49 protein-coding genes and 1 pseudogene (2 of these 50 cut by a window edge) are annotated in these 57,671 nt (G+C 41.1%); 27 read left to right on the forward strand and 23 right to left on the reverse strand.

The genetic code is table 11. From position 1 onward, the window contains the following. A protein-coding gene (locus H6H03_RS18530; protein ID WP_190956568.1) for a chloride channel protein crosses the window boundary here: on the forward strand, positions 1 to 1,716 show its 3' portion. Its footprint begins 189 nt before the window's first position; the window shows 1,716 of its 1,905 coding nt (coding positions 190-1,905); its start codon lies off the left edge, out of view; the stop codon is at positions 1,714 to 1,716. Positions 1,717 to 1,945: 229 nt separating this feature from the next. Here the strand turns inward: H6H03_RS18530 and H6H03_RS18535 are convergent, their stop codons facing one another. Continuing rightward, a complete protein-coding gene (locus H6H03_RS18535) occupies positions 1,946 to 2,359 on the reverse strand; it encodes an AbrB family transcriptional regulator (RefSeq protein ID WP_096539146.1) in 414 nt (137 codons plus the stop codon). A 493-nt stretch (positions 2,360 to 2,852) separates the two neighbouring features. Here H6H03_RS18535 and H6H03_RS18540 point away from each other — a divergent pair, with 493 nt between their 5' ends. The 4 genes from H6H03_RS18540 to H6H03_RS18555 all read left to right on the forward strand — a co-directional run bounded on the left by H6H03_RS18540 (position 2,853) and on the right by H6H03_RS18555 (position 5,797). Further along, complete coding sequence (locus tag H6H03_RS18540) at positions 2,853 to 3,296, forward strand: Rrf2 family transcriptional regulator (protein ID WP_190956569.1); 444 nt, start codon at positions 2,853 to 2,855, stop codon at positions 3,294 to 3,296. Between the two features lie 71 nt (positions 3,297 to 3,367). Then, positions 3,368 to 4,351 (forward strand): adenosylcobinamide-phosphate synthase CbiB, encoded by a 984-nt coding sequence (gene cbiB, locus H6H03_RS18545; protein ID WP_190956570.1) that lies wholly within the window; start codon positions 3,368 to 3,370, stop codon positions 4,349 to 4,351. A gap of 125 nt (positions 4,352 to 4,476) precedes the next feature. Beyond that, positions 4,477 to 5,013 carry a bifunctional pyr operon transcriptional regulator/uracil phosphoribosyltransferase PyrR gene (gene pyrR / locus H6H03_RS18550; protein WP_190956571.1) on the forward strand — a complete coding sequence of 179 codons (537 nt, stop codon included), beginning with the start codon at positions 4,477 to 4,479 and terminating at the stop codon, positions 5,011 to 5,013. Positions 5,014 to 5,077: 64 nt separating this feature from the next. Further along, a complete protein-coding gene (locus H6H03_RS18555) occupies positions 5,078 to 5,797 on the forward strand; it encodes a tetratricopeptide repeat protein (protein ID WP_190956572.1) in 720 nt (239 codons plus the stop codon). 94 nt (positions 5,798 to 5,891) lie between these two features. Here the strand turns inward: H6H03_RS18555 and H6H03_RS18560 are convergent, their stop codons facing one another. The 4 genes from H6H03_RS18560 to H6H03_RS18575 all read right to left on the reverse strand — a co-directional run bounded on the left by H6H03_RS18560 (position 5,892) and on the right by H6H03_RS18575 (position 12,400). After that, positions 5,892 to 6,275, reverse strand: coding sequence for a nuclear transport factor 2 family protein (locus H6H03_RS18560; RefSeq protein WP_190956573.1), 384 nt, complete (start codon positions 6,273 to 6,275; stop codon positions 5,892 to 5,894). Between the two features lie 115 nt (positions 6,276 to 6,390). Then, positions 6,391 to 8,280, reverse strand: a complete 1,890-nt coding sequence (locus tag H6H03_RS18565; RefSeq protein ID WP_190956574.1) for a hybrid sensor histidine kinase/response regulator — start codon at positions 8,278 to 8,280, stop codon at positions 6,391 to 6,393. Then, positions 8,246 to 8,743 (reverse strand): response regulator, encoded by a 498-nt coding sequence (locus H6H03_RS18570; protein ID WP_190956575.1) that lies wholly within the window; start codon positions 8,741 to 8,743, stop codon positions 8,246 to 8,248. Before H6H03_RS18570 ends, H6H03_RS18565 begins: the two co-directional genes overlap by 35 nt. A 306-nt stretch (positions 8,744 to 9,049) precedes the next feature. Continuing rightward, on the reverse strand, positions 9,050 to 12,400 hold the full coding sequence (locus tag H6H03_RS18575) for a PAS domain-containing protein (RefSeq protein ID WP_190956576.1): 3,351 nt from the start codon (positions 12,398 to 12,400) through the stop codon (positions 9,050 to 9,052). A gap of 975 nt (positions 12,401 to 13,375) precedes the next feature. Between H6H03_RS18575 and H6H03_RS18580 the strand changes: the two genes are divergently transcribed. The 6 genes and pseudogenes from H6H03_RS18580 (at position 13,376) to H6H03_RS18605 (ending at position 18,279) form a co-directional block, all read left to right on the forward strand. Then, positions 13,376 to 14,620 (forward strand): DUF4912 domain-containing protein, encoded by a 1,245-nt coding sequence (locus H6H03_RS18580; RefSeq protein WP_190956577.1) that lies wholly within the window; start codon positions 13,376 to 13,378, stop codon positions 14,618 to 14,620. 83 nt (positions 14,621 to 14,703) lie between these two features. Further along, complete coding sequence (locus H6H03_RS18585) at positions 14,704 to 15,630, forward strand: phosphodiester glycosidase family protein (RefSeq protein WP_190956646.1); 927 nt, start codon at positions 14,704 to 14,706, stop codon at positions 15,628 to 15,630. 120 nt (positions 15,631 to 15,750) lie between these two features. Next, a pseudogene (locus H6H03_RS18590) lies at positions 15,751 to 16,539 on the forward strand (Rpn family recombination-promoting nuclease/putative transposase). A 48-nt stretch (positions 16,540 to 16,587) separates the two neighbouring features. After that, positions 16,588 to 17,148, forward strand: a complete 561-nt coding sequence (locus H6H03_RS18595) for a hypothetical protein (RefSeq protein WP_190956578.1) — start codon at positions 16,588 to 16,590, stop codon at positions 17,146 to 17,148. A gap of 219 nt (positions 17,149 to 17,367) precedes the next feature. Next, entirely contained in the window at positions 17,368 to 17,754 is a 387-nt protein-coding gene (locus H6H03_RS18600) for a DUF2358 domain-containing protein (RefSeq protein ID WP_190956579.1), read from the forward strand. A gap of 243 nt (positions 17,755 to 17,997) precedes the next feature. Continuing rightward, a complete protein-coding gene (locus H6H03_RS18605; protein WP_190956580.1) occupies positions 17,998 to 18,279 on the forward strand; it encodes a hypothetical protein in 282 nt (93 codons plus the stop codon). A 116-nt stretch (positions 18,280 to 18,395) separates the two neighbouring features. Here the strand turns inward: H6H03_RS18605 and H6H03_RS18610 are convergent, their stop codons facing one another. Next, positions 18,396 to 19,004: a hypothetical protein gene (locus tag H6H03_RS18610; RefSeq protein ID WP_190956581.1), complete on the reverse strand. Its 609-nt coding sequence runs from the start codon at positions 19,002 to 19,004 to the stop codon at positions 18,396 to 18,398. A 193-nt stretch (positions 19,005 to 19,197) separates the two neighbouring features. Here H6H03_RS18610 and H6H03_RS18615 point away from each other — a divergent pair, with 193 nt between their 5' ends. The 3 genes from H6H03_RS18615 to H6H03_RS18625 all read left to right on the forward strand — a co-directional run bounded on the left by H6H03_RS18615 (position 19,198) and on the right by H6H03_RS18625 (position 24,508). After that, positions 19,198 to 20,376 carry a TRC40/GET3/ArsA family transport-energizing ATPase gene (locus H6H03_RS18615; protein ID WP_190956582.1) on the forward strand — a complete coding sequence of 393 codons (1,179 nt, stop codon included), beginning with the start codon at positions 19,198 to 19,200 and terminating at the stop codon, positions 20,374 to 20,376. 341 nt (positions 20,377 to 20,717) lie between these two features. Continuing rightward, the gene (locus H6H03_RS18620) at positions 20,718 to 24,044 is read left to right on the forward strand and encodes a GAF domain-containing protein (protein ID WP_190956583.1); all 3,327 of its coding nucleotides are present in this window, start codon (positions 20,718 to 20,720) and stop codon (positions 24,042 to 24,044) included. 311 nt (positions 24,045 to 24,355) lie between these two features. Then, the gene (locus H6H03_RS18625) at positions 24,356 to 24,508 is read left to right on the forward strand and encodes a lmo0937 family membrane protein (protein ID WP_190956584.1); all 153 of its coding nucleotides are present in this window, start codon (positions 24,356 to 24,358) and stop codon (positions 24,506 to 24,508) included. Between the two features lie 130 nt (positions 24,509 to 24,638). Here the strand turns inward: H6H03_RS18625 and dnaN are convergent, their stop codons facing one another. After that, positions 24,639 to 25,802 (reverse strand): DNA polymerase III subunit beta, encoded by a 1,164-nt coding sequence (dnaN, locus tag H6H03_RS18630; protein WP_190956585.1) that lies wholly within the window; start codon positions 25,800 to 25,802, stop codon positions 24,639 to 24,641. A gap of 172 nt (positions 25,803 to 25,974) precedes the next feature. Between dnaN and H6H03_RS18635 the strand changes: the two genes are divergently transcribed. Both H6H03_RS18635 and H6H03_RS18640 read left to right on the forward strand, forming a co-directional pair. Further along, on the forward strand, positions 25,975 to 27,210 hold the full coding sequence (locus H6H03_RS18635) for an LL-diaminopimelate aminotransferase (RefSeq protein WP_190956586.1): 1,236 nt from the start codon (positions 25,975 to 25,977) through the stop codon (positions 27,208 to 27,210). 123 nt (positions 27,211 to 27,333) lie between these two features. After that, positions 27,334 to 27,972 (forward strand): Uma2 family endonuclease, encoded by a 639-nt coding sequence (locus H6H03_RS18640; RefSeq protein ID WP_190956587.1) that lies wholly within the window; start codon positions 27,334 to 27,336, stop codon positions 27,970 to 27,972. 135 nt (positions 27,973 to 28,107) lie between these two features. On the opposite strand, the gene vapC is transcribed toward H6H03_RS18640, so the two are convergent. The 3 genes from vapC to H6H03_RS18655 form a co-directional block, all read right to left on the reverse strand. Next, positions 28,108 to 28,515, reverse strand: coding sequence for a type II toxin-antitoxin system tRNA(fMet)-specific endonuclease VapC (gene vapC, locus H6H03_RS18645; RefSeq protein WP_190956588.1), 408 nt, complete (start codon positions 28,513 to 28,515; stop codon positions 28,108 to 28,110). Further along, the gene (locus H6H03_RS18650) at positions 28,512 to 28,772 is read right to left on the reverse strand and encodes a hypothetical protein (RefSeq protein WP_190956589.1); all 261 of its coding nucleotides are present in this window, start codon (positions 28,770 to 28,772) and stop codon (positions 28,512 to 28,514) included. Before H6H03_RS18650 ends, vapC begins: the two co-directional genes overlap by 4 nt. Before the next feature lie 111 nt (positions 28,773 to 28,883). After that, on the reverse strand, positions 28,884 to 30,071 hold the full coding sequence (locus tag H6H03_RS18655) for an MFS transporter (RefSeq protein WP_190956590.1): 1,188 nt from the start codon (positions 30,069 to 30,071) through the stop codon (positions 28,884 to 28,886). Positions 30,072 to 30,510: 439 nt separating this feature from the next. Here H6H03_RS18655 and H6H03_RS18660 point away from each other — a divergent pair, with 439 nt between their 5' ends. From H6H03_RS18660 to H6H03_RS18670, 3 genes are all read left to right on the forward strand, one after another. Then, on the forward strand, positions 30,511 to 32,589 hold the full coding sequence (locus H6H03_RS18660) for a potassium channel family protein (RefSeq protein ID WP_190956591.1): 2,079 nt from the start codon (positions 30,511 to 30,513) through the stop codon (positions 32,587 to 32,589). A gap of 475 nt (positions 32,590 to 33,064) precedes the next feature. Further along, positions 33,065 to 33,931: a zinc metalloprotease HtpX gene (locus tag H6H03_RS18665; RefSeq protein ID WP_190956592.1), complete on the forward strand. Its 867-nt coding sequence runs from the start codon at positions 33,065 to 33,067 to the stop codon at positions 33,929 to 33,931. 82 nt (positions 33,932 to 34,013) lie between these two features. Next, positions 34,014 to 34,451: a hypothetical protein gene (locus H6H03_RS18670; protein ID WP_190956593.1), complete on the forward strand. Its 438-nt coding sequence runs from the start codon at positions 34,014 to 34,016 to the stop codon at positions 34,449 to 34,451. Positions 34,452 to 34,652: 201 nt separating this feature from the next. Here H6H03_RS18670 and psbH read toward each other — a convergent pair whose 3' ends face one another. Beyond that, a complete protein-coding gene (gene psbH, locus H6H03_RS18675; RefSeq protein WP_096540747.1) occupies positions 34,653 to 34,856 on the reverse strand; it encodes a photosystem II reaction center phosphoprotein PsbH in 204 nt (67 codons plus the stop codon). An 85-nt stretch (positions 34,857 to 34,941) separates the two neighbouring features. Here psbH and psbN point away from each other — a divergent pair, with 85 nt between their 5' ends. Continuing rightward, positions 34,942 to 35,073: a photosystem II reaction center protein PsbN gene (gene psbN, locus H6H03_RS18680; protein ID WP_096540744.1), complete on the forward strand. Its 132-nt coding sequence runs from the start codon at positions 34,942 to 34,944 to the stop codon at positions 35,071 to 35,073. Between the two features lie 99 nt (positions 35,074 to 35,172). On the opposite strand, the gene H6H03_RS18685 is transcribed toward psbN, so the two are convergent. After that, positions 35,173 to 38,457 carry an alpha-mannosidase gene (locus H6H03_RS18685; protein WP_190956594.1) on the reverse strand — a complete coding sequence of 1,095 codons (3,285 nt, stop codon included), beginning with the start codon at positions 38,455 to 38,457 and terminating at the stop codon, positions 35,173 to 35,175. 103 nt (positions 38,458 to 38,560) lie between these two features. Here H6H03_RS18685 and H6H03_RS18690 point away from each other — a divergent pair, with 103 nt between their 5' ends. Both H6H03_RS18690 and H6H03_RS18695 read left to right on the forward strand, forming a co-directional pair. After that, positions 38,561 to 40,171 (forward strand): hypothetical protein, encoded by a 1,611-nt coding sequence (locus H6H03_RS18690; RefSeq protein WP_190956595.1) that lies wholly within the window; start codon positions 38,561 to 38,563, stop codon positions 40,169 to 40,171. A 304-nt stretch (positions 40,172 to 40,475) separates the two neighbouring features. Further along, a complete protein-coding gene (locus tag H6H03_RS18695) occupies positions 40,476 to 40,772 on the forward strand; it encodes a hypothetical protein (RefSeq protein ID WP_190956596.1) in 297 nt (98 codons plus the stop codon). Positions 40,773 to 40,776: 4 nt separating this feature from the next. Here the strand turns inward: H6H03_RS18695 and H6H03_RS18700 are convergent, their stop codons facing one another. After that, positions 40,777 to 41,721: a lysophospholipid acyltransferase family protein gene (locus H6H03_RS18700; protein WP_242057952.1), complete on the reverse strand. Its 945-nt coding sequence runs from the start codon at positions 41,719 to 41,721 to the stop codon at positions 40,777 to 40,779. A 229-nt stretch (positions 41,722 to 41,950) separates the two neighbouring features. Between H6H03_RS18700 and H6H03_RS18705 the strand changes: the two genes are divergently transcribed. Then, positions 41,951 to 42,859 carry an alpha/beta hydrolase gene (locus H6H03_RS18705; protein ID WP_190956597.1) on the forward strand — a complete coding sequence of 303 codons (909 nt, stop codon included), beginning with the start codon at positions 41,951 to 41,953 and terminating at the stop codon, positions 42,857 to 42,859. Positions 42,860 to 43,103: 244 nt separating this feature from the next. Here H6H03_RS18705 and H6H03_RS18710 read toward each other — a convergent pair whose 3' ends face one another. Beyond that, the gene (locus H6H03_RS18710) at positions 43,104 to 43,436 is read right to left on the reverse strand and encodes a hypothetical protein (protein ID WP_190956598.1); all 333 of its coding nucleotides are present in this window, start codon (positions 43,434 to 43,436) and stop codon (positions 43,104 to 43,106) included. A gap of 204 nt (positions 43,437 to 43,640) precedes the next feature. Then, positions 43,641 to 45,035 (reverse strand): tRNA uridine-5-carboxymethylaminomethyl(34) synthesis GTPase MnmE, encoded by a 1,395-nt coding sequence (mnmE, locus tag H6H03_RS18715; protein ID WP_190956599.1) that lies wholly within the window; start codon positions 45,033 to 45,035, stop codon positions 43,641 to 43,643. A 200-nt stretch (positions 45,036 to 45,235) separates the two neighbouring features. Here mnmE and H6H03_RS18720 point away from each other — a divergent pair, with 200 nt between their 5' ends. Together H6H03_RS18720 and H6H03_RS18725 are read left to right on the forward strand one after the other, a co-directional pair. After that, positions 45,236 to 45,436, forward strand: a complete 201-nt coding sequence (locus tag H6H03_RS18720; protein WP_190956600.1) for a hypothetical protein — start codon at positions 45,236 to 45,238, stop codon at positions 45,434 to 45,436. A gap of 356 nt (positions 45,437 to 45,792) precedes the next feature. Further along, a complete protein-coding gene (locus tag H6H03_RS18725) occupies positions 45,793 to 46,782 on the forward strand; it encodes an endonuclease/exonuclease/phosphatase family protein (protein ID WP_190956601.1) in 990 nt (329 codons plus the stop codon). 17 nt (positions 46,783 to 46,799) lie between these two features. Here the strand turns inward: H6H03_RS18725 and H6H03_RS18730 are convergent, their stop codons facing one another. The 8 genes from H6H03_RS18730 to H6H03_RS18765 form a co-directional block, all read right to left on the reverse strand. Next, positions 46,800 to 48,425, reverse strand: coding sequence for a mucoidy inhibitor MuiA family protein (locus H6H03_RS18730; protein ID WP_190956602.1), 1,626 nt, complete (start codon positions 48,423 to 48,425; stop codon positions 46,800 to 46,802). Positions 48,426 to 48,713: 288 nt separating this feature from the next. Continuing rightward, on the reverse strand, positions 48,714 to 49,655 hold the full coding sequence (locus H6H03_RS18735; RefSeq protein WP_190956603.1) for a LysR family transcriptional regulator: 942 nt from the start codon (positions 49,653 to 49,655) through the stop codon (positions 48,714 to 48,716). Positions 49,656 to 49,912: 257 nt separating this feature from the next. Next, a complete protein-coding gene (locus H6H03_RS18740; protein WP_190956604.1) occupies positions 49,913 to 50,707 on the reverse strand; it encodes a BMC domain-containing protein in 795 nt (264 codons plus the stop codon). A gap of 56 nt (positions 50,708 to 50,763) precedes the next feature. Continuing rightward, entirely contained in the window at positions 50,764 to 51,504 is a 741-nt protein-coding gene (locus tag H6H03_RS18745) for a transferase (protein WP_190956605.1), read from the reverse strand. A 195-nt stretch (positions 51,505 to 51,699) separates the two neighbouring features. After that, on the reverse strand, positions 51,700 to 53,373 hold the full coding sequence (locus H6H03_RS18750) for a ribulose bisphosphate carboxylase small subunit (protein ID WP_190956606.1): 1,674 nt from the start codon (positions 53,371 to 53,373) through the stop codon (positions 51,700 to 51,702). Between the two features lie 206 nt (positions 53,374 to 53,579). Continuing rightward, the gene (locus H6H03_RS18755; RefSeq protein WP_190956607.1) at positions 53,580 to 53,882 is read right to left on the reverse strand and encodes a EutN/CcmL family microcompartment protein; all 303 of its coding nucleotides are present in this window, start codon (positions 53,880 to 53,882) and stop codon (positions 53,580 to 53,582) included. A gap of 6 nt (positions 53,883 to 53,888) precedes the next feature. Then, on the reverse strand, positions 53,889 to 54,233 hold the full coding sequence (locus H6H03_RS18760) for a carbon dioxide-concentrating mechanism protein CcmK (RefSeq protein ID WP_010995041.1): 345 nt from the start codon (positions 54,231 to 54,233) through the stop codon (positions 53,889 to 53,891). Between the two features lie 98 nt (positions 54,234 to 54,331). Continuing rightward, positions 54,332 to 54,640 carry a carbon dioxide-concentrating mechanism protein CcmK gene (locus H6H03_RS18765; RefSeq protein WP_015209255.1) on the reverse strand — a complete coding sequence of 103 codons (309 nt, stop codon included), beginning with the start codon at positions 54,638 to 54,640 and terminating at the stop codon, positions 54,332 to 54,334. Positions 54,641 to 55,298: 658 nt separating this feature from the next. On the opposite strand from H6H03_RS18765, the gene H6H03_RS18770 reads away from it, so the two are divergent. Together H6H03_RS18770 and H6H03_RS18775 are read left to right on the forward strand one after the other, a co-directional pair. Then, positions 55,299 to 57,155: an NAD(P)H-quinone oxidoreductase subunit F gene (locus H6H03_RS18770; protein WP_190956608.1), complete on the forward strand. Its 1,857-nt coding sequence runs from the start codon at positions 55,299 to 55,301 to the stop codon at positions 57,153 to 57,155. Between the two features lie 88 nt (positions 57,156 to 57,243). Beyond that, positions 57,244 to 57,671: the beginning of an NADH-quinone oxidoreductase subunit M gene (locus tag H6H03_RS18775; RefSeq protein WP_190956609.1), read on the forward strand. Its footprint extends 1,075 nt past the window's final position; only the first 428 of its 1,503 coding nucleotides appear in the window; its start codon is at positions 57,244 to 57,246; its stop codon lies beyond the right edge, outside the window.

A 57,671-nucleotide genomic window follows, 5' to 3' on the forward strand; every position in this document is an offset into this window, starting at 1 on the left:
CTGATCCACCATTTAATGCTAGAAAATTTCATGGGTCAGATCGGTGTCTGGGGTGCTTGGACTCTAGCTTGCGTTCCCACTCTTGGCGGATTAATCGTTGGTTTGATGCGCTGGCGTACTCAAGATTTCGGCCCTGGACTTTCATCTCTCATCGCCGCTTCTCAAGGAACAGAGATCAGGCGACCGCTAAGACCAGTTACCAAAATGTTAGCCGCATCTGTTTCTTTGGGAAGCGGTGCTTCTTTAGGGCCAGAAGGGCCCAGTGTAGAAATTGGTGCAAATTTTGGTATGTTGTTGTCTGTGATCCTCAACGTATCTCAAGAACGACGACGTTTACTGTTGGGTGCTGGCGCTGCTGCTGGATTAGCCGCTGGGTTTAATGCTCCCATCGCTGGGGTATTTTTTGCCTTAGAGGTGGTGATGGGAGCTACATCCTTTGCTACTTCTGCTGTGAGTGTGGTGCTGCTGGCGGCGGTGGTAGCAGCTTTAATTGCTCAAATTGGTTTGGGGGCACAACCCGCTTTTGATTTACCTGCCTACCAAGTCCGCAGTCCCTTAGAATTACCCCTTTATCTTGGCTTGGGTTTAGGGGCTAGCTTAATTTCCCTTACTTATACTGAATCAATTCGTTTGGCTAAAGCTTGCTTTGCTGGCAAAGTACCGGGCTTTCAATTTCTAGGACGAATTCCTCAGCCAATTCATCCAATTATTGGCGGTGTTATTGTTGGCGCAGTGGCTTTGCACTTCCCGCAAATTTTGGGGGTTGGTTATGAAACTGTGGAAGCAATGCTTCAGGATGTCAAATTTTCACTGCACCTATTAGTTGTGCTGTTGGTGGTGAAATTAGTGATGACTGCAATTAGCGCTGGTAGCGGTTTTATCGGCGGCTTGTTTGCACCAGCGATGTTTTTAGGTGCTTCTTTTGGTTCGGCTTACGCCAAAATTTTAGCTGTGGTGTTCCCGACAATTTGTGACCAAATGGCAGCTCCTCCAGCTTATGCAATGGTAGGAATGGCGGCAATGTTGGCTGGGAGTGTCAGGGCACCATTAACGGCTATTTTAATGCTGTTTGAATTAACGCGGGACTACCGCATTGTTTTACCGTTGATGGCTGCTGTTGGTTTGAGTGTTTGGTTAGTAGAAAGGATTAAACCAACTTTTAACTCTAATTCCAATCTACAACAAATTGGTCTTTCGGAATTGAAAGATGAAAGAGCAGAAATTGTGCAGAAAATTTTGGTAGAAGATGCTATGCATCCCTATCCAAAAAAATTACCTGCAACTTTGAGTGTATTAGAAGCAGCTGTGGAAATGCTCCGCGATCGCACACGAAGTGCTTTAGTAGTCGATCAAGCAGACCAATTAATTGGTATCCTCTCTCTAGAAGACATTAACCGTGCCCTTGCTCTTTGGCAAACTTACCCAAATTCCTCAACTGAAATTTCAGATAATTTATCCAGTCAAACTCTCAAGGACATCTGTACTACTGAAATTATTTACGCATGGCAGGATGAACTATTATCTGAAGCTTTAGACCGCATGAGTTTGCGAGGTCTGCATCAACTACCAGTGATAGCACGAGACAAACCCGATCGCATTTTAGGTCTACTAGAAAAAGAGCAAATTGCATTAACGTGCAATTTAGCAGTTACTCGCAAAGCACTGCGACACTATTTACCAGTCTTACCAACAACAGATATAGTTATTAGTCATTAGTAGAGACGCGATTAATCGCGTCTGTACAATAGATTAGAGACGCGATTTGTCGCGTCTGTATAATAATTAGAGACGCGATTAGTCGTGTCTGTACAATAGTCATTGGTCATTGGTTTTCACAAATGACTAATGACAAAAGACAAAGTGCAAAGTCTGATGGTAAAAAACCTACCCTCAGAACTTTGTAACAGAGACAAATGACTATTGACAATTGACTAATGACTATTTATTAAGCCGTGGCTTCTAGAGCTTCATCCTCTTCCCGATCTTCTGGATCTACTTGTCTCAAACGAATGTGCTTCTTACCTAAAGTAATGAGAAACTCATCTCCTGGTTTGAGATTCATCTGTTTTGTATAAGCCGAACCTATAAGCAAGTTACCATTGGATTGCACGCTAATCCTATAGCTAGCACTACGTCCACCGCGACCATTAGCACTGGGTGTACTGTCTAACTGAATGCCTTCGGCATCGATTAGGGCATTTAAGAACTTCATCATATTGACGCGCTCTATACCATTTTTGGTAACGGTATAGTAGCCGCACTTTTTGGCTTTGTCTTCCTTGCTCTCGTTCTCTAGCTCTTTGACTTTTCTGAGCAGTTCTTCGCCGACTAGGGGTTCAATTTTTTTCTGTTTAGGCATCAACTTAGGTCGAAAACGAATGTTTGAAGTGTTTGAATCGATTTTATTTTAGCTGAGGTTGAGCTAATAGGAAGATAATCCTTTAGTTTTTATCTCAACATAGCCAAGTATATTACACTAAAAGCCAGAATTGTTATGCGATTACCAAATATTTTCCCAACAATTTATTTTATAGAATGCTGGCAATGCTGATAACTATATATATGTAGTTTGTGAATTACTGCTAAACTATATTTGTTTAAGTTTTCTAAACTAACCATCAAAAGGTTGACTAGTTGCTGAAAATCATAACTGAGTCAGACAATGATAAGCAAAACTGATCCTTAGTCATTAGTCATTGGCCTAAATAAATGACAAATGACTAATGACAAAGGGCAAATTCACTAGCAGGGATTTCCGGCACTCAGAACTTTGTAACAGAGGATAAAGCGTAAAATCTGAGGGTAGGTTTACGACCATCAGAACTTTGTAACAGAGCACAAAGCTTACCACAATGAAACTAACTACCAGAGGACATTACAGTGTGAAGGCGTTGCTAGATTTGAGTTTACAGCCAAAATATGGCCCTGTATCTGTAAAAGCGATCGCCAAACGTCAAGATATCCCAGCTCCTTACCTCGAAAAACTACTAATAGAAATGCGTCGCGCTGGGTTAGTGAATTCAATTCGTGGTAGCATCGGCGGATACCAATTGGCAAAAGAACCTATACAAATATCTATAGGACAAATTTTAGAAGCAGTGGGCGAGAGCATTACTCATTTACCCTATGGCACTCCAGTACCTACACAAGCTGAAGATTGGGTAACATTTACCCTTTGGCAAAGACTTAATCAAAAGCTCAAAGAAGCTTTGTACAGTATTACTCTGGCAGACCTTTATTACGATGCTCGTAGTTGGCAAGCTTCCCTTGGAGAAGAAGCTAGTTTTGTGGTTTAGTCATTGAGAGATGGGGAGACGCGGGGACACGGGGACGCACACAAAAACAAATGACTAACGACTAACGACTAATGACATCCGCTGTTGTTTTAATCATTGCGGCATTTTTAGATTACTTAATTGGCGATCCTTGGGGTTGGCCTCATCCCGTGCAATTTATGGGGTGGGTAATTTCTCGATTAACCAAATTATTTCTGCAACTATGTCAAAATTCTCTAACACAACGTCTAGCTGGAATTTTACTAGGCATTATCGTCATAATTGGTAGCGGTGTTGTTGGTTTTTTCCTGATTGAAAGTGTCAAATGGGTGCATCCGTTGTTGGGAATTGCTTTAGAAAGTATTCTTTTGGCTAGTTGTTTTGCTGGGAGGAGTTTGCGAACAGCAGCAGTAGCTGTTTTACAACCTTTAACGGCAGGAGATTTAGAACAAGCGCGTAAGATTTTAAGTAATTATGTTGGTCGAGATACACAAAATCTTTCAGAAGCAGAAATTTTGCGAGCTATTTTAGAAACAGTCACCGAAAATGCTACTGATGGGGTAATGGCTCCACTTTTTTATGGAATTATTGGTGGCTTTATGCCATTTGTGGGGCCAATTCCGTTAGCTTTAGCATATAAAGCCAGCAGTACTCTTGATTCAATGGTAGGTTATCGGGAAGCACCTTATACTTATTTGGGATGGTTTAGTGCCAAGTTGGAAGATTGTTTAACTTGGTTACCTTGTCGGTTAACAGTTATTACCCTTGCGGTGTTATCGGGGAGGGCGATGCATGTTTGGCGAATTTGTAGCCGGGATGCAATTAACGATCCTAGTCCCAATTCTGGTTGGAGTGAGTGCGCCTACGCTGCGATTTTAGGTGTACAAATGGGTGGTAAAAATTGGTATCGTGGGGTAGCTAAACACAAACCATTGCTAGGAGATGCTATTTATCCCATCACCCCGAATTCTATTTATAATGCTTTGCAACTGACTCGATATTGTTTTTTACTATGGTTAGGGATAGCGATCGCTATCATCTTAATTAGGGCATGGGGCATGGGGCATAGGGCATAGGGTATGGGGAAGAGTGGGAGGGTTGGGAAGCTTTTTCATAATCTCCCAACACTCCCCCATCTCCTCATCTCTTCATCCTCATGCCCAATGCCCAATGCCCAATGCCCTATTCCCCAAAGATAACTATGTCTGCAAAAGTAGTTGAGATCCTTTCATCAGAAGAAATTCGCCGTACTTTGACTCGCCTTGCGTCTCAAATTGTGGAAAGGTCGCGTGATTTATCCCAATTGGTGCTTCTGGGTATATATACTAGGGGTGCGTTATTAGCCCAATTGTTGGCACGTCAGATTGAGACACTTGAAGGTGTAGCGGTTTCCGTTGGCGCTTTGGATATTACATTTTATCGAGATGACCTTGACAAAATTGGTTTGCGAACTCCTGCCAAGACTGATATTCCTTTTGACTTGACGGGGAAAACTGTTGTACTCGTGGATGATGTGATTTTCAAAGGACGGACAATTCGCGCTGCTTTGAATGCTGTAAATGAATACGGAAGGCCAGAGGTAATTCGTTTGGCTGTGTTGGTGGACAGGGGTCATCGTGAGTTACCAATTCACCCAGATTTTATTGGTAAGCAGTTACCTACCGCTAAAGAAGAAATTGTCAAAGTTTACTTACAAGATTGTGATGGAAGAGATGCAGTAGAGTTGATGGGAGATTAGGTATTGGGCATGGGGCATGGGGCATGGGGCATGGAACTACAGTAGTCAACTTAAGCCCAGGTGAATGGAATTCGCGGCTACACAAACAAAGCCCACAATTGAAGCTAAGCCAAAGCAGGTAGAAGTAGGGGAATACACATTGCCTTTCACCCGTTTAATTTTGCAGCTAGCGGAGAAACACCAAGAAATTCAATCTTCCCTGTTGAGTTTTAGCTGGAATTTAATCAACTTAAAACGCTATCAAGATGCGCTACGTTGCTTAAACAAAGCTCTTACTTTCACACCTGATTCCTCTGATATTTGTTTTGCCAAAGGCTATGCGCTAGTTGATTTGGGAAGATTAGAAGAAGCGATCGCTTCTTTTGACCAAGCCCTGAATCTCAAACCGGACGACCACCAAGCTTGGAACAACAGGGGCAATGCGCTATTTAATTTGGGAAGATTAGAAGATGCGATCGCCTCTTATGACCAAGCTACCAAAATCAAACCCGACGACCACGAAGCTTGGTACAACCGGGGCAATGCGCTAGATGATTTGGGAAGATTAGAAGAAGCGATCGCCTCTTATGACCAAGCTACCAAAATCAAACCCGACAAAGACAATGCTTGGTACAACAAAGCTTGCTGTTATAGTTTGCTGGGGAATATCGATTTAGCAATAGAGAATTTGCAACAAGCTATCAACCTAAATCCTGAATGGCGAGAGATAGCAAAAACTGACGCTGATTTTGACAATATTCGAGAAGATCCGCAGTTTCAAGATTTGATTAGTCACTTGTACTGAGCGGAGTCGTTGGCGCAGCCTCTCGTAGAGAAGTATTAGTCATTGGGTATGGGGCATTGGTTATTTCTCCCCCTGCCTCCCCATCTTCCCACACTCACCGCAAAATCGGACTCCCGTGATGATGAATTAAATACCACTTTCCACCGAGAAACTGAAATACATTTGTCGCGGTTGATTGTGCTTCCAGTCTTCTCGAACCTACGACTTGAAACACATTTTCTATCAGCACAACATAAGCGATATTATCAGTTACTTCTGTAGCAATTACTTCTGTGCTGATTTCAATATAAGCAGTGTTTTTAAATATCTGCTCCCAAGAGGTGCGAATCTCTTTCCAACCCCGCAATACTCTACTTCCCGGATGAATACAAAAACTACCAGTTCCCTGTGAACAGATTGCACTCATCGCCTCAATATCTTTTCTTTCAAAAGCGCGATAAAAAGCTGTATTAGCGGCTAAAACTTCATCTTTGGTCATGGAGAATGGGGAGTGGGGAATCACTAAATTATATAGGACTACGATTTAATTTTTGAAAAAACTCAGTACAATTTGAAAGGACTGATTCCCTATTGCCTATTCCCTACTCCCATTCCTAACTCTTTTTAACTGTACTAATAGTTTGTAATAATTGATTAGCTGTATAAGGTTTAGACAAAAAGGCTTTGATTCCTATGTCATAAGCGGCATCAACTTTATCTGTTGAACTCAGTCCACTGACAGCGATAATTTTAACATCTGGGTTAATTTTTCGCAGGGTGCGGATGGTAGTTAGTCCATCCATAGATGGCATAAGCATATCAGTTAATACAAGAGATATTTTATCTCGGTGTTCTGCATATAAGGCTATAGCTTCAATGCCATCGCTGGCTGTAATTGCTTTATAATTATGGCTTTCTAGAGATGTTTTTGTCACATCTCGAATAGCTGCTTCATCATCTACAACTAAAATTAATTCTCCTTGACCTGGAGGTAATTCTTGGTGTTGTTCTTCTATAGTCTCCATTGCATCTTGGGCTGGCAAATATACCTGAAATTGGCTGCCTTTTCTGTCTTCACTGTATACGTTGATAAAACCGCCGTGGCTTTTAATAATACCCAGTACTGTAGACAAACCAAGACCAGTGCCTTTGCCAACTTCTTTAGTAGTAAAAAATGGCTCAAATATCCGATCTAATATTTCTGGTTTAATCCCAATTCCCCCATCAGCAACAGTAATCACAACGTGATGACCAACTTTAGCATCAATATGCATTTTGGTAAAATTTTCATCAATGAAAAGGTTTTCGGCAGAGATTTTTAAAGCTCCACCATTTGGCATCGCGTCACGAGCATTGACACACAAATTCATCAGTACTTGATGCAGCTGGGTAGCATCGCCAGATACAGTCCACAGATTTGGAGAAATTTGGGTAAAAACTTCTATGGATTTGGGAAAAGTTTCTTTAATAATTTGCTGAATTTCTATTATTAAATGCTTTAATTGTAAAACTGTGCGATCGCCTTCCAACCCACGAGTAAAAGATAATACTTGCTTTACCAGGTTTGCCCCCCGTTTAGCGTTAGTAATTAATATTGGCAGCAGTCGCCGAGAACGCTCATCATTTAGTTGTGCCTCTAATAGCTGCGCTGTCATCAAAATCGGCGCTAGAACGTTATTCAAATCGTGGGCAATACCACTGGCTAAGGTGCCAATACTTTCTAATCGCTGGGCGCGGAGAAATTGGGCTTCTAGTTGTTTTTTCTGTGTAATATCAGTATTTACAACGAGGATAGTTTCTGTTTTTTTACTGAATTCTCGCACCAATGTCCAACGGCTTTCAACAATAATTTCTTTACCTGATTTTGTTATTTGATGTAATTCTCCTTCCCAAGAACCATTTTTCATTAAAATACTGAGTGCTTCTTGAACTTGAGGTAGCTGTTTTTCCTGCCAGAGAATTCGTGTCTTTTTATTGATGGCTTCTTCTTTTTTCCAACCGTACAGTTGCTGGGCAGCATTGTTCCAAAATAAAATTTTATCGTCTAAATCGCGGACAAAAATTGCATCGGTAGCAACATCTAGTAAAGCAGCTTGTTCGCGAATTTTCTGTTCTGTTTGTTTGCGTTCAATGGCGTAGCGGATGGAACGCTCTAACAAAGGTGCTGTTAATTGGCTTTTTTCCAAATAATCTGCGGCTCCGGCTTTCATGGCTTCTAGGTCAATTTCCCAATCGCCCTGACCGGTGAGTAAAATTATTGGAGAACAACAGCCGTTGGTAATGGCTTCGCGCAATAGTTCTAGTCCATTGTGCGGCCCTAAACGGTAGTCTACAAGATAAATATCATGTTGGTGTAGAGCGATCGCACTCCTGGCTGCTTCATAATTATCCACCCATTGCAGTTCGCACTTTGCCGCCTGGAATTCACTGAACCAATAACGAGTCAAAATATAATCATCTTCATCATCATCAACGAACAGAACTTTGATGGGGCTGGTGTCCATTTTTGTCTCCCATTGCTTCTGTTGGCAATTTCACAATTTCAAACCAGTATTTTCCTAGAGTTTTCATTACCTCTACTAAAGAAGCAAAAGTCACTGGCTTAATGATGAACGAGTTTGCACCCAAATTGTAGGTATTAAATATATCTTCTTGAGCGCTTGAAGTTGACAGTATAACAACAGGAATTTGCCGCAGTTGTGGGTCAGTTTTTATTTCTTTGAGTGCCTCAAAACCGTCTTTTTTCGGCATATTCAAATCTAATAAAATCAACCCTGGATGCGGTTTCCCGCTGTTGCTAGCATATAGACCACGGTGGTATAAATAATCCATCAGGTCTTCACCATTGGTAACGATGTACAGTTCAATTGGCAATTGACTTTCTGCCAATGCCTCGCGAACTAACATTCTGTCGTCTTCGTCATCATCAGCCATTAAAATTGTGACGTTTGTTTCTCGACCGTTCACTATGCATCGTCTCCTTTGCATTGGTTTATTAGTATGAATCAAGTTGTTAACTTGGCACAGATGGCAACTCGCACATTGACAAAAATAAACAAATATGCAATCTATATATTGATATATGAAAGCTTCATTTTTTGACAACAAATCATATATTGCAGTGTTAGTCTAAAACCGGAAACAACAGAATCTTATTAATAGTTAACATAGTACTTAATCTATACAATCAATAAGTCCGAAAAATTAGAGGTCACAATTGTACAATTAAGCTAATTTTTGGGTCTGGTCTTAATCCCTCTCCGGGAATAAAAATTAAGGGACGCAATCAACTGATAATGTGACAAAAAACTTCGATCCTTTACCTGGTATGCTTTGAGCTGCGATCGCTCCATGATGACGCTCAGTAATTTTCCGACAGATAGCTAAACCGATACCAGTGCCTTCGTATTCAGTATTAGTGTGTAAACGTTGAAAAACGTTGAAAATGCGATCGAGATACTTTTCTTCAAAACCAATACCATTATCTTCTATAACTATTTCGCAAACGTCAGAACTGTTACACAGTTTATTTGTTTGATTGTTTAAAATGCTGCCATAAATTTTAATTACAGGCGGTACTTCTGGGCGGTGGAATTTTAGGGCATTACCGATGAGATTTTGCAGCAATTGGCGCATTTGTACGGGATCGGCTTTAATCGTGGGTAACTCTCCAATTTCCACAGTTGCCCCAGTTTGCTGGACATAGATTTCTAAATCAGACAATACTTCTTGGGCGATCTTTGCTAGATTTACCGATACAAAAGGCTGGGCCCTGGTAGTAACCCGTGAAAGTGTCAGCAAGTCTTCAATTAATGTCTGCATTCTGTTAGCAGCATTTTGCATCCGTTCTAAGTAATCGCGTCCCTGTTCGGTCAAGATGTCGCCGTAGGTAACTTTGAGGCGATCGCCAAAGGTTTTAATCTTACGCAGTGGTTCTTGCAAATCGTGGGAGGCGACAAATGCAAATTGCTGCAATTCTTGATTGGAACGGGCGAGTTCTTGCCGTTGGCGAATTTCTTGTTCTAAAATTTGGCTCTGAGCTAAGGCAATACCGATTTGATCTGCTAGTTGTTGTAAAAATTCAATTTCCCAGCTAGTCCACTGACGGGGATGGGCGCACTGATGGGCAATCAACAGCCCCCAGAGTTCATTTTTCAGTAAAATCGGGACTACAAGATTGGCTTTGATGGCGAATCGTTGCAGCAATTCCATGTAGCAAGGTTGAATATCAGCTTCCTTGATGTCCCTAATGGAACTAATTCCCCCTTGGCGGTAATGCTCAACGTAATTGTCACGAAAGCAAGAGTCAGTAATTTCCTGCCCCATAACAATAGGCAAACCGGGAACTACTGATTCTTGAACTGCCACAAAAGAACCATTTGGCTGTAGGCGCAAGATTAATACCCGATCGGCAAGCAGTAGCTTTTGCACCTCTATGACGCTGGTTTGAAGAATTTCATCGATTTGTAAGGATTGACGAATTTTGAGGGTGATATTAGCAAACAGTTGCGATCGCATATTTTGGCGTTGTAATTCTGCTTGCACACGGTTGCGTTCGTGCAGGGCGGCTTGGCGTTCGGTAATATCCATCATTGCCCCCATAATTCGCACTGGCTTACCTGTCCGATCGTGGATAACGTAACCGCGATCGAACACGTAGGCATAGGAACCGTTACTGCGGCGAAAGCGGTATTCATTTGACCAGAATTTTTCACCGCTATCGATTAGAGCACGCACTTGCTTAGCGATTCTCTGCCTATCGTATGGATGGATGTGTTCGCTCCACCAATCAGCGGTAAAACTTATGTTCTCTAGGGAGTAACCAAACAGTGTTTGTAAAGCTTGATTCCACCACACCTTATTAGTCAGCAAATCCCAGTCCCATAACAGATCGTTGGTAGCACGAGCGACTATTTGGAAACGTTCTTCGCTTTTATGCAATTGTTCTTCTGCTAATTTACGTTCGGTGATATCCGTATGACAACTAGTCATCCGCACTACATTTCCATCTTCGTCCCAGACTGCCTGACCGCGATTCAAAAACCATTTGTAAGTGCCATCTTTACACTGAATTCGATGCTCGCTAATGAAAAACGGAGTAATCTGGGCAAAATGATCGGCGATCGCTTGTCTGACTAATGCCCTATCATCTGGATGCACTCGTGTTGCCCACTCATCTAAATCATCAGAAATTTCGTCTTCTTCATAACCAAGCATTTCCTTCCAACGAGTTGAAAAAAATACTTGATTATTTTGAACGTTCCAGTCCCAAATACCATCATTAGTACCCCGCACCACTAACTGACAGCGTTCTTGGCTTGCTTTGAGGGCGTTTTCCACCCGTTGACACTCAATGGCAGCCGCGAGAACATTAGCAACAGATTGGAGAACATAAACTTCATCTTTGGTAAAAGTCTGGTGTCTGGTTGTGTGTGCCCCTAAGACACCGAAAGGACGCTCTCTGCCATGAATCACCACGCTAATTCCGCTCACTACTTGATGGTCGAATAGCAGTTGTGGCCCATTAAATCGCGTTTCGGTTCGCAGATCGTTGACAATTACCGGGCCGCTAGAAAGCAGTGTATAGCCAGCTTGGGAATTCATCAAAGCGCTGACGGTGGCCTTCCCCACCAAACCAGGCTGCCAACCTACTCCAGCCCTCAGCAGTAATGCATTACCATTTGGCAGTAGTTCTAAAACTTTACAATACTCAACTTTTAAGCATTGGGCGACAATACTCACACATAAGTTCATCAGTGTAGTTAAGTCTGTACCAGCTAGGGCTATTTGACTGAGTTCTGCCACCATTGCTTGCTGGTTAGCATGAACTTCCAGCGCTTCCTCTGCTTGCTTGCGCTTGGTGATATCTACTTCTATTGCAGACATTCCCACAGCCACACCTAAGGCATCCCGGCAGACAACTCCTTTGCTTGCTAAATAGCGAATGCTACCATCGAGCAAAATGACTCGAAATTCGATGTCATATTCTATCCCATTTTTAATAGCTTGCTGGTGCGATCGCCTGACAATATCGCGGTCTTGGGGATGAATGCGGTTAACAAAAGCATCATAGGTGTTGTTAAAACTGCCTTTTTCCCAACCAAAAGCTGTTTCTAGGTTACCTGAATAACTAATTTCGTTAGTTAGAAGATCCCAGTTCCAAATGCTCATACCAGCAGACTCTAATGCTAATCTCAGCTGTGCTTCCCGCACTTGTGCTTGGGCAGTTTGCTGTTGAAATTGCTGTTTAGTACGATGAGCTTCTAGAAGACGGCGCAATCTTTGACGTAATATCGGCCATTGAATTGGCTTAGTAATAAAATCAGTTGCACCCACAGCAAAAGCTTTTTCCACCGATGCCGGATCGTCAAATGCCGTAACTATTAACATCGGTGTCTCTTTGCCATCGGAGAGTGCTTGCAGTTGAGCGCAGCAGCTAAAACCATCCATTTCTGGCATCATGGCATCCAACAGGACTATATCTGGGTCTAGGCGAGTATAGGTAGCGATCGCCTCTAAACCGTTACTCGCTTCTACCACCTGATACCCTGCTTCTTTCAATAGCTCACACAGATACCTTCGCATTAAATGGTCGTCGTCTACAACCAGAATCAGGTTAGTCATTTGTCTTTGTTATTTGTCAAACAATTTTCAGAGATGCTTTTGGCGAATTAGAGTTCACATTCTAGGATTTTTTAACATATGTTGAGACGTTGCAATTGCAACGTCTCAACGAACCATTTTGTGGATAAACAGGGGTGTTACCGCCCATTCGCCAGCCGCATCCTCCGGGAAGTTCGAGAGATGTAATACCATTTCACAAAAATCTTGATACATATACATTTTCTGTGTAGCCCACAGCTTTGCTACCCTACCAAGGTATTTGTATCAACCTGAAAGTGAAACAGTATAAGAGTGTAAAAAAGAACAGGAAACTATAACTAAGTAATACGCATATTGCAGTGTAACACCTTACTAAAGCGCACGAGTAATCGGACAAGTCTATTCCAATTAGTAGAGGACTCACACCCCTTGATTTTGTTAGAAGAAAACAGGTTGTTTCTCCCTGTTTTCCATTGCCTTCTTGTTGAAAACACGGCCTAGACCTTATTGTACTGAGTATAATTATTAATTTTTGTATCTGCTACTCTTCCAATCCCCCCTCCCCACTCAAAAGCCCTTAGTGTATTGGGTTTTGAGCTAACTGGAACCTCATGTCATGAAATTATGACTTTTTGACCGAGAAATCCAATGGGTTTCACAAATATGTCATAGAACCATAACATTACGATCCCACAAGGGCTGATAAATTCGTGGAATAGGCAAAAAATCTATTCAAACCCCTTGATCCCTAGATATGCTTAGTGGTTAATATTGACTTAACAAATACAGCTCCTGCGATCCCAAAGAAATGCTAATTTCGGCATAGCTAAAGGAATTGATAGGAAACGACTTCAATTTAAAAAAGACTAAAAATTTAAAAACTGGGCAAAACCAGGAGTCAGGAATAAGAAATTCATCTGGAGTGGATGACATTTTATATCGCATTCTTTAACCAGGGGAAATCATTTACCGCATAAACTACTGGAGGCCAAATTAATGGCAAAAGAACGCCCGCCACTAGAGGAGATGACCTTACGGCAACTACGTAAAGTTGCCAGCGAATATAGCATCTCTCGCTATAGCCGAATGCGTAAATCCCAACTGCTGGCATCAATTCAAGAAGTCCAGCGCAGCAAAATTTCGCTCAGTCCATCTCGTTCATTGGAGGCACAAGAAACCGTGGAAGCAGCTAAGTTTGAATTAGGTCAGGAAGATCGAACCGGTGGATCTCTTGCTGATGTTGATGAAGGACTCCCAGATCTGCCCTCTGGTTATGGTGAAAGCCGGATTGTACTCTTACCCCGCGATCCTCAATGGGCTTACACCTACTGGGATGTTCCCAATGAACATAAAGAAGAACTGCGCCGCCAAGGTGGACAACAGCTGGCACTGCGGATTTATGACGTTACCGACATCAATATCGATTTTCAAAGTCCCCACAGCATCCAAGAATATCCTGCTGACGAACTAGCAAGAGAATGGTATTTACCAATTCCAGTCAGCGATCGCGATTATGTCATTGATATCGGCTATCGTGCTGCTGATGGTCGTTGGTTGGTACTCGCTCGTTCTGCGAGAGTACATATTCCTCCCGTATATCCTTCTGACTGGATTGAAGATGTCTTCATCACCGTCAGCTTTGAAGAAGATTTACGCGGCAAAACTCAGTACGAACTCGTTCCACCCGCCAAGAAAGTGGCAACAGCTGGTGCAAATGGCGGTGGCAACCCCATTTACGACCAAATCTTTGGCATGGCGGAATCTGCCGAAGCACAACGCGTTGCTGGTTCTCTGTTTGGCTCTATGCAACAAGCTGGTTCAGTACGCCCCGAACAAGCCATCAGTTCCTACATTTTCCCCTCTGGTGTAGGTATGTGGGCAGTTCCCACCACTTCCGGTTTAACCATGTCCGGTGTGGGAATGTCGGGTGTTGGCTTCTCAGCTTCCGCCGTACCAGTGCGTCCGCGCAAGTTCTGGCTAATAGCCGATGCTGAATTGATTGTTTACGGTGCAACTGAACCCGATGCTACCGTAACCATTGGCGGCCGTCCAATTAAACTCAATCCAGATGGTACATTCCGCTTCCAGATGTCCTTCCAAGACGGTTTAATTGACTATCCAATTTTGGCTGTGGCTGCTGATGGCGAGCAAACTCGCTCAATTCACATGAATTTCAATCGTGAAACACCATCCCGGAACACTAACACCAAAGAAGAAGCCGTTTTAGAGTGGCTCCCTTAAGCTTTAGTTTTCTGATTAACTCCAGACTGAAATTTTAAATTATCCCCGCTATAGTAATTCTGTAGCGGGTTTTTTGTATGATTATGTCTAAAAAAAATTTACTTTTGTTATTTATGGCGATCGCTGCTTTAACCTTATTACCAGGTTGTCAAAAAATTGCAGCTAATTCAGTTCCAAAAGCCTCTAAAATTTGTCCTGGCAAAAATCCCAAATTCAGTATTGATTTTTTCAAAACTAATAATCAAGGACAAAAAAATTCCAAAGGTATTAACCACGTAATTATTTTTAATCCTAAATCACCAGAATTAGATTTTAAAGTTAATCTTGGTTTATCTCATAAACTCTACGCTAAAGATACCCAAGGAAAATTACGAAAAGAATATGTACCAAAACAATTTCGCGAACTCATAGTTGGTGATAACGCTAAATTAAATGGACAGCTACCCATTGCTGCAATTAACGCCGACTATATAGATACCGCCGATAAACCACAAGGTTTAAATATTTCTCGTGGCGTAGAATATTCCGGAGAATTTAAAAATAAACGTTCTTCCTTTGGGATATCAGGAGGTTCGCCCACACAACGGCAAGCCACTATCCAAGCTGGTAGAAGAAATAGCAATGTTCTCAATTACAATTTAGTCGGAGGTAATGGCAGATTTTATCGCCAGGGTAAATTTAAAGATATTTGTCAAGATTTGGGAGAATTTGCTTGTAAAAGTGCAACAAATCGGTCTATGGCAGCTATTACTAATCAAGGATATGTAATATTATTGGTGAATGATGCGAAAGCTAATTCCGATATTGAACTATCTCAAAATAATCAAGAGTTACTACCAGATACCTTTGATAATGTTTTGCAAGGCATTGCTAAGAATAACTGTTTAGGAAAAATTCAAGAAGGAATTTTATTTGATGGAGGTATGTCTCCAGGGTTGTATTACAACCAAAAAATCTATGTAGAAAATTATGGGCCGATTGGTTCAGTTTTTTTGATTTATAAAAAATAAATTATTCAATTTTGTAGGGTGGGCATCTTGCCCGCCCGCGATCCCAGGCGGGCAAGATGCCCACCCCACAAGAAATAGTTGGATATTTTTCGATTTTGAAGTCGCTAACTAATAATAACAGTGAAAACTGACACTATCTTTTATAGCCTATTTCAGGCATTTCCTAGCATCTTTTTTGAACTGATTAACCAGTCGCCAGCAGAAGCAATTGCCTATAAATTTACTTCCTGCGAAGTTAAACAACTTGCCTTTCGCTTAGATGGTTTGTTTTTACCAATTACCAATGATGGAGAAAAACCTCTTTATATAGTCGAAGTTCAGTTTCAGCCCGATGATGATTTATATTACCGTTTGTTTGCTGAACTATTCCTCTACTTGCGGCAATAAAAACCCCTTCATCCTTGGCAAGTTGTAATTATCTATCCAACTCGCAGTATCGAAAGAGAACAGACGTTGCAGTTTAGTGAAATGCTAGCTCTCAATAGAGTTAGACGCATTTATTTAGATGAGTTAAGCCAAACAGCAGAAGCCTCAGTTGGGGTTGGTGTTGTTAAGCTTGTTATTGAGGCTGAGGAAACAGCACCAGAGGTAGCAAAACGCTTAATTGAGCAAGCTAAGCAACAGATAACTGATGAAGTTACCCAGCGCGACCTCATCAATTTAATTGAGACAATTATTGTCTACAAACTACCACAAAAGAGCCGCGAGGAGATTGAAGCAATGTTAGGTTTAAGTGAGTTAAAGCAGACTAAAGTTTATCAAGAAGCTTTAGAAGAAGGTAAACAGCAAGGTAAGTTAGAAGCAATACCACGGATGATAAAATTTGGGTTGAGCTTAGAAGCGATAGCTCAATTATTAAATTTACCCTTGGAAGTAGTACAGCAAGCAGCAGAGAGTGTTAACGAATAAGCTGATGCCTAGATTTGCTAATTTATAGCCTAGCTTTAAAAAACACATATGACACCTGAAGAAATTACGGCTACCCTAACAGAATTATTTGGCACAAATGTTAATGCAACTTCTCCTGGTTCTTGGGAAGTAAACACTTATAGTTTTCAACTCTTAGTACTACTGTCTAAAGATAATACTTGGCTGCGAGTTTTGCTACCAATATTACCATTACAAGAAGCCCAACCTTTTTTAGCAGAGTTTTTGTCAGCTAACTTTGATGAAACCCAGGAAGTGCGGTATGCTTTGCATGATGGGCAAATTTGGGCAGTGTTTCACCATAACATTACCACTTTGGTAAAAGTGGATTTTGAAAGAGCGATCGCTCGACTAGTTTCTCTACATGAGATAGGTATAGATAATGCCTTCAATAGATTAGTTGAAAGCCGCATCCGCCAAGTTATCAAAGCAGCAAAACTACAAGGACAATCTTTGCAAGCTACCATCCAAAACTTAGAACGCTTTTATGCAGAAGGAATTATGGGTGAAATCGACCAAACCGCCCAAGCGCAAGAACAAACCCTAGCTGCTTGGCGGCGTCAGTTAGAACGCTTATGGGATGAGGTCTAAATTTGAAGAAGAATTCAGAATTCAGAATTCAGAATTGATGAAAATTCTACTCATAAAGCGATAGAGTTTTAATAAGAAAGGATATTTAATACTAGTTTCGCCCATCAAGAGCATTAGCATAGCAGTACAAGTCCGGTTTTAAAGCAATATTCGCCAAAGAGTCGCACAAAATTCATTCTGAATTCTGACTCCTGAGTTCTGAGTTATTATTAAGAAATTATGGATATCATTGAAATCCTCAAAGAAGACTATCAAAGATTCCCAGCCAATCAAACTTATAGCATTTATGCTCCAGATGTTTATTTTCAAGACCCATTGAATAAATTTCGGGGAGTTAAACGCTACAAAGGAATGATTAATTTTATTCAAACTTGGTTTTTAAATCCCAAAATGGATTTACATAATATCCAATGTTTAGGAAACACAATTAAAACAGAGTGGACACTGAGTTGGAATACCCCTATCCCTTGGAAGCCACGTATTTCTATCCCTGGTTGGAGTGAATTAACTCTCAATTCTGATGGTTTAATTATCTCTCATATCGATTATTGGAACTGTTCGCGCCTAGACGTAGTGAAACAGCATTTTTTATCTTCAAAAAATTAGACATCTGGCGAAAATGAATGTAGAGACGTAGCAGTGCTATGTCTCTACAAGGGTTCTGGATAACGTATATTTAATTTCAGTACACCATCTAGGTCTGGTAACTAGACCCAAGAGCCTATTCTAGTTGGTGAATTCTGACTTGGAGAATCCACCAATTCTGCTGTAAATATTGAGTTTAGCGATCGCTCTATTCAACCTACAAATTATGATGAATAATAAATTGATCTTCAAAGTGCGATCGCAATGACTGATAAAGAACTCAAACATCTAATTGAGAGTAATGCTAAAACAGTCCAAGCTATGTTGGATGAAATCAGTGAAGCCCGACGGGAACGCCAAGAACTCCGAGAAGGAATGATCCAACTTCAGAATGCAGTGGCACAATTAACCAACATACAAGATAAGATAGCTAATTTACTAATTGCTGTCGATGGCGATCGCCCCACAATTCTCAAAAAACTTTCAGCAATTGAAACAAAGCTCGATCTGCTATTACAGCAAAACTCAACAGATGAGTTAGGTTAAATGCAGCAGATATTAGGTTAGTAAACTACACAACCTCAGTTTCACAACCAAGCATAAAGCTTATTTTTCTTCTGGCTTGTGAATTCTCCTTGAGTGCATCTACTTAGTAAGAAAGCTTACTCCAAAATTCCCACCAAAATCTTGACTATCTCTGCCAAATCATCAGGCAAAGTATAAGATGTTATATCCCGTGTAATGGTACGTAAATTCTGCTCCAAAGTTCCAAACACCCAAACATCTCCCATTGTTACAGCACCATACACTATATTTGGAGCATCTTCCAGCATGGATAATGCAATCATTTCTACTGCTAACTGCGTAAATCCTCGTGTCAGGTCATCGCGTTTTGCTTCAACCACAACTAAGTTGTGTTCCGATTGAATGAAATAATCTAGATTCCCTTGGAGTAAATTATTTACCTTTAAGGGATACTCAATTCGCAACAGTCGCTTACAAGTAACCGCTACTCGACTTAACACGGGCGCAACCAAAATTTCCCTTTTGGCAGTTTCGCTGCTCAGAGTAACGTAAGGAATAGTATCTTCAAGTTGTTGTCGAAGTTCATCGAGTCCCTCTAGTTGATTACTCGTGCTAGGAAGTTGTAAACGCTTACGGACAAAAGCATAGTCAAACTCTGCTAAAACTTCATCTGTATCACTGGAAAACTCAAAATATGAACGAAATGAATAATTCCCATCCGGTTGGAGAATTTTTGCTTTTGACATTACCGCCTCCTACCGTATTTCTCTAATCCACTACTATATAAATAGCAGTCAATATCGCAATATAGCTGGATTATTCCCCGTATTTATTATTGAACTGTTTGCACTTAAACGTGCTAAAGCAGCATTTATTTTCTTTAAACAGTCGATAATTGTAAATAAATGTAAAAAATCCTCAGGCAGGAAAGAAGCATCCATGCGTGTAATTTTAATGACTGGTAAAGGCGGCGTGGGTAAAACCTCCGTTGCTGCTGCAACTGGACTCCGTTGTGCAGAATTAGGCTATCAGACCTTGGTTTTAAGTACAGATCCCGCTCACTCCCTAGCAGACAGCTTTGACATGGAAATGGGACATGTACCCCGAAAAATTCGCCCAAATTTGTGGGGTGCAGAATTAGATGCACTGCAAGAATTAGAGGGAAACTGGGGTGCTGTGAAACGTTACATTACCCAAGTTTTACAAGCCAGGGGTTTAGAAGGGGTACAAGCGGAAGAATTGGCAATTTTACCAGGTATGGATGAGATTTTTGGCTTGGTAAGGATGAAACGCCACTACGATGAAGGCGAGTTTGATGTCTTAATTATTGACTCAGCCCCCACTGGCACAGCACTGCGCTTGCTGAGTTTACCAGAAGTCGGCGGTTGGTATATGCGCCGTTTTTACAAACCCTTTCAAAATATCTCGGTAGCACTTAGACCTTTGGTCGAGCCTTTTTTTAAACCAATTGCTGGTTTTTCGCTACCAGATAAAGAGGTAATGGATGCGCCTTATGAGTTTTACGAACAAATTGAAGCTCTGGAAAAAGTATTAACAGATAATACTCAAACCTCAGTGCGCCTTGTGACTAATCCCGAAAAGATGGTGATTAAAGAATCTCTCCGCGCCCATGCTTATTTGAGTTTATATAATGTTGCCACGGATTTAGTTGTGGCAAATCGCATCATTCCAAGTGAAGTAAAAGACCCATTCTTTCAACGTTGGAAAGAAAATCAGGAGCAGTATCGCCAGGAAATTCATGATAATTTCCATCCTTTACCAGTAAAAGAAGTTCCACTTTTTTCTGAGGAAATGTGCGGATTGGCGGCATTAGAACGTTTGAAGGAAACGCTTTATAAAGATGAAGATCCAACTCAAGTTTATTACAAAGAAACGACTATTCGAGTCGTACAAGAGCAAAATCAATACAGTTTAGAACTTTACTTACCTGGCATTCCTAAAAACCAGGTTCAACTGAGTAAAACTGGGGACGAATTGAATATTACTATTGGGAATCATCGGCGTAACTTAGTTTTGCCGCAAGCCTTAGCAGCACTACAACCAGCAGGAGCAAAGATGGAAAATGATTATCTAAAAATTAGCTTTGCACCAATGTAAGATTTTAATTTTGTTGAGACGTAAACGTTCAACAAAAACTTTCAACTAAAAAGCAAACATCTTTTCTAATATCGTAAACAGACGCAATTTTACTTGCGTCTTTTTTTAATTTTTTATGAATTTAGTTAGTGATTTGCCGTAGTTTTACTGAAGACAAATTGATGAAATTAATTCAAAAATATCATTAGATTTAAGAATAAAGAATTCAGAAGCCCTGTTAGTGGCTGGTGAATCAATAAAGGAGTTTAAGTGTCCCACTGATTACATGCTGAATTCTGAATTCTGACTTCTGTTTTAATCATGATGTATTTCCAAATTATTAATTGAAGATATTATCAGCAATGACCTCGAACTCTGAGCAAGATTGGCGGGAAACTCGCCATGAAGAAACTTTACTCCACCGGATTACAAACCGTATCCGGCGAAGTTTAGAATTAGAAGATATTATCACAGTCACAACAGCAGAGGTGCGATCGCTACTGCAAACTGACAGAGTGATGATTTACAAATTTCATCCAGATGGTAGTGGTCAGGTCATTGCTGAGTCTATCTACAACAATCGTTTACCGTCGCTACTAGGACTAAATTTTCCTGCTGATGATATTCCACCAGCCGCCCGCGAACTATTTGTTAAATCACGGGTGCGTTCTGTTGTGAATGTTGATACTCAAGAAATTGGTCAAAGTAACTTACACGATTTGGAAAATGGAGAAACCACGACAGAGGAAATCCGTTACCGCTCTGTAGACTCTTGCCATATTGAATATTTAAAGGCAATGGGGGTAAAGTCTAGTATGGTAGCCCCTATTCTTTACCAAAATCAACTCTGGGGACTGCTAGTGTCTCATAATTCCGAGGCACGTTTGATTTTAGAATCAGAACTAGAAGCATTACAAATAGTAGTCGATCAACTCTCAGTTGCGATCGCTCAAAGTACCCTCTTAACTCAAGTTCGCAAAACAGCCGCACAAGAAGCGATCGTTAACCGCATTGCTAGCCTGCTACATTCACTACCGACAATTGTATTGCAGCCAGCCCTCGAAGCTGCTGTTGCCGCCTTTGATGGTGCTGGTGGCCGGCTTTGCATTAGAAGTGCAGCTTTTGATTATCACAATGGTAGCGTCGCCAGCTTCACAGAATGCTTAATCCCCGGAAATACTTGTATAAAACTGTATACCTGCGGTCAGCAACCTGTAATACCAGGACAAACCATATATCCACTCATAGAGCAATATACTGCTTGGCAGGAACACTTCAATTCCACTGGAGAATATGATGTTTGGCCGATTTTAGATATTTATCAAACTCCAGGCTGGCGAAGTTTGCAAATCGCTTTTGAACCAACTAAAATTCGCAGTATGCTGGTGATTCCACTCCACTATCGTCAGCAGTTGTTGGGTTATTTAAGTATTTTCCGTAACGAAATAGATATAGAAACCCTGTGGGCGGGACAGTATGACAGCGACAAGAGGCAATTATACCCCCGGCGATCTTTTGAAGCTTGGCGCGAATCTAAAAAAGCACAAGTGCGGCCATGGACACCTGAAGAAATTGAATTGGCTAGAAACCTCGGTAAACACTTTGCTTTTGCAGTTCAGCAGTATGAATTATACCAACAAGTACAAGTTTTCAATGAAAATTTAGAACATCAAGTTAAAAGACGCACCATCGAATTACAACGGACAGCCGAACAACAACAAGCTGTGTTTAAAGTTATTGCCGAGATTCGTGAATCTTTAGACACAGACACAATTTTTCAAACAACTACCAAAGAAGTTTGTCAATTAATCAAAGCCGATCGCGTTTCTGTTTATCGTTTCGATGCTGATTGGGGTGGCGAATTTGTCGGTGATTTCGAGGCTGCTAGTCCATACTGGTCAAATGAATCTGATTTAGGTATTAATACTATTTGGAATGATACCTACTTACAAGATACACAGGGAGGACGCTACCGTAACAATGAAACATTTGCAGTTGATGACATCTACAAAATAGGGTTTACTCAGTGTCATATCGACAATTTAGAGCAGTTTCAAATTCGCGCTTTTGTACTTGCACCGATCTTTGTTGGTCAAAACCTTTGGGGCTTACTGGCAACTTATCAACACACTGGCCCTCGTCAATGGAAAGCCCCAGAAATTCACTTTCTCAGTCAGATTGCGGCTCAAATGGGGGTAGCACTCCAGCAAGCTCAATTACTCACTCAGACACGAGAACAGGCGTTAGATTTGCAACAAGCAGCAGAACAACAACGGGTATTGTTTGAAGTTGTTGCCAAAGTTAGAGAATCTCTGGATTTAGATGCAATTTTTCAGACAACTACTCAAGAAATCTGTAAATCGCTACAAGCGGATCGAGTTGCAGTTTACCGTTTCCAAGCAGATTGGAGTGGTGAATACATTGCTGAGTTTGTGAATGAAGGTTGGGTCAAATTAGTAAATCCTGGTACTAATATAATTTGGCGAGATAGCTATTTGCAGGAAACCCAAGGTGGCCGATATCGCCATAATGAAACCTTTGTAGTTAATAATATTTATGAAGCTAATCACTCTGAGTGTCACGTTGCGGTTTTAGAGAAAATTCAAGCAAAAGCCTATGCGATCGCACCAATTTTTATTAGACAAAAACTTTGGGGTTTGCTAGCAGCTTATCAAAACTCTGCACCCCGCCATTGGGAAACTTCAGAAATTCAGTTTATCACTCAAATAGCCAATCAGCTGGGGGTTGCACTCCAACAAGTCGAATTGCTCAATCAAACTAAAGAGCAGAAAGAAAAATTGGCTCAAGCTTTGGAGGATTTAAAGCAAACTCAAACCCAACTGATTCAGACAGAAAAAATGTCTTCATTGGGTCAATTGGTCGCTGGTGTTGCTCACGAAATTAATAATCCAGTGAACTTTATTTATGGCAACATTAATCATGTCAGCGAATACGCCCAGGATTTACTGGGAATTCTAGATTTATATTTGCAAAACTCCCCTAACCCCGACCCAAAAATTCGCGATCGCGCAGAAGAAATAGACTTAGAATTTCTGACTGAAGATTTGCCAAAAACTCTCTCCTCAATGAAAATTGGTATCGATCGCATCCGGCAAATTGTTTCGGGTTTACGGAATTTTTCTCGCCTTGACCAAGCAGAAAAAAAACCAGTCGATATCCACGAGGGTATTGATAGTACCTTGCTAATTTTGCAGCATCGCTTGAAAGCAAAACCAGAAAGTCCGGCAATTAAATTAGTTAAAGAGTATGGTCAACTTCCCTTAGTAGAATGCTTTGCAGGGCCGTTGAATCAGGTATTTATGAATGTTTTAAGTAATGCGATCGATGCTTTAGAAGATTATAGAGATACATCCAAAGCTCATACCAGCCAAATTACCATTACTACTTCTCTTGGGGAAATAGAAGGTAATATCAAGAGTGTAGTAGTTCGCATAAAAGACAACGGCCCAGGAATACCCGAAGACCTGAAAGTCAGAATCTGCGACCCATTTTTCACTACTAAACCAGTTGGAAAAGGCACTGGCTTGGGGTTATCAATTAGTTATCAAATCGTTGTTGAAAAACACGGCGGTGTATTTAAATGCGATTCGCAACCAGGGTTAGGTACAGAATTTTGGATTGAAATTCCGATAAAACAAATCACCAAATTGCACCATCAAGTGCTGTAGGTTAGCGAACAATTTTTGAGAATTTGATTATTGTAAATAAATATCTTGCAAGAAAAATATACATCTGGTGAAAAAGTAGAGACGTAGCAGTGCTACGTCTCTACAACGATTTCAGGTAACGCAGAATTAATTTCTGGAAATGTTTACTACCTACCTATTAGGTTGGTCTCAAAACCGACTGCTATAGGGAATTTTATTTCTCAAGATAGATGATTTGAATAGCTAAACCTATCTGAGGAGAAATACATAAAAATCAACTGAGGCTATAAGATATCTGAACAAGTAAAAATCACTTTAGTAAGAGTAAATATATGTTGAGTATCCTTTGGGGCGTTGTTGTTGTGCTGCTTGCTTTTTGGGCATTAGGATTAGTACTTCATATTGCCGGAAATTTAATTCATGCGGTATTGCTTATAGCTATTGCACTTGCTATTTACAATTTTTTCAAAGCACGTGACGTGTAAATCGAGAAATCACAACATAGTTTTTGAATCAATTCTCTCTGTTTCTAGACTAGTTGAGAGATTAACTTTGAGTTTTGGTTGTGGCTGGCGATCGCCAGCCACAATTAATTGTCAAGTTTTCCACTCAATTTTAATTTCTCAGTTGCACAGGCATAGCTAAATAAGTCATTTTCAAACCACCCAGTGGCGTAAAAATCACTGGAGTTAGGCTTTGATTCAAATGCATTTGAATTTCAGAAGATGGTAATTCTTTTAAGCCTTCCATTAAATATTTAATATTAAAAGCAATTTCTATATTTTCCCCAGAAATTTGTGCTGGCATTGGCTCTCTACCACTACCCACATCTTGAGCTTCACAAGATAAAATAATTTCCTGGGCTTCACTATCAATGCTGAGTTTGACAATATTATTTTTCTGATCTGCTAGCACAGCAATTCGCTCTAAAGTGCTGATGAATTGTCGCCGTTCAATTGTGACTTGCCGCTCAAATTGACGGGGAATTAGTTGACGATAGGCGGGATATTGCCCTTCTAATGTGCGACTAGTCAAGCGTTGATTTTGCCATGCAAACACGACTTGACCTTGATCGAAATGTAAAGCTACAGGTTCATCAGATGAGGCGCTATGAGCTAGCATTCGTTGTAGTTCGCGTAATGCTCTAGCTGGTACTGTGACTTCTAGTTGATTAGTTCCATCTAAAGGACGCTCGTTGCTAGTTTCTACTACTGCTAGGCGATGTCCGTCGGTAGCTGCAAATTCTAGAGTATCTTGTTTAACTGTTAAATGCACTCCCGTAAGTACTTGTTTGGTTTCATCAGCACTGGTGGCAAATAATGAACCCCGTAATCCCTCAATTAATGCAGCGGTGGTGAGATGGATTACTTCTGTATTTTCAATTATAGGTAGTTCGGGAAATTCTTCTGGCCCCATTGCTAGGACTTGATAATATCCACTCTTCGGTGTGAGTGTAACAATTAAACCTTCGCCACTTGATCCTGCACCTGTGAGGGCTGATTCATCATCGAGAGTAATCTCGCCCTCTGGAAGACGAGAAGTGATATCTACTAGTAACTTAGCAGGAAGCGCGATCGCTCCTCCTTCCAATACCTCAGCATTAAAGCTAGTACGGATACCCAAGCTCAAATCAAAGGCTGTTAAGCTTACTTGGTTAGTTTCTGCATCTGCTTGTAACAGCACATTGGCAAGTATCGGATGATTCGGTCGTGAAGGCACAGCACGACTGACGAGTGAGAGGTTTGTACTGAGGTCGCTTTGGGCGCAAACTAATTTCATAAGTCAGATTCAGCTGGTGAAGAAATATCCTAACATCACATTCATCAAGAATTCAGAATTCACAATTCAGAATTCAGAGGTAATTATTCCCCACTTCCTCATCCCCACTCAAAAGTTATCGCTCAGATAAATTAGCAGTAAGCTATTTTAGGGCGTTTTTCATATATTTAGTATGGCAAGTATTAACGACAACTACCTGAAACTGAAAGCGGGTTACCTGTTTCCAGAAATTGCTCGGCGGGTGAATGCTTTTGCAGAAGCGAACCCTGATGCTAAAATCATTAGACTGGGCATTGGTGATGTTACTGAACCTCTGCCAGAAGCTTGCCGGACAGCGATGATTAAAGCTGTGGAAGAAATGGGCGATCGCAATACCTTCAAAGGCTACGGCCCAGAACAAGGCTATGCTTGGTTGCGGGAAAAAATTGCTGCTCAAGATTTCCAAGCACGGGGAGCCGAAATCGATGCTTCAGAAATCTTTATCTCCGATGGTTCCAAGTGTGATACCGGCAATATTCTGGAAATCTTTGGTCATGACAACACTATAGCCGTTACCGACCCCGTTTATCCCGTATACGTAGATACTAACGTTATGGCGGGAAATACAGGAAATGCTAACGATAAAGGCGAGTTTGAAGGTTTAGTTTATCTACCAATTTCGGCTGATAACAACTTCACCGCCGAGATTCCCTCGAAGAAAGTCGATTTAATTTATCTCTGCTTTCCCAATAACCCCACTGGCGCAACTGCTACAAAGGAATATTTAAAGGCATGGGTGGACTACGCCAAAGCTAATAACTCGATTATTTTCTTTGATGCAGCCTATGAAGCTTACATTACCGATGCATCGATACCGCATTCAATTTATGAAATTGAAGGTGCAAGAGAAGTTGCGATCGAATTTCGGTCTTTCTCGAAGAATGCAGGCTTTACAGGAACTCGCTGCGCGTTAACTGTGGTGCCGAAGACGCTGACAGCCAAAGCCGCTGATGGTTCCGATGTGGAATTGTGGAAACTTTGGAATCGTCGCCAGTCTACCAAATTTAATGGCGTTTCTTACATCGTCCAACGGGGAGCCGAGGCAGTTTACTCCCCAGAAGGACAAGCACAAATTAAAGGACTGGTTAGTTTCTATTTAGAAAACGCCAAAATTATCCGCGAGAAACTTACAGCCGCAGGACTATCAGTTTACGGTGGGGTGAATGCACCTTACGTGTGGGTGAAAACGCCTAATGGTTTATCCAGTTGGGAATTCTTTGATAAATTGCTGCAAACCGTCAACGTTGTGGGAACACCCGGTTCTGGCTTTGGTGCTGCGGGTGAAGGCTACTTTAGGATTTCTGCGTTTAATAGCCGGGAGAATGTGGAAGAAGCGATGAAACGCATTACTGAGAAGTTTAAAGTGTAAGGCGATCGCTTTTAGCTGCTTTTGTTAAACTCATTCTATTAGTCTAAAGGTTACGGTGGGCTATATTATCCACCGCAACCCGATAGATAAATATTGAGATTTAGCTTACTGATATTATTGGTTATGACTGCTGCCATTCCTGTTTTTAAACCTGTTAGTCAGATACAATTGTCACCTGGTAGCACCGTCACCATTCCTGATGTTAGCTGGGAAGAATTTGAATCTATTTTGCAAGAATTAGGAGAAAAAAGAACTACAAGAATTGCCTACAGCCAGGGTAATTTAGAAATTATGGCTCCTTTACCAGAACATGAAATTCCCAAAGATTTAATTTCTGATATTGTCAAAATATTGCTGAAGGCTAAAAATATCAGATATCAACCTTTTGGTTCCACCACCTTTAAAAAGCAAGGTTTAGCAGGAGTTGAACCTGATGCTTGCTTTTATATTCAAAATTATCAACAGATGATTGGTCGTCGCCGCTTACAACCTGACGATCCGCCGCCAGATTTAGCGATTGAAACTGATGTCACATCAAAAACTACTCTTGATGCTTATGAAGCCATTGGAGTCCCAGAATTATGGGTTTATGATAGCGGCAGCCTTTCTATTTATTTGCTAAAAGATGGGAAATATATAAAATCTGACACCAGTCTTAATTTTGAAGATATAGCTATTACTGAAATTATTCCTGCGGCTGTAGAACGTAGTTGGCAAGTAGGAAGTTTTCAAGCTTTGCAAGAATTGGAAGGAATGATTTAGTAGATAAAAATAGGCAGTAAAAGATGCGATCTCCTTCACGTCCTGCTTTCTAAGTTAGCGTTTTAGCTAAGTTTAGCATAATTATTCTCAGGCTATGAATACAGTTAATTATTAACTTGAATCACGATACAATACTTATCTTTCTGCTTCCAAATCCTCAACCCGTAAACCTTGCACACGGCTAAACTCATCTACATTATGAGTTACTAAAATCAGATTATTTGCTAAAGCGATCGCAGCAATTTGTAAATCATAAGGGCCAATGGGAGTTCCCAAGCTACCCAGTTGAGAGCGGATATCACCAAATATTTCCGCTGCAATATCATCAAACGGCAAAGAAATAAATCTATTCAAAAATTGTTTTTGTAAAGCTAGATTGCGAGTTGGATTATTACTTCTCTTTGCCCCATAAAATAATTCAGCTTTAACAGTAGAACAAACAACAATATCTAAATCTGAGCGTTCTTCTAGCCTGCGCCGTAAATTTAGATTTCTACCATTAAGATAAATAATACAAGCATTAGTATCTAAAAGATAAATCATTCTAACGCTTCTCTTTCTTCATAATCTCCTTGAGGATGTCTTATAATTGGGTCATCTGCTAAACAGCCATAAGTCTTATCAATAAACTCATGCCATTCTAATTGAGTTAATTTTTCCTCCTCTAAAGAAGCAGTTTGTTTTTTTATAGGTTTTAATGTCACCATAACTTCTAATTCAGTTTCTTTCATTTCTAGAGGGATATCTAGATGTAACACTCCGTCTTCGCCTACATAAGAGCGTATTTTGATACTTTCCATACTCTAACTCCCTATTATTTGATTAAATATAGCATCTCAGTTCTTAGTCTTAAAGTTTGATAAATAGTCTTCAGCGCATCTGAAGTTATGGCATTTTGCTTTTGACTGAATTTAATATTTGTTTTTTTGAGAAACTAACAATAATACAGATGCGATCGCCAACAAACTCCCAAAAATAAATGTTGCCTTTGCTCCTAGTGTTTCCCACAATCCACCAGCTAGGAAACTCGCAGGTAAAAGCGCTATTCCTATAGCCAAATTGAGAAATCCAAAAGCAGTGCCACGCAGATTTGCAGGTATACTATTTGCTACTAATGCCAACAACAATCCTTTACTCATGCCCAAATGTAAACCATAAAGGGCAAACAATCCCCAAACTTGCCAAGGTGCTTGTACGAAGGCGAAGCCCAGATAAACTAAAGCGTACAGGAGAAATCCGCCCACCAATAACCCAAATTTACCCAAGCGATCGGAGAGTATTCCTATTGGGTAGGCGCTGAAGGAATAAGCCATATTCATCACTACAAATGTCAAGGGTATGAGTGAAGCAGAGATGCCTATTTGCTCGGCTCGCAGCAACAAAAACGCATTGCTGGAGTTGCCTAAATTGAATAGCAGCGCCACTGCTACAAGTACCCAATATTTTTGACCTAAACTGCGTAAAGCTTCCCATTGCAGAGGATTAATTCGCTTTACTTGAGTTTCATTTGTTCTCGGTTCGCTGACTCCCACTGTTAATAAAGCCACCGCCAAAAAACCAGGGATGAGGGCTAGCCAAAAAACCAGGCGGAAGTTGTTTGCAAAAGCAGCCATGAGGGCAAATGCTATCAAAGGCCCCAAGAATGCGCCGATAGTATCGAGAGATTGACGCAATCCGTAGGCTGCACCGCGTACCTCTGATGTAGTAGAATCAGCAACTAAAGCATCACGGGGTGCGACTCGGATACCTTTGCCAAAGCGATCGCCAAATCGAGCTATTAACACCCCAGTTGGACTGGTAGCTACAGCAAATAGAGGTTTAACAAAGGTAGATAACCCATACCCAAACACCGCTAAACCTTTGCGATGTCCCAGGTAATCGCTCAATACTCCCGAAAAAACTTTCAAAACTGAAGCTGTTGCTTCGGCAATGCCTTCAATAATGCCGACAGTCAAAACATTTGCGCCTAAAGCTGACACCAGAAACAAAGGCAACAGAGAGTTAATCATCTCGGAGCTAATATCTGTCAGCAGACTGACGAACCCCAACACCCAAACGGTACGGGGAATTTCCTGAAAAAATTTATTTTGTAGCTGCATATTGCGTGTTTCTCTGACAAATGCCATTGTATCGAGTCACAATGCGATTGTATCGAGTAACAATGCCATTGCATTGAGTAACAATGGCATTGCATCGGGTGACAATGGCATTGTATCGAGTAACAATGCCATTGCATCGGGTGACAATGCCATTGCATCGAGTCACAATGCCAGCGAACAGTCAACGGTTAACAAATTTAAGTAGGATAATTTATTTTTTCAAGTTCCCTAAGGACAAGCTATCGACTCATAACCTTTATGACTATAGCAATCCTAAATGAGTCGTGAAAAATATGGATAAGGAAACGAACCGCCAAGGACGCAAAGGACGCAAAGGTAAGAAAGAACAAAGAGATATATAATTTTCACAAATGATTTAGGACTGCTATATGCACTCAAAAGTTTAGAATAGCAATATCTGATACGCCTGGGCGAAGTTATGGTGTCATCATCAGAAACTAATTACCAGTCTGTTGAAAATTCTCAAACAAAACTAGATAAGTTTTTAGTTTGCGGGTTAGGAAGTTTGGGTCAGCATTGTGTTGCTATCCTCAAAGAGTATGGTGCTGTTGTTAGTGCGATAGATCTAGAACAACCTAAAAATTTTCAAATACGAAATTTATTAAATTTATTAGAAAATTTATTCATCGGAGATTGCCGTGAGACGAGTGTTTTAGAACAGGCAAATATTATTCAGTGCCGAACTATAATTTTAGTCACTGGTAATGAACGAGTAAATATAGAAGCTGCCTTTGCAGCACGGCTTTTAAATCCTCAAGTTCGTTTAGTGATACGTTCTGACAAACAAAATCTTAATCAACTTTTAAGTCAGACGCTTGGTAATTTTATTGCCTTTGAACCGAATCAGATTTCTGCTTCTGGCTTTGCTATTGCAGCCCTTGGAGACGATAATCTTGGCTATTTTCAACTGGAAGAACACCAATTTCGGGTAGTCAAGCATCAAATTCAAATGCACGATCGCTGGTGCAATCAACTGCACATCCACGAACTCAACACACAACATCTTCGAGTATTACATCACACTAATGCTTCATCTGTTTTACCTAAAGAATTTCATCAGTGGGAACCAGAGGCAAAATTAAGCCCAGACGATACCATTATTTATATTGAAGTTAAAGAGCAACTTCAAAGTTTAAAAAAAGTTGCTATTAAGCGTCAGCATAATTGGCAGCAGTTATGGCAAGAAATTACATTAGGTGGAGTCTGGAAGACTTGCAAACGTAAAATTCCATATTTATGGCGAAAATTAAATAGTTATCAAAGTTTGCGAGTGGCAATAATTTGCGGACTTACAATACTTTTCCTTTGGTGTCTTGGAACAATTATTTATATCTTAAATTATCCTGAAAGTAATATAGTAGAAGCATTTTATGGTACTGCTGTTTTACTTTTAGGAGGATACGGAGATTTATTTGGCGACATTAATTTTAGAACCCCACCAGAAAAAGCAGAACATATCCCAGGATGGTTGCGATTGTTTAGTCTGGGACTAACTTTAACGGGTGTAGGTTTTGTTGGGGTGTTATATGCATTGCTCACTGATGCTCTCTTAAGTTCCAGATTTCAATTTTTCAAGAGTTATCAACCATTAATACCTGTAAAAAACCATGTTGTATTGATTGGATTAAATCGAGTTGGTCAACGAGTTGCAGCTTTATTAGAAGAATTCAAACAACCTCTAGTGGGTATTAGTAACACAGCACTGGACGCGGATTTTTTCCACAAAATACCACTAATTATTGATAATATTACCGATGCTCTAGGGAGAGCCAATCTAGCTAATAGTAAAAGTGTCGTTGTAGTTACAGACGATGACATGGAGAATTTGGAAATAGCTTTGATGGTACATGCTCAAAGTCCTACAACTAGTGTAATTATTCGGACTTACGACCGAAATTTTCGTGATAATGTCGCGCGGTTATTTCCTTATGCTCAAGTGATTTGCACCTCTGCTATTTCCGCAGAAGTTTTTGCGGCTGCGGCTTTTGGAGAAAATATTCTCAGCTTGTTTAACTTTGATAGTCAAACTATTTTGGTAGTCGAGTACACGATTGAAGCTGGTGATACACTCAACGGATTACTCTTGGCTGAGGTTGCCTATGGTTATGGAGTTGTACCAATTTTATACCAAAGTTTCAAGCGATCGCCTGTGAAATTAATGCCTTCTGATAATATACAACTTGCTATTGGCGATCGCCTCATCGTTCTAGCCAATACTAATAGCCTTCAGCGCATTGAGCGAGGCGAAATGTTTCAAAGAACTTGGCAAGTGGAAATCGAAAAAGCATTAGCTCAAGATGCTATTTTTGATGGTGCTAATGAAATAAGTATAATTTCAGGATGCAGCATCGGCACAGCGAGAAAATTGATGGATAATTTACCTGGACAGCTACCAAAAGTATTATATAAACAACAAGCTTTGCGCCTAGTGCGAAGACTAACTAAATTAAGAGTTACAGCTCGGTTGAAACCCTTTTCTGATGATAGAGATAATTGAAGAATAATGCAGCAATTCCTGAGCCAGAATTCAGCAGCCAGAATCCAGAATCAACAACGATGGTGATTCAATTATGAATTCTTTTTTGTTCAATTAATGTTGTGAATTATTGATAAAACGTATGACTACAGATAGATGCAATTTTATCTTGCGTTACGTTAGATTATATATAAAATAAAGAGAATTCAGAATTCTCAATTATAAATTATCAATTGGTGAATACTTTACGTATAAAGCGGAAAGTTGTAATTAAAGTTTGCGGCTTGCCCCATTCATCTAGTCGGACTCCAATTTCTGCTGAATCCTGACTTAGGAACTGCCGAATTCTTCTTTATAAATTGCAGGGGGAAAACCGTACATATTGGATAGGTTTTCTGCATCATACTATCTAATTCTAGCTGGATACAATCAAAGTGTGGCTTAATGAATGCTGTTTTTTAGAAAAACCATACAGCATTAGCAGGAGAGCGAAAATATGGGAAATCAATTCAAAACAGCTGCTTTGCTAGCTGCACTAAGTGGTCTTTTGATAGCGATTAGTTACTGGGTAATTGGTGGTAGTACTGGCTTATTGATTGGAATCGCCTTAGCAGCAGTAACAAATCTGTTTTCTTGGTATCAATCAGATAAAATTGCCCTTGCAGTATATCAGGCACAGCCTGTAAGTCAAAGGGAAGCACCGGGACTTTATCGAATGGTCGAAAAGTTGTCTCGTCGTGCGAATATTCCTACACCTAGAGTTTATATTGTTCCTAGTCAAACTGCTAACGCCTTCGCTACAGGACGCGATCCAGAACACGCTGCTGTTGCTGTTACCGAAGGGATTTTGAATATATTACCAGAGGACGAACTCGAAGGCGTTATCGCCCACGAACTTACCCACATTATTAATCGTGACACCCTTACACAAGCGGTTGCTGCTACAGTAGCTGGTGCGATTTCATTCCTAGCACAAATGGTGAGTTACAGCCTTTGGTTTGGTGGTGGTTCGCGAGACAATGACAGAGGTGGAAATCCTTTGGGTGTTTTATTAACAGTAATGCTTGCGCCATTAGCTGCAACAATTATTCAGCTGGCAATTTCACGCACAAGAGAATTTTCTGCTGATGCCGGTTCAGCTAAATTAACTGGTAATCCCCGCGCTTTAGCTAGAGCCTTACAAAGGCTAGAAGCTACAGCCAGACAGATGCCTTTAAATGCTAATCCAGCTTTCGAGCCATTATTAATTATCAATTCCATCTCTGGACAGTTTTTGGGTAACTTATTCTCAAGTCACCCGGCTACAGAAGCGCGAGTTGCGGCACTATTAAAACTAGAACAACAGTTGACAACAATTGGTTAGTCATTAGTTATTAGTCATTGGTTATTTGCCAAGGGCTAATGACTATTCAAGAGTAAGCTTTGCAATTAAGGATGTTTTAAAGATGACTTATAACAACATCGAATCCGTTGAAGCTACATTTGTTGAATCTACTGAAACTACAGTAATTGTAGAAATCAGTTCTCAAACTGATGAATTAGTGGAAATTGAAATGGCTGGTGAAAGTGATGAAGTAAAGCGCGAAACCAAAGCGCTGATTGAGGCACTAAAAAGACGCGCTCAAGCTGAGGCTGATTCGGCAGGTACTCTCACTCGCGAAACTTATTTAAATACTGTGCGTCGAGCCAGAGAATTGATTGAAGGAAGGAAAGTTATGGAACGCGATCGCCTTCATTTAGAAAATGCTTGGGTGGTAATTCAAGACGAAGCCCAAAGAAATTGGTACTTAATGATGAAAGATTTAGTAGATTTTAATTATCGCCTACAAAAGGCTGCTAAAGCTGCTTGGGATACCTTCAATCACCCTTACTCTAAAAATTAAATAGGTGATGCGATCGCAGATGAATGTAGGTAGCACAGCTAACTGTGCTACCTACTGTGTTTTAGTATTAACCCGCGAAACGCCTCCGGCTAATAAGTAAACTACACGTGGATTTCTTTTAAATTCTCAATTGTGACAAAAAAACCCGGACTAGCCGGGTATGAATTCATTTGTTATCTAAACTAGATAACTATGTATCCATTAGCGTCCTAAACTCCGCCAATCGACATTTACATCCTGAACCAAGATTGTTTTATTGTAAAGTTGCAGAATAATCAGCAGAAACACAAAAAACAGCAACATAAAAACAGCCATCACAGGGGTAGTACCCCAACCTGGTGCCACTTTCCCATACTCGGAGTTCAGCGGTCTCAGGATATCTCCCAACCTAGTCCTTTGTGCCATAGTTCACCTAAGATTACTTGCCCAAGCTTTTTTTAATCTTCTGTAATATTCTATAAGAATAGCACTCATAATCAATCTTAAAATTATGGAACCCGCAATAGTTCTTAGCATTTCTGTAGCAGCTGTTTTGATTGCCATTACAGGCTATGGAATTTATACCTCCTTTGGCCCTCCCAGCAAGCAGTTGAGCGATCCTTTTGAAGATCACGAAGACTAGGAGAGTTAGGAGTTAGGAGTTAGGAATTAAGAGTTAAGAGTCAAAGGTTAACAACTCTAGACTCTCAACTCTAGAGTAGTGATTTGTTGGGGTCTAGAATTACTTATTGGGATTGACCTTGAAGCTGACGATTTTCCAAGGCTGTATCGTCAAGATTTGTTGCTCAGATGAGAATTCCAAAGCAGTATCACTAGAACGCTCTAACAAATCTACCGTATTTCCGAGACTTATTCCTAGATCGCTTTGCAAAGATAACTCGGCTGTTTCTCCGTGACATTCATAACATCGCAGAATCAATTGCTGTGGGTCATTTTCTGCTGGCTTCAAAGCCATCAAAATCAGATTTTCGGATGAGAAATTTAAAAAACTTGCTCTGTCGGGATTAGGGACTGGGGATTGGGGACACTTCTCTACGAGACGCTCCGCGTAGCTTGCTTCCCCGTAGGGGTACGACAAGCTCAGTGCATCGCTGGTGACTGGGTTGATTATTGCTTGTAGAGGTGTATTCAATTCATAGCCACGCTGTACTGTATGGGCTGATTCCCAGGTATTGGTGTGGGGATACAAGGCATAAGTAAATTCATGGAAACCTCGGTCAGCTTCGGGGTCTGGCCAATTGGGGCTACGTAGCAGTGTGAGACGTAATTGATTCGGTTGGGAATCGTAACCATATTTACAATCATTTAGCAAACTGATTCCGTATAAACCTTGATTTGTTTCGCCTGTTAAATCAGCCCAACGCAAGGCGGGGACTTCCCATTTTGCTTGTTCTGCGGGGGTTTGCGGTTTAGTTGGACGGCGAATTGCGCTACAGGGAATTTCGTAGGTAGCGAAGTCTGCTTCGATGTTGAGAGGAAAAGTAGCTTTCACCAATACTTGATTTTCTTGCCAGTTAACCTTAGAGGAAATTTTCAGCACAGGTGAACCAGTTTGGAGAATATAATCTTGGCAAAATTCTGATTCGCCCAACTGACGCACTACGCGCAGGCGATTTTGTACTGCGCCTTGTTCTACCCATTCAATAGATTGAAGATTTGTTGGCGGTAAGGGATGCTGGGCGTAATTGGGGTCTATATTCCAAGCATCCCAATATTGACCGCTGTCTTTAAAAGCTTGCAGCTGATTTCCTGCACCACTCAAAACTTCCCGTTGATAAGTTTTGTCAAAAACACTTGATAAATCTCCCGTATCAGGGTTGACAACAACTCGGAGGAATTCATTTTCTAGAACCCATTCTGGGGATGTGGTTCGACCCTTCGACAGGCTCAGGGCGGCGCTTTGCTCACCAACCGGGGATGAGGGGGAAAGCCAGAAGAGGCGGTAGCCTACGGGTGGGATGTCGGGGGCGAGAAATAGTAGGGTTGATGGTTGAGATAATTGGGAGACAAGCACTTTGCCAGAAGCATCGTAAATCTGCCATTGCTGGGTAGTTGTTGTTGGTGCGGGTAAGGTGATGGAAACTACTTCAGAACGCTGCCAATTGAGAGAATTGAAAATGAAAATAGGTAAACTATTGGGTTGTGGTGGTTGTGGTAAGGTAATGTGAGATGCGATCGCCTGCAATGATTCTTGTAATATCTTCGTTCCCGTTTCTTCGACTTGTTGCCATTCCAGTAGGGCATCTTGATAAACTTGGGTAATGGAAGAACCAGGCAAAATATCATGAAACTGTTGAAATAACACTTGTTTCCAAGCTGCTTCAATTTCGGCTTTGGGATACGTCACACCACAACTGATGTTTGCGAGAGTTGCAAATAGTTCTGCTTCATACAACAAAGTTTCACAACGACGATTCCAACGTTTTTGGTCTGCGTGAGTAGTGTAGCAACCACGATGGAATTCTAAGTATAGTTCGTCATTCCAGGTGAGGCTTTCAATTTTGGATTTTGGATTTTGGATTTTGGATTGTGAAATCTGGTTTAAATACTTTTCGGCGGTGGTAAATTCTATATCTGGGAAGAAAGGTGATTTTTGCCAACGTTGGGCGGTTTCTAACATATCACGGGTGGGGCCGCCACCGTGGTCGCCGACACCAGGAAGCCAGAGAGATTCTGGTAAATCACTTTGGCTTTGCCATTCTAGGGCGTATGATGCCATTTTAACTGGGTCGATCGCTTCACCGATGGGTGCAGACATGAAACTAAAGACTTGGCTACCATCAGGCGATCGCCACCAAAAAGCACCATAATCAAATTTAGTAGTATCATTCCAGCGTAACTTTTGGGTGACAAAATACTCAACTCCGGCATTAGCGAAAAACTGAGGTAAAGTTGCACAAAAACCAAAGGAGTCTGGAACCCACACCACAGGCGAAAGCTTGCCAAATTTTTCTTGTATATATCGCTGACCATACAATAGCTGACGCACAATCGATTCGCCAGCAATCAAATTCAGTTCTGGTTCTACCCACGTTGCGCCAATAACTTCCCACTTTCCGGCTGCTACTTGTGCTTGAATTGCCTTAAATAAATCCGGGCGATGTTCCTCAATCCAAGCATAAAGCGCCGGAGTCGAATGACAGAAAATTAACTCAGGAAAATCTGCTTGCAACTTCAAAACCGATTCAAAGGTGTTTTGTGCTGCATTCCAAGTTTCACTCACAGGCCACAACCATGCCAAATCTAGATGAGCGTGACCCAATAAATAGACTTTAGATTTTAGATCCCCCCAACCCCCCTTCACAAGGGGGGCTAAGATCTCAGATTGAATTAACTTTTGCCTTAACGACCTAACCAACTCTCCCTTCTCTGCGTCCTCTGCGCCTCTGCGGTTCGTTACCTCCTCCACCGCCTCCACCAAAACATTCAACCTCTCCGGTGCAAACTTTTGCAAATAATGTTGCAAAACAGCCAACTCATCAGCCACAAAACCCGGATCGGGATTATCATCATCATTAGACTCATATATAAGGAGCGATCGCACTAAAGCACCATCACAATGTCCCGGACTCACTAACCGCAATGCAACAATAAATTCTTCCCCTGGAGTCACCTTGCGACTCAAAAGCACTCTCGGTGAAGAATCAAATAAATCACCCTCCAGCGCTAACTCTCCATTCACATAAATTTCAGCTGCATCAGCCCACCAAGCTAACGCCAGTCGCAAAGATAACCCAGCTAAAGGATAACCCTGTAAGTCTTGGGGAACCACCAATTTTTGCCCTAGCCATAGGACTTTTTTCCCTCCTGTCCAAGCAATATGTTCTTTAGCGTTCAACTCTACAGGTTGCCAATCAGATAAATTAGCAGATGTAACATCAGTAATTATCTGGTCAGATTCTCGGTATAACCAAGTAGACTGAAGATTAACCTGAGAAAAAGAGCGTAATTGCTCAATTGCTTGTGAGATGAAATTGGACTGAGATTCAGAGATAATTTGAGTCATATTTTCGCTAAAATGAGGGCACACAATAATTAACAGTTTGTGGTTTTTATTGTTCGGCGGGAGTCTCACAACTAAACAAGACTCGAACTCAAAAATTACTATTATGTCTTCTGGTTCTTCTGGTCGTTATCAAAGCAGACTATTTAATTTTGTCAACCAGCAATCTCGGCGGTTGACAGAACAGTGGGAAAACACCTTCCGGCATTTGCAAGTTGCCACTAAGTGGGGTGTGGAATTGCTACTTTACCCAGTGTATCTACTGTTTGTGTCATCTGAATCAGATGCAAAAACGCTACACACCAAAGAACCACAATCCAGGCTGAATTTACCATCAAATGATACCGATTTTCAGCCGGAAACTGATTTAAATGTTGATACTCCCATTGAGCATGTATTAGAGACAGTTTATTATCTGTCATCGGAGGAGGTGATGGCTACTCCGAAAAAAACCTCTCAATCTTTTAATCCTTTAAGCTTTTTAGGAGGTTTTTGGCAAAAACCTATTCCTAAAAATTCCGCAAAAACTAATATTATTCATTCTCCAGCTATTACAGAGAATTCAGCCGCAAGTATCAAATCCTCACAACCCAAAAATGCTCTTAAGCAGCATCTTGCAGCGATACGGGGAATTGCGACAAACTTGCTGAATCGTAATTTGGTACTTGTCACCGCTGAAAATGAAATTCTCGATATTTTGACACCCCAGCAGCAGGCAAAATTAGAAGACAAGATTATTAGCGAAGTTGCTAATTACTGGCAGTTTTGGCGATTATCGGAAGCTAAAAGACAAAAAGAATTATTACCAAAAATCGAGGGTTTATTAGCAAAATTAACTGGAGAAAATTCAGTTAATATTCCAATCCTCAACGGAACAACATCAAAAACTTTACTGGACTCAGGTAAATTATTAACATTTTTAGATGTAGCTGTTGCTAAAGTCGAATCAAATGCTTTAATACCAGTTCAACAACGTAGCCAAGAAATTATTCAAGTAGTCCAAACTCAGTTAAATATATTTATCTATGGAAAAGAGCAGTTAAGTGCTAAGGGAGAAATTGCAGTCACAGCTGATGATTTAGAAACTCATGCACTAAATTTTCAGGCTTTAATTGAAGCAGCGCTGAATTACTTTTTTGGTGTTGGAAATCGAAAAACGCTTGAATCAACAACTGCTGACAACCAGCCAGAGAGACTATTATCTAGTTACCCAAAAAAAGCTTTATTTAAAAATCGTAATCTCCAAAACCAGGATTTAACAGACGATCCTTGGTTAACGTGGAATGATTTGTTTGGCGATCGCCAAAAAGTTGCCGACAAAGCAGTTACACTTGAAAACACAACTCCTGCTTTAGCTTCTAGTTTATCAGCAGGGCTTTCTTGGCCAAAGAATTTGCATCGACAACAGCCGAAAGCCAAATCTGAATTAGTACAAAGGAAAAAAACAACCCGTCATCTCGCCTCAATTCCCAAAACATCTGCAAAAGTTACCTCTTTCCAGCAAACTCAAGGGGAAATTTCCCAACAGCAGTTTTCTCAAAGCACTGAAGTGGAAGCACAGCCAGACTGGATAGAAACCAAAGCAACTGCAATGGGTTATGAAAAGCACCCTCTAGAGAAAGTTCTGGAATGGCTCGATCGTGTTATTCTTTGGCTAGAAGAAACATTTGCGAAAATTTTTCAGTCGTTACAACGAGTGTGGGAAGGCAATAAATAATTCGTAATTCGTAATTCGTAATTCGTAATTCGTAATTCAGAAATTCAGGCAGATCTAAGTAAACGTAGGGTGCTTTATGCTGTAAGCTAATGTACCGTCAAGATTTAAGGTGCGTTGTGCAGCACAACAACGCACTTTAAATATATGTAGGATATAGGACTCATATTTGATTTTTGAAAAAAAATTCAGTATAATTTTATTCCTTTTTACTTGTTTTCTGTTCCCCGTTCCCTGTCTCTACGAATTGTTCAGGAATCAAACCGGATTCCTATATATAGTTTACTGTTACTTGTAGTTTAATGAAGTGAAGATTATTGTTTATTCTAAATATTTCAATTTCAAAAATCCATTAGAAAAACCAAAGATTGAAACGTTTGTGGTGGATGTATGTCAAATTCCTAAAGTAGGTGAAACAATTGTTATTGAGAGAATTTCAACCCAAAAGCAGTTTGTGATTATTTTTGAGTATATTGTGACAGCAGTTCAGTTTAATGCTTCTAAAGAATCGGCTGATTCAGCAGATGCTCAAGTAAGTGCATTTTTAAACCACTGTTGGGAGGGAACTTCAAATTTCAAAATTACCAAGTTTTTAGAAAAATAATTTTTCACCACAACATGTGATTGAGGAAATAACGTAACGGTTTGAAGCCTGTTGGTTCCTGATAATTAGTTGGTAACAGACTCAACATTGCTTTCTCTAGGGTTTGCAAAGCTACATCTACTTCTTGTCGTTTTGGCCTGGTTGTTGAGGCAAATTGTAACGGTTCACCGACTCTTATAGTTAATTTTTTTCTCAAATAAAGGTCATGAGTTCCAATGAGTGCAATGGGAATGATTGGTACGCCAGCACGCAAGGCATAAATTATAGTTCCACGCTTGAGCGGTAGATGCAACTGAGCCTCAGCTGTTCCCAATCGTCCTTCGGGAAACAGAATCATCCCATCGCCACGAGCCAAAATTGATAAGATAATGCGGTCTATCTGTCGCAATGTCTGTATATCTTCACCTGTGGCTACTGTCTGTTCGATCGCTGCGGCTAGGTCGATTAAATCTTCCCTTCCTGCTTTAGCCGCTTTCATCACAGCGACTTCTTCTTTCCACACCCTTTTTAAAGGAATTACACCTCCAGCAAAACCCAGGATGAAGCGTTTCCACCACTTATTATAAAGAGTACGAGCATCGCCCAGAATATAGTAATAGGGTTGGGTGGGAAGTTCGGCTAACAAGAGTAATGGATCGATATGGTGGAGATGGTTAACTGCTAAAATTGCTGATTGTTGAGGTATCCTTTCAGGGTGTTCGATTTGTACTTGGAAAAGGATATGAATAAGCGATCGCATGACAAAACGACGCAACCAAGGATTAGCTCTAGGTTCGCAATCGTCTTGATTTGTAGCTTCAAGACAATTGAGAGTTTCCTCAACGATTTGGCGAACGGCGCGATCGCCAGCTGCGGCTACACCTTCTTTTACCCGCTCAATGCTAGCATCACTCAGAGGCGGTAAAGTTTCTGATTGCGTCTTATTTTCTTGCTGATGACTCGATGTCAAAAGATTTTCGATTTGAAATTTTGGATTTTGCATTGACCGCACCGATAAACGTATGGCGGCTTTGTCTGCATTCATCCTAGCAGAATCTCTCAAAAATCAAGCTCGTGTCGTCTTATTTCGTAAGTTCCGTTGAAAAAAGTAATTCTTCCTAAAGGCAGAAGCGATTTTCTTGAGAATATACCTTGATAAGCTAGTAGCTAATTGGGAACAAGCGTAACAAATTAGTCTGATGAGCCACTATAAAGCAGATACATTTGAAGGTGCCGGGAAGCTAAAACTGTATTACCAAAGCTGGTATCCAGAACAAAAGGTGAAGGCGATATTAGCGATCGTACATGGATTGGGAGCGCACAGCGATCGCTACGATAACCTAGTTCAACATTTCATACACAAACAATATGCTGTCTACGGTTTTGATTTGCGCGGTCATGGACGTTCGCCTGGTCAGCGAGGCTACATTAATCGTTGGAGTGAGTTTCGCGAAGACTTGCGAGCCTTTTTAGAATTAATTAAAACCCAACACCCAGGAAAACCGATTTTTCTTTTAGGTCATAGCTTAGGCTCAGTAATTGTCTTGGATTATGCTCTGCGTTATCCCCAACAAGCATCTGCATTACAAGGTGTAATTACCTTAGCACCAGCTTTAGGAAAAGTTGGAGTTTCAAAAACGCGGTTAATTATAGGAAAACTGCTCTCACGAATTTGGCCGCGTTTTAGCTTAAATACCGGACTCGATCTTTCTGGTGGTTCGCGAGATGAGAAAATTTTAGCTGCTTATGCCCAAGATCCTTTGCGCCATACTAGAGGTAGTGCGCGTCTAGCTACAGAATTCTTTGCTACCGTTGATTGGGTTAATGCCCATGCTGCTGATTGGCAATTACCATTGTTAATTCTTCACGGTGGAGCAGATAGAGTAACTCTACCTGAGGGAGGGAAAATTTTTTTAGAGCGGGTGAGTTGCTCAGATAAACTAAGAATCGAGTATCCAGGTGCTTATCACGAGCTTCAAAGTGACCTGAATTATCAAGAGGTGCTGGCTGATTTAGAAAATTGGTTGGAGCGACATTTACCATGCGAGACAGCACTGGGGGGAGAAAGTGCTAAGCTAGAGTTTCCTAGTTCTTATGAGGATGTTTGAAAAGTTTTGGGCGAATATAATTCGCTACTACACAGGCTAAGTCCGCCTCCCTTGTCCTAACAGAAAATCAGGGTTTTCAAACCCAGGTCGGTGGGTTTTGCCTGTGTAGCCGCACCTGTGCCAAGGCGAGTAATAAATTAGACTTTTCAAACAACCTCTTAGTACAACATTTCATTAATTCATATCATTAATTCATAGCGAATTCTCTGCGTCCCTTTGCGCTTAACTCTGCGCTCCTTTGCGTTTAAATGTTATTTACATTATCTGAAAAATATGTAGCTGAGGATTGAGAGTTTTTCACAGCCAAGATAGGTTCTCCCTTTACTCCTCCACGGGTAAGAGTACAAATTTTATAAAAGTTTTCACACTCAAAGATTGCCAAAACTAGTTCTTTTCCTGTTTGGTAAGAGGATGGTAAAGATTTACCTACCTCGCATTTCATCTCAGTTTCATTGTCACACCACTGTAATTTCCAAATACGCTTTTCGGTGATTGGTGCTTCGAGAGACTGAGCCAGAGCGTTATACACCTGCTCAGCTTTCACATCATCTTTCGCTGCTGGAACAAAAAACTTCATAGGCTTTGCTTACAAATAACGTGGGTTTCATTAGCACCAGCGTAACGCACTATTTATTTTAAGAGTCTAGTGTGTGTATGTCGTCAATGAGAAACTATTTTGTCTACCCTGCTGCAAACTCAGTGAACTTCCGTTTGTAGGGAGCGTGAAAACCTAAAACAATATCTAGCTACATAAAAATCACTAATTTCCGATATTTAAAATTTATTTGCCAATACAAAATTTACTAAAAATTCTGTCTAAAACTGATTCTGTGACTTCTTCTCCAGTAATTTCTCCCAGTGCTTGAATTGCGCCTCGTAAGTCAATTGTCCAAAAATCAAGAGGTAATTGCTGCTCAATTGTTGCTCGTACTTGTTCCAAGGAAATTTTAGCTTGAGTTAAAGCTGCTGCTTGCCTTTGGTTAATGGCTAAATCCATATCAGCAGCTTGGACTTTTCCTGCTTTAACTATCTCTAAAATTGCTGTTTCTAAAGTATCAATTCCTTGATTTTGGGCAGCAGATGTGAAAATTTGATATTTGAGATTTGAAATTTGAGATTGAAGATTTTGCCTTTGGTTTTCCTCTACTAAGTCAATTTTATTAAATACTAGAATTAAAGGACGGTGCTGCACTTGTTCGTAAATTTCTTCATCGCCTTGAGTCCAACCTGCTGAAGCATCAATGGTCAATAGAACTAAATCAGCTGCATTTGCCGCACGGCGCGATCGCTCGACGCCAATTTTTTCTACTTGGTCTGTTGTTTCCCTAATTCCCGCAGTATCTAGCACCTGCACGGGAATTCCCCCTACAACTAACTGGGATTCCACCACGTCGCGGGTTGTACCGGGTAAATCTGTGACAATGGCGCGATCGCTCTGGCTCCAAGCATTTAATAAACTCGATTTACCAACATTCGGACGCCCGACAATTGCCACTTTTAACCCAGTGCGTAACAACTCACCTTTGTCTTTGGTCGCCAACAACCTAGAAATTTCTACGGCAATTTTCTCAATTTCTGATATTATTGCTTCATCATCCAGCGGAGGAAGATCTTCCTCAAAATCGATTCGAGCTTCGATTTCTGCCAAAATATCCAAACAGTTAGCGCGTAACTGCCGGATGGGATGAGCCAATTTTCCTTGTAAACCAGCTAAAGCAGTTTGGGCTGCTTGGGGCGATTTAGCTCCCACCAAATCGGCAATGCCTTCGGCTTGAGTCAAATCCAATCGCCCGTTCAAAAAAGCCCGGAGGGTAAATTCTCCCGGTTGAGCTAATCTTGCACCATTTTCCAAACACAGTTGTAACACCTGCTGCACTGCCATAATTCCTCCGTGGCAATGGAATTCCACCACATCTTCACGGGTGTAAGAACGGGGTGCTTTCATGATTAGCAACAAAGCTTCATCTACCAATTGTTGCGTCTGGGGATGGCGGATGTAACCGTAGAGAATCCGGTGAGTTTGCCAAACTTGTCGCCCTGGTGTGTGAAACAAAGTTTCGGCGATGGACATTGCTCGATCGCCGGATACCCGCACAATGCCAACACTACCCTGTTGGGGGACAACAGCAGTGGCGATCGCGGCTATAGTTCCAGTAGTGGCAAAGAGTTCGGACATCAGTGTTTTTTATGAAAGTGAGGAGTGATGAGTTAGGAGTAAAAATCATAACTCCTAACTCATAACTTCTTAAATGGTAAGTATTTAGACCGTTGGGATGGCAACAAGCAAGGTAAAATTTATCTAAAAGGTAATGTTTGAGGTTAAAGAAGTTAAGAGTTGAAATTATAACTCATAACTTTAAAACAGAGGAATTCACTATGGAGCAAAAAATTAACTGCGCTGTAGCTTGTGTCAACGGCTGCGTTTTAGGGGATAAATGCCCCAACATAGAATTTAGAGAAGCAGCTGCCAAATTTGTTGAAGATACTTCTTTAGACAAAATGTTGGAAATGGCTGAAGAACGTCTGCGAAAAAAAATGACGGAACCGCCAAAATGGGTTTTTCCTGAAGATCCGTAAGATTAAGTCAATCAATTTTGGATTTTGGATTTTGGACTTCGGCTACGCTCAGTCGAACGATTTTGGATTGGAACAGATTCCTCTAAGGATTGAGGATTTTAAATTTTGGATGCAAATATTTGTTCGGCGCACTAAGGGCAAAGCATGTACCAAAATAAATTTTAATCTATAATCTAAAATCTAAAATCTAAAATTGCCACAGTTAAATAGTATCTGGATCTATATTGAATTCTCGCAGTTTTGCAGCCAAGCGATCGCTGCGTTGCTTCTGTTGTTTTGACTGGGCTGCTACTTCTTCTAATGTTGGAAAAGGATAGGCTTAATTGGGAAGACAGCTTGATAAAATCTATTAAACTATGAGCAAACGAATATCTTTAATTATTGCGATCGCCACTCTGTTAGCTTTAGGATTACTAACGTTACTATCTTTAATCAGTTACATTGCTTGGTCTTATCCACTAGAATTAATTACTCATTTTCGCATCCAGTATTTTATTTTATCATTAATAGCTAGTAGTATTTTATTGTTTTTTTGGAAAAGCCGCCATCTCAAAAATAAAGTAATAATTATTATAGCTTTATTTCTAGTTGGTTTGAACGCTATTGAGATTATTCCTTGGTATCTTCCTCATTCCCAACAGTTGGTTAATAATCCAGCCAAGCAAATAAGAATTTTATCTTTTAACACTAATATTCAAAATCAGAATAATCGAGAAGTTATTAATGTAGTCCAAAAAAATAGACCAGATATCGCTGTATTTATTGAAGTTGATAAAAATGCAGTGGAAAATTTAAAAAATGGGTTAAAAAATACTTTACCTTATACTTTTAGAAGTCCCGGTGGCGGTCTTGCTATTCTCAGCAGTTTCCCAATTCAAGATGCCAAGGGTGATAACTTTAATGGACAAGGAGGTCATAACCTCATAGCAACTTTAGAAGTAGATAAAAAGTTGATTAAGCTAATTGGAACTCATCCTATAGTACCGATAACGAGAGGAAATTTTCACAGGCGTAATCGTCAGCTAGCAGCATTAACTAATTATATTAGAGAATTAAATCAGCCATTGATTTTAGTGGGAGATTTTAACCTCACACCCTGGTCACCTTATTATCGCCAGTTTATCAACAAAACAAAATTGCACAATACTCGCTTAGGGTTTGGTATTTTACCAACTTGGCCGCGACCAGCCAGCCATGTGCATCTACCACAGTGGCTAATTCCATTGATAAATATTCCTATTGACCACTGTTTTGTGAGCAAACATTTTAGTGTTGCTGGAATTTATGCAGGAGCAAATGCTAATTCTGACCATGCACCGCTCATCACTGATTTAGTATTACGATAGAAGTTTAAAAACTGATTCTAAATATCCAACCCAAGCACCGTTAACTCCGGTGGATGTTCAACATTAAACTGATAATATATCTCTTGTCGTTCTTGCGGTGCAAGAGTTAATTGCCATTCTAAAATACCCATTTCCCCAAGTTGAATTTGCGGATTACTACGAATTAAACGCACTTTAATTTGTTCGTTACGGCTAACAGGCAATTGTTCAGTTACTTTCAATTTTACTTGTTGTTCCAGTAAGTTAGTAATTATCAACCGATAACTATAAGTAATTCGGCGCTGGTTGCTAATTAATCTTTTATCTACCAGACGTTCAACTAAATCGCGTTCAATTTTTAAACCTTCATCAATCCCTAAATTGAGTTTAAATTCTTGACCTGGTGCAATATTTTCTAACCCAGTAGCACCAATAAAAACATTATTGCGGAAAATATTCGCTTTGCCTGGTAACAAAGTTGCACCGTTGGGACTATTTTTCACATTCCCTTGCAGATAAGCAAAACTTACCAAGCGCGGCATTGCCACATAATCAAACTTACAAGGATAATCATCATTAAAAATTGTTGTTTTATGTGGTGCGCCATCACTAGGAATGTTACCGCCACCATTTAATTTAAAGGTAACTACACTTCCTTCTTTCGATACTTGTGCTGCAATAATTTCCGCTGGGATGGAACTATCCTGTGCAACTTCGTCTTCTTCTTGCGAATTTTCCTCACCAGCAGGAGCGGCAGCTTGAAGTGCTATTGTCGGTAAGGATGGGCGAGTTCCCCTTTGTCTAAATAATCGTGGACTAGGGCTATCAATATACCAAGGATCGAGTTTGGGTGGGAGCGTACCTAATCCCGGTTTTGCAGTAGAAAGGGTGAGACTTGCACCAATCCAATCTTCGCCACTGCTTTGAGTAATTTCTGCCAGGTAACTCAAATGTACGATATCGCTGGTGGTGCTAAAGCGCAAGTCATATAGCGGAGTCCAACTGGCGCGATTCACCAAGTATGATACTTCTAGTTCAAATTCGCCTTCACCAGCAGCTTCAACTCCTACAACTAAGCTCAAACTTTCTTTGGGGTGCGGTGTTTGGATTTTTTGCAGTGAGATGTGGAGTGCTTGCAGTTGTTTGTCTAATTCCTGCTGTTGAGCTTTGCATTCTCCAGATGCGATCGCATATTCACTATACTGGCTTCCAAGAAAGTTGAGAAAGTCTAAAGTTTCGCTAAGACTCAAATTTTTTCGAGACAAACTCTGGGAAAAAGGTTCTTCTGTTTTTTCACGTAAGCCTTCGATAAAACTAGATTGCAATGCTAAAGCATCGATTTGGGCTTGCAAATGGCGTTTTTCTGCTTCTAATTGCTGAATTTGCCTGGTCAAATGTGCTACACGTTCTGCCACAGGTTCAGTAGTATAAATGCGATCGCTACTTACTCCCTGCAACCGTACTCCCACCGTACCCGTACCGCTAACCCTCACAGACTCAGTTTCTAGAGTAACTGGCACTGAGGTAATTACTAATTCCCGTTCAATTCCTGTTAAAGAAACTACACCTCGCCGTGTAACCAATGCTCTATCAGCGTAGACTGTGACAGCTACAATCTCGCTTTCTACTGTTTTGCGCCAAGACTGTATTTCCGGGTTAACCACCGTGAGTTTTCCCCCATTTTAATGGTTCTGCTGGTTAATTTTTAATGTTTGCTGGTCTAGCCGTCAACCCCTTTCAGGAATTCAAAATCAAAAATCTGATAATAGGGCATGGGGCATTGGGCATTAGGCATTGGAATTAGTCTTTGAGGGAGATGAACAAGTCCCTAATGTCCTATGCCCTATACCTCATACCCAATGACGCCAGTAGCCACCCTGCGGGAAGCCGCAAAGCGTCTACAAGTCGGGAAACCCGCCCACGGCACTGGCTCCCCAATGCCCAATCAACATTTATCTATGAGTTGCTTCAACCGCACTATAACTATAAGTAGCGTTTTGCTCTACGATGTCTTTTGCCGCAGCCAGCAGATAATCATAATAAGCACGAGCGACAATAGATAGCTGTTTACCAGATGGGTAAACCATGTACCAATTTCGGTGAATCGGGAAGTGTTGGACATCTAAAATGCTGAACTGTGAGGAGTCCAACAGTAAAGTATGACGAGATAAAACAGAAATTCCTAAACCACCAACGATCGCTTGTTTAATTGCTTCGTTACTTCCTAATTCCAGCTTAACTCTTACCTTCACCCCTTGTTCGTCAAATAAGCTTTGCACAGCACGACGAGTTCCTGAACCTGGTTCCCGCATAATAAAAGGTTCTTCAGCTAGGCGCTCTATCGGAATATTTTTTTCCTGAGATAAAGGATGATTAAGTGGTGCAAAGACTATTAAAGGGTTTTCTAAAAATGGTTGGCAAGTTATATCCATATTCTCTGGGATTTGACTCATAATATATAAGTCATCCAGATTCTGAGACATCCGTTCTAAAATTTGTTCGTGATTCGTGACTTGTAACGAGATATCAATACCTGGATAAAGTTCGCAAAACTTCCCTAACAAACGTGGTATAAAATATTTCGCTGTTGTAATCACTGCCAACTTTAGTTGTCCTTGTTTTAGCCCTTTTAAATCTGCCACCTTCATTTCAAACTGGGCTATATTATCAAAAATTTGCCGACAAGTAGCAAATAATTCCCTTCCTGCCTCTGTCAAATACAGCCGTTTTCCCACCTGCTCAAATAATGGCAACCCTACCGATTTTGTCAGTTGCTTAATCTGCATGGAAACGGTAGGTTGAGTGAGAAATAATTCCTCAGCAGCACGAGTAAAGCTACTGTGCCGTGCCGCTGCCTCGAAGACTTTTAACTGGTGCAGCGTCGCTTGATTCAAGGGTAGTTCTCCTGTAAATAGCGATTCATAGATATATTTCTAGTATTACTGAACAGTTGCCAATGATATAGCGATGGTTATAGAAGGTCACGAGTTTTAATATTATAGATAAAACTCTATTATCGCTATTAAAAGAAAAATATTTGACTTATGGATTTAAGAAGCTATTATCAGAACAAATAAGAAAAGCGTAAGATGCCTTCTAGCTGACGGTGAATGTTGAATAATGAATGTGGATTTCCACAATTCATAATTCATCATTCATCATTCCATATTTCTTCTGCAACTTTTGTGGGTAGCTTAGTTAAATCTGGTAATCTTAACACTTCGATTTCGGCAACTTGCTCTTTCTCTTTAATATTCACTGGCAAGTTTAACGGTTGGCTTTGTTCTATCCAGCAGCTTGCTAATGGCAAAGTTTGTTCCATTTCGTCTAAGGGTCGGGGAATCACCATCACTGCATTTAATTCCCCAATGCGTTCTGCCTCATACATTCCTGCTTCCACGGCTACGGCAACATTGGCTACGGAACCACGAATAATCGCTGTACACAAACCGGCACCAATTTTTTCATAAGCTGCCAGATGGACATCAGCAGCTTTGAGCATGGCATCACACGCGCCTACCATCGCGGGAAATCCTCGCGTTTCTACCAAACCAATCGCTTGATTGCTCAAACGGCTGTGACTGCCTTCCTCCATCAATTTAGTGAAACGAGCTGTGATGGGAAGCACTATATCTAAGTTGGGATAGGGTCGCGGAATTACCAAGCTAGAAACCAACTGACCAAATTGTTCGGCAGTTTGTACGCCTGATTCCACAGCCAGACGCACATCCGCAATTCCACCCCGGACGATGGCAGTACAATGACCGCTACCAATCTTTTCATAGCCAACGAGGTGAACTCCAGCAGATTTGAGCATCATGTCCGCCGTCCCAACGATCGCCGGGAAACTGAGGGTAGAAACTAAGCCCAAGGCAGTATCCTTGAGGTCGTCGAAATGACCTGATGAATGCATAGAACTCATAGACCGTTGATTAAATGTTTCCATGTGAATTTTCCAAAATACGGAAAAAGCTGACAACTTACAATTAACACTTACTCGGACTAATCGTCAGAGTTTGGGTTGCTCAAGGATTGTCTATGGGGAAACAAAGTGGTCAACAGTCTGTTTATGCTGCCTTGCCCATAAATTTGAGTCCCGAAGCTATTGGGAGATTCTGTAGGTGGCTCACTGGGGTCTTCTTGGACGGCTGGTTCCAAATTAGGTTCAGCCTCATTAACAGGCTTAGGCGGTGGAGGAGACTGGCTTTCACTAGTAGCGGGAGATTTAAAGAAAGAAAGCGATCGCCCTTTTAACTCCACAAAAGCTGAAGCGGAAAAGTTAGTTGAGGAAATTAACTTTTCTTCACTTTCCCCTGAACCATTATTGTTTTCTGCACTTGTGGCAGGTGGGTTATCTGGGGATGAACTGAGTTGCTTTGTTTGACTAATTTGCCGACTGGTGTCTCCCAGAATCGAACCAGGTGGAATTACTTGTCCGGGTTCAACTGAAGTATTGAAAACTGTTGTTGCTGAACCAATGCAAGCATTTGCTCCAATTTTGCCCTTGCCAACCATCAAAAACCCGGCTCCCAGGTTTGCACCTGCTTCTACCTCTAGGGTTCCTTCATGGACTTGGAGAATCGATCCCATGCCAATACATACCCCTGGGCCAATGATGATTTTGCTGTTTGCAGCTGCTTGGAGTATTACCCCAGGTGCGAGTACCGCGCTTGGATGAACAGTCACCTCACCACTAATGTAAGAATCAAAGTTATTGCTGAGGCGCAGTGGCGGCACAGACATGGAAATTTTAACCTCAGAAGCCAGAAGAAATTAGGGAGTTAGGAGTTAGCAGCCAAGAGTGAGGAGTTAGTTAAAAGTGAGCAGTTATAAATTTTAAGTTTAGAGTTATGAATTAACAATCTTTTTCAACTCCCAACTCCCAACTCCCAACTCCTAACTCCTAACTCCTAACTTCTAACTCCTAACTCCTAACTTCTACGGACGTTGAATTATTGTTTCTAATACTCGACGCTTGGCTTTGGGGTCAATACCAATCAAGCGTACATATTCTCCTTCATATTCGGCGAGTTGCGCTTCTACAGATGCGATCGCTTCTCTTTCTGAAGAGGCTTGAATTTGACCTGTACTAGTCCAAGAACCTGTACGGAAACGTCTTTGGTCTACGTGTTCGACGCTAATTTTATATCCCCCAGCCAACAGTTGTTTTAGCTGGTCTACTACTTCGGAATTTAAACGAGTACTGGTAGCTGTTGCCTTCGCCGAAGACCCGCTGCTGCTAGAAAATGATGATTTCTGACTACCACTACTAGCACTACTAGAGGAAGCTACTTGACCATTTGGACGTTGAATTATACTTTCTAGCACGCGCCGCTTGGCTTTGGTATCGATACCAATTAAACGCACATATTCCCCTTGATGGTTGTCTATACACTCTTCTACAGCCGAAATCACTGCATTTGCCGAAGTTGCTTCAATTGGCTTGCAGCTACTCCAGGAACCAGTCCGGAAGCGGCGCTCATCTACGTGTTCAGTGCCAATTTTATAACCACCAGCCAAAAGTTGCCGGATTTGATCTACAGTTTCATTGTTAATTTTGCCACCGCCAGAGCCGTTACTACTATGACCATTATTGCTGCTGTAGCTGCCATTGCTAGAACTAGCAGGAGCTTTAAAGGTGGTGGCAGGTTTGGCTTCACCATCAGGACGTTGAATGATGGTTTCTAACACCCGGCGTCTACCTTTGTCAATGCCAAACAGGCGGACGTATTCGCCACTGTGGTCTCTCAGACAGCTTTCTAAAGAAGCGATCGCTTCACCTAAAGATTTTGGTTCGATTGGCTGGCAGCTAGTCCAAGAACCTGTGCGGAACCGTCTTTGGTCTACATGTTCTGTGCCAATCTTATACCCTTGCTGTAATAAATAGCGCAACTGCTCTATTGTTTGGGCACCCAAGCTATTACTCGCCACGTCATTACTCCTTTCCAACTCTAAAACTGTAATACCATTACCTGTATAAGATTTAGCAATTTCATCCCGAATCGGCGCAATACATTTTATATCCTCAGCACAGAGATAACCAGCTCGTAGTGCCTGATTAATCCCAACCACATGATGAGCGAATTCCTTATCCCGATCTTGCACGTCTGGCAAGCGGTCAGCTTGCTGCTGGGTGGTAATTATTGCTCCTGAAGGTATATACTTACCCGGTGGAATTTCTACATCTTGAATTAAAGCGTGCATCATCACGATGCAACCTGCACCTACCCTGGCATTAAACACCGTGGAGCGAAAGCCAATGAAGGAATTGTCTCCAACATAAGCTGGCCCATGAATTAGAGCCATGTGGGTAATGCAAGCATTTTTGCCTATCCACACCGAGTATTTGTCTTGGTCGTCGCCAACTACTCGACCTTGCTCCAACCCATGAATTACAACGCCATCTTGGATATTAGTGTTTTCACCAAGATAAAAAGGTGTGCCTTCATCCGCTCTAATCGTAGTCCCCGGAGCAACGATTACATTTGCACCTATGCGTACATCTCCAATTAAGTTGGAAAATTTGTGTACAAAGGCAGTTTCATGGATGTCAGGTTCGGCTAAATTCCTTGACCACGGGGTTGGGGGTGCCGCCGTGCTGCGGACTACCATCGCGAGATTCCTCCTGAATTAAGTTATGAGTTATGAGTTATGAGTTATGAGTTATGAGTTATGAGTTATGAGTTATGAGTTATGAGTTATGAGTTATGAGTTATGAGTTTTAACTCTTTACCCCTAACTTCTCACTCTTAACTTGTCACTCTTAACTTCTCGCTCCTAACTTCTCACTCCTCACTCCTAACTTCTCTAAGCGTTGACTATCTATATTGATCTTTTTTGCTGTAGATTAGGCGATCTGCAACGTGAATGGTGTCTATAATCGCCACCACTGCTGCATCTAATGGACGCTTTTCATTGCCATCAACTTGACGAGCGGCACTGCCACGACTGACAAGCACCCACTCATCTACTCCTGCCCCTACAATATCTGCTGCTACTTCATACTGTGGCAAGATGTTTCCGTTTTCATCCACCAATTGTAACAACAGTAGTTTTACACCTCTAAGACTTGGGTCTTTTTGGGTGCTAACTACTGTGCCGCGAACTTTGGCAACTTGCATTACAAATTATGGTCTTCTACCAAAAGGACGAATTGCATTCACATTTTCCCGGAATTGCTCTACGTCTTCTGTATAACGAATTGGCAGGACGTATTCTAAGTTTTCGTGAGGACGAGCAATGATGTGAGTAGACAGTACTTGTCCGCCGTTGACTCGCTTGACAGATTCAACTCCTGCGGCTACAGAAGCTTGAACTTCCGATACGTCTCCCCGCACAATTACCGTTACCCGACCACTACCGATTTTTTCGTAACCCACCAGAGTGACGCGGGCTGCTTTCACCATCGCATCAGCAGCTTCCACTACCGCTGGAAAGCCTAGCGTTTCAACCATTCCTACTGCGATCGACATTAGTTTTAATCCCTATTTAAAGATTTAAAGTTTTAGCCTTGGACACAAACAATGCTCAAAAAACAACAAAAGCGTTAATTTCTTTGTTTAAACGGCTTTTAGGTACGGAACTGTTCCACAGCTTCTGTGTAACGTATCGGCAAGACATACTCTAGGTTTTCGTGAGGACGAGCAATAATGTGTGTGGATAACACTTCACCACCATTAACTCTTCTGGCCGCTTCCACGCCAGCAGCTACGGAAGCTTGGACTTCCGATACATCTCCCCGAACTATCACGGTGACGCGAGCGCTACCAATTTTTTCATATCCTACTAAGGTGACACGGGCGGCTTTCACCATCGCATCAGCAGCTTCCACGACTGCTGGAAAGCCCTTCGTTTCAATCATTCCAACTGCAATTGGCATCGCAGAACTCCTACAAAATTAATCCAATCGGTACTGTTATTTGAAATTTTTGACGGGGAGAGCTTGATCTTAGAGCTAAGAAAACACTTCCAAATTAAGCATAGGAAAGCTTGGCGTCCCTGGCAATATAAATCACTATAATAGTTTATGATAAAAAAGTTTTAAAAAACTTAACAAAAATTTATCTGTGTCCACGAGCAATTAAAGTGAACTGATTCCTAGAGCAGACACTTATGCTTTATAATTTCTTTATTACATATACAAAATGAGATTCATAGCCAAGGCTAATCTCATGTGGGAAAGGAAGAGCAGTCGCTGTATGTTTTGCTGTCTCTATCTTTCCTCGATTTTTGCTACATCTACAATGACTAAGTAAAAAACATATAATTTTTTCAAATATATCGTATAAATTACTTTGGTTAAAGTAGAAATACAAATGTAAAAAGGTCGATGATGTTAAGGCAAGTAAATGCTTTTGCTTATATTAAGTTATATGTTACTGAACTTTAATAAGGTAAAATTAAGCAAAAATACCCCGAAGTTTTAGTTTAAACAATAGTAAACAAACATAGAGGTTTTGGCAAATTAATTTAATTAAATTAAATAGTTGTCCGAAAGCTTTTTTAAAATTAAGGCTGAATCGTCAAGGGAAATTTAAATGAGTGAATTTTTATTTTTAACGAGTTGGTTTGTGCCTTTGTATAGCTTATTCGGCGCAATTTTGACCTTGCCGTGGGGATTGGGAATAATTCAGCGGACAGGGCCAAGACCTGCGGCATACTTCAACTTGTTGACGACCTTTTTGGCTTTTGTGCATAGCTTGTTTGTATTTAAAGATATTTGGGATAGAGAACCACAAAATTTGCTGGTTAGCTGGTTCAAAGCTGCCGATTTAGATTTATCCTTTGCCTTGGAACTCTCACCAGTGAGTATCGGGGCAACAGTTTTAATTACAGGCATAAGCTTACTGGCACAAGTTTACGCCTTGGGTTATATGGAAAAAGACTGGTCGTTAGCACGTTTTTTTGCGCTGCTGGGATTTTTTGAAGCAGCGCTGAGTGCTTTAGCAATCAGTGATTCTTTATTTTTCAGCTATTGTCTTTTGGAAGTTCTGACACTTTCAACTTATTTGCTGGTGGGGTTCTGGTATGCTCAACCCTTAGTAGTGACAGCAGCGCGAGACGCGTTTTTAACTAAACGGGTGGGAGACTTGTTACTGCTGATGGCTGTTGTCACTCTTTCCACCTTAGCTGGCAGTTTGAACTTTTCCGATTTATATGAGTGGGCACAAACAGCTAATTTAAGCCCAATGGCATCAACATTATTGGGATTGGCGTTAATAGCTGGGCCTGCTGGGAAATGCGCCCAGTTTCCACTGCACCTGTGGTTAGATGAGGCAATGGAAGGGCCGAACCCGGCTTCGGTAATGCGAAATTCCTTGGTGGTAGCTGGTGGTGCTTACTTACTATTTAAGCTGCAACCATTGTTAGCACTGTCGCCAGTTGCCTTGAATGCTTTGGTAATCATGGGCACGGTAACGGCCATTGGTGCAACATTAGTATCCATCGCTCAAATAGACATTAAGCGAGCCTTATCTCACTCTACTAGTGCATACATGGGGTTAGCGTTTTTGGCAGTTGGCTTGCAACAAGGTGGTGTAGCCTTGATGTTGCTGTTAACCCATGCGATCGCCAAAGCATTATTATTTATGAGTTCTGGTTCAGTGATCTTAACTACCCAAAGTCAAGACTTGACAGAAATGGGCGGTTTATGGTCAAGGATGCCAGCCACCACCACGGCCTACATCGTCGGTTCCGCAGGAATGGTGACACTCCTACCACTGGGAAGCTTCTGGGCAATGTTAGCATGGGCTGACGGTTTTGTCAGTATTAGCCCTTGGGTAATTGGAGTTTTATTACTAGTCAATGGCTTGACAGCATTAAACTTGACCAGAGTATTTAGATTAGTCTTTTGGGGTAAACCGCAACAAAAGACCCGGCGTACTCCAGAAGTTGGCTGGTCGATGGCATTGCCAATGGTGACTTTAACAATATTGACTTTGCTTCTACCCCTGATGTTACAGCAGTGGTATTTGCTACCTGATTGGGAAAGTATCAATTGGTATGTAGCATTAGCGTTGTTTGCTTCTACAGTAATAGGAGTAGTTGTAGGGTCTACAATTTATCTCCACAAAGCCTGGTCAAGATCGAGAATCCTGGCATGGAGATTTTTCCAAGATTTGTTGGGTTATGACTTTTACATCGATCGCATTTATCGAGTCACCGTCGTGAGTGCAGTAGCACTGCTATCTAAGATTTCTGCTTGGAGCGATCGCTATTTGGTTGACGGTATAGTGAATTTAGTTGGGTTTGCCACGATTCTTAGCGGACAAAGTTTAAAATACAGCATTTCCGGGCAATCCCAAGGTTATATGTTGACCATCCTAGCAGTCGTTAGCATCCTGGGCTTTTTCATCAGTTGGTCATTGGGTTTATTAGATAAATTGCCCTTTTAAGAGTGCTAAGTACAGACGCGATTCATCGCGTCTGTACAAGAGTTAGGAGTTATTCTCCCTCATCCCCCCATCCCTTTACCTGAAGTGTATGCTTAGTGCTTTAATTCTAGTGCCCTTGATTGGCGCAGCTTTAATTGGTTTCTGGCCCTCTAGCATTAGTGGGAAATTTGCCCGTGGGGTAGCTTTGGTATTTGCGATTATTGTTTTCTTTTTGACAGTTGTACTAACAATTCAGTTCCGCCCTGGAGAAGTCACTCAACAGTTTGCCGAGTCTGTTCCTTGGGTAGATGTCTTAGGCTTGAACTATAACCTGGGAGTAGATGGTTTATCTTTACCATTGCTGGTTTTAAATGGACTTTTGACTTGCATTGCCATCTATAGTAGCGATGAATCCCTTGGGCGTCCTAAATTGTATTACTCTTTGATACTACTGTTAAGCGTCGGGGTAACTGGAGCTTTCTTAGCACAGGATCTACTGCTATTTTTCCTGTTTTACGAATTGGAGTTGATTCCCCT

The sequence above is a fragment of the Nostoc paludosum FACHB-159 genome (genome assembly GCF_014698835.1).
GTDB classification, from domain to species: Bacteria; Cyanobacteriota; Cyanobacteriia; order Cyanobacteriales; family Nostocaceae; genus Nostoc; species Nostoc paludosum.

Bases quoted from the DNA above. Each gene is read 5' to 3' on its own strand.
- pyrR (WP_190956571.1), top strand. From the start codon at position 4,477: ATGTCTGCAAAAGTAGTTGAGATCCTTTCATCAGAAGAAATTCGCCGT.
- H6H03_RS18710 (WP_190956598.1), bottom strand. From the start codon at position 43,436: ATGAAGTTTTTTGTTCCAGCAGCGAAAGATGATGTGAAAGCTGAGCAG.
- H6H03_RS18600 (WP_190956579.1), top strand. From the start codon at position 17,368: ATGGATATCATTGAAATCCTCAAAGAAGACTATCAAAGATTCCCAGCC.
- H6H03_RS18640 (WP_190956587.1), top strand. From the start codon at position 27,334: ATGACTGCTGCCATTCCTGTTTTTAAACCTGTTAGTCAGATACAATTG.
- H6H03_RS18595 (WP_190956578.1), top strand. From the start codon at position 16,588: ATGACACCTGAAGAAATTACGGCTACCCTAACAGAATTATTTGGCACA.
- dnaN (WP_190956585.1), bottom strand. From the start codon at position 25,802: ATGAAATTAGTTTGCGCCCAAAGCGACCTCAGTACAAACCTCTCACTC.
- psbN (WP_096540744.1), top strand. From the start codon at position 34,942: ATGGAACCCGCAATAGTTCTTAGCATTTCTGTAGCAGCTGTTTTGATT.
- H6H03_RS18585 (WP_190956646.1), top strand. From the start codon at position 14,704: ATGTCTAAAAAAAATTTACTTTTGTTATTTATGGCGATCGCTGCTTTA.
- H6H03_RS18555 (WP_190956572.1), top strand. From the start codon at position 5,078: ATGGAATTCGCGGCTACACAAACAAAGCCCACAATTGAAGCTAAGCCA.
- H6H03_RS18635 (WP_190956586.1), top strand. From the start codon at position 25,975: ATGGCAAGTATTAACGACAACTACCTGAAACTGAAAGCGGGTTACCTG.
- H6H03_RS18540 (WP_190956569.1), top strand. From the start codon at position 2,853: ATGAAACTAACTACCAGAGGACATTACAGTGTGAAGGCGTTGCTAGAT.
- vapC (WP_190956588.1), bottom strand. From the start codon at position 28,515: ATGATTTATCTTTTAGATACTAATGCTTGTATTATTTATCTTAATGGT.
- H6H03_RS18665 (WP_190956592.1), top strand. From the start codon at position 33,065: ATGGGAAATCAATTCAAAACAGCTGCTTTGCTAGCTGCACTAAGTGGT.
- H6H03_RS18705 (WP_190956597.1), top strand. From the start codon at position 41,951: ATGAGCCACTATAAAGCAGATACATTTGAAGGTGCCGGGAAGCTAAAA.
- H6H03_RS18580 (WP_190956577.1), top strand. From the start codon at position 13,376: ATGGCAAAAGAACGCCCGCCACTAGAGGAGATGACCTTACGGCAACTA.
- H6H03_RS18650 (WP_190956589.1), bottom strand. From the start codon at position 28,772: ATGGAAAGTATCAAAATACGCTCTTATGTAGGCGAAGACGGAGTGTTA.
- H6H03_RS18615 (WP_190956582.1), top strand. From the start codon at position 19,198: ATGCGTGTAATTTTAATGACTGGTAAAGGCGGCGTGGGTAAAACCTCC.
- H6H03_RS18670 (WP_190956593.1), top strand. From the start codon at position 34,014: ATGACTTATAACAACATCGAATCCGTTGAAGCTACATTTGTTGAATCT.
- H6H03_RS18750 (WP_190956606.1), bottom strand. From the start codon at position 53,373: ATGGTAGTCCGCAGCACGGCGGCACCCCCAACCCCGTGGTCAAGGAAT.
- H6H03_RS18740 (WP_190956604.1), bottom strand. From the start codon at position 50,707: ATGGAAACATTTAATCAACGGTCTATGAGTTCTATGCATTCATCAGGT.
- cbiB (WP_190956570.1), top strand. From the start codon at position 3,368: ATGACATCCGCTGTTGTTTTAATCATTGCGGCATTTTTAGATTACTTA.
- H6H03_RS18605 (WP_190956580.1), top strand. From the start codon at position 17,998: ATGACTGATAAAGAACTCAAACATCTAATTGAGAGTAATGCTAAAACA.
- mnmE (WP_190956599.1), bottom strand. From the start codon at position 45,035: ATGTCCGAACTCTTTGCCACTACTGGAACTATAGCCGCGATCGCCACT.
- H6H03_RS18770 (WP_190956608.1), top strand. From the start codon at position 55,299: ATGAGTGAATTTTTATTTTTAACGAGTTGGTTTGTGCCTTTGTATAGC.
- H6H03_RS18655 (WP_190956590.1), bottom strand. From the start codon at position 30,071: ATGCAGCTACAAAATAAATTTTTTCAGGAAATTCCCCGTACCGTTTGG.
- H6H03_RS18565 (WP_190956574.1), bottom strand. From the start codon at position 8,280: ATGGACACCAGCCCCATCAAAGTTCTGTTCGTTGATGATGATGAAGAT.
- H6H03_RS18610 (WP_190956581.1), bottom strand. From the start codon at position 19,004: ATGTCAAAAGCAAAAATTCTCCAACCGGATGGGAATTATTCATTTCGT.
- psbH (WP_096540747.1), bottom strand. From the start codon at position 34,856: ATGGCACAAAGGACTAGGTTGGGAGATATCCTGAGACCGCTGAACTCC.
- H6H03_RS18575 (WP_190956576.1), bottom strand. From the start codon at position 12,400: ATGACTAACCTGATTCTGGTTGTAGACGACGACCATTTAATGCGAAGG.
- H6H03_RS18625 (WP_190956584.1), top strand. From the start codon at position 24,356: ATGTTGAGTATCCTTTGGGGCGTTGTTGTTGTGCTGCTTGCTTTTTGG.
- H6H03_RS18535 (WP_096539146.1), bottom strand. From the start codon at position 2,359: ATGCCTAAACAGAAAAAAATTGAACCCCTAGTCGGCGAAGAACTGCTC.
- H6H03_RS18720 (WP_190956600.1), top strand. From the start codon at position 45,236: ATGGAGCAAAAAATTAACTGCGCTGTAGCTTGTGTCAACGGCTGCGTT.
- H6H03_RS18620 (WP_190956583.1), top strand. From the start codon at position 20,718: ATGACCTCGAACTCTGAGCAAGATTGGCGGGAAACTCGCCATGAAGAA.
- H6H03_RS18560 (WP_190956573.1), bottom strand. From the start codon at position 6,275: ATGACCAAAGATGAAGTTTTAGCCGCTAATACAGCTTTTTATCGCGCT.
- H6H03_RS18685 (WP_190956594.1), bottom strand. From the start codon at position 38,457: ATGACTCAAATTATCTCTGAATCTCAGTCCAATTTCATCTCACAAGCA.
- H6H03_RS18725 (WP_190956601.1), top strand. From the start codon at position 45,793: ATGAGCAAACGAATATCTTTAATTATTGCGATCGCCACTCTGTTAGCT.
- H6H03_RS18760 (WP_010995041.1), bottom strand. From the start codon at position 54,233: ATGTCGATCGCAGTAGGAATGGTTGAAACGCTAGGCTTTCCAGCGGTA.
- H6H03_RS18755 (WP_190956607.1), bottom strand. From the start codon at position 53,882: ATGCAAGTTGCCAAAGTTCGCGGCACAGTAGTTAGCACCCAAAAAGAC.
- H6H03_RS18660 (WP_190956591.1), top strand. From the start codon at position 30,511: ATGGTGTCATCATCAGAAACTAATTACCAGTCTGTTGAAAATTCTCAA.
- H6H03_RS18745 (WP_190956605.1), bottom strand. From the start codon at position 51,504: ATGTCTGTGCCGCCACTGCGCCTCAGCAATAACTTTGATTCTTACATT.
- H6H03_RS18690 (WP_190956595.1), top strand. From the start codon at position 38,561: ATGTCTTCTGGTTCTTCTGGTCGTTATCAAAGCAGACTATTTAATTTT.
- H6H03_RS18765 (WP_015209255.1), bottom strand. From the start codon at position 54,640: ATGCCAATTGCAGTTGGAATGATTGAAACGAAGGGCTTTCCAGCAGTC.